Origin of the sequence: Pseudomonas sp. CFII68 (assembly GCF_000416195.1) — a bacterium.
Lineage (GTDB): Bacteria > Pseudomonadota > Gammaproteobacteria > Pseudomonadales > Pseudomonadaceae > Aquipseudomonas > Aquipseudomonas kilonensis.
Genome location: NZ_ATLN01000124.1, coordinates 1 through 57,671, shown reverse-complemented (window position 1 = coordinate 57,671; position 57,671 = coordinate 1). Strand labels below are relative to the sequence as shown.

42 protein-coding genes and 3 pseudogenes are annotated in these 57,671 nt (G+C 61.9%); 30 read left to right on the top strand and 15 right to left on the bottom strand.

Translation table 11 applies throughout. The features are described from left to right. Nucleotides 1-265 precede the first annotated feature (265 nt). The 8 genes from oscA to CFII68_RS02700 all read left to right on the top strand — a co-directional run bounded on the left by oscA (nucleotide 266) and on the right by CFII68_RS02700 (nucleotide 8,849). Nucleotides 266-448: a sulfur starvation response protein OscA gene (oscA, locus tag CFII68_RS02665; protein ID WP_018613250.1), complete on the top strand. Its 183-nt coding sequence runs from the start codon at nucleotides 266-268 to the stop codon at nucleotides 446-448. Nucleotides 449-581: 133 nt separating this feature from the next. Further along, the gene (locus CFII68_RS02670) at nucleotides 582-1,595 is read left to right on the top strand and encodes a sulfate ABC transporter substrate-binding protein (protein ID WP_018613248.1); all 1,014 of its coding nucleotides are present in this window, start codon (nucleotides 582-584) and stop codon (nucleotides 1,593-1,595) included. A 177-nt stretch (nucleotides 1,596-1,772) separates the two neighbouring features. Further along, nucleotides 1,773-2,591: a sulfate ABC transporter permease subunit CysT gene (gene cysT, locus CFII68_RS02675; RefSeq protein ID WP_013692011.1), complete on the top strand. Its 819-nt coding sequence runs from the start codon at nucleotides 1,773-1,775 to the stop codon at nucleotides 2,589-2,591. 12 nt (nucleotides 2,592-2,603) lie between these two features. Then, entirely contained in the window at nucleotides 2,604-3,473 is an 870-nt protein-coding gene (cysW, locus tag CFII68_RS02680) for a sulfate ABC transporter permease subunit CysW (protein ID WP_003196505.1), read from the top strand. 3 nt (nucleotides 3,474-3,476) lie between these two features. Beyond that, nucleotides 3,477-4,466 (top strand): sulfate/molybdate ABC transporter ATP-binding protein, encoded by a 990-nt coding sequence (locus CFII68_RS02685; protein WP_018613244.1) that lies wholly within the window; start codon nucleotides 3,477-3,479, stop codon nucleotides 4,464-4,466. Nucleotides 4,467-4,753: 287 nt separating this feature from the next. Beyond that, nucleotides 4,754-6,115, top strand: coding sequence for a hypothetical protein (locus tag CFII68_RS02690; protein WP_018613242.1), 1,362 nt, complete (start codon nucleotides 4,754-4,756; stop codon nucleotides 6,113-6,115). Further along, entirely contained in the window at nucleotides 6,112-6,624 is a 513-nt protein-coding gene (locus tag CFII68_RS02695) for a hypothetical protein (RefSeq protein WP_018613240.1), read from the top strand. The genes CFII68_RS02690 and CFII68_RS02695 overlap by 4 nt, the downstream gene beginning before the upstream one ends. Beyond that, the gene (locus tag CFII68_RS02700) at nucleotides 6,621-8,849 is read left to right on the top strand and encodes a GMC family oxidoreductase (RefSeq protein ID WP_018613238.1); all 2,229 of its coding nucleotides are present in this window, start codon (nucleotides 6,621-6,623) and stop codon (nucleotides 8,847-8,849) included. Before CFII68_RS02695 ends, CFII68_RS02700 begins: the two co-directional genes overlap by 4 nt. Nucleotides 8,850-9,018: 169 nt before the next feature. On the opposite strand, the gene CFII68_RS02705 is transcribed toward CFII68_RS02700, so the two are convergent. Continuing rightward, nucleotides 9,019-9,543 carry a DUF962 domain-containing protein gene (locus CFII68_RS02705; RefSeq protein ID WP_014335950.1) on the bottom strand — a complete coding sequence of 175 codons (525 nt, stop codon included), beginning with the start codon at nucleotides 9,541-9,543 and terminating at the stop codon, nucleotides 9,019-9,021. Between the two features lie 87 nt (nucleotides 9,544-9,630). On the opposite strand from CFII68_RS02705, the gene CFII68_RS02710 reads away from it, so the two are divergent. Continuing rightward, on the top strand, nucleotides 9,631-10,317 hold the full coding sequence (locus CFII68_RS02710; RefSeq protein ID WP_018613235.1) for a Crp/Fnr family transcriptional regulator: 687 nt from the start codon (nucleotides 9,631-9,633) through the stop codon (nucleotides 10,315-10,317). A 181-nt stretch (nucleotides 10,318-10,498) separates the two neighbouring features. On the opposite strand, the gene CFII68_RS02715 is transcribed toward CFII68_RS02710, so the two are convergent. Further along, nucleotides 10,499-11,503, bottom strand: a complete 1,005-nt coding sequence (locus tag CFII68_RS02715) for an AraC family transcriptional regulator (RefSeq protein ID WP_018613233.1) — start codon at nucleotides 11,501-11,503, stop codon at nucleotides 10,499-10,501. A gap of 100 nt (nucleotides 11,504-11,603) precedes the next feature. On the opposite strand from CFII68_RS02715, the gene CFII68_RS02720 reads away from it, so the two are divergent. After that, complete coding sequence (locus tag CFII68_RS02720; protein WP_018613231.1) at nucleotides 11,604-12,686, top strand: fatty acid desaturase; 1,083 nt, start codon at nucleotides 11,604-11,606, stop codon at nucleotides 12,684-12,686. A 209-nt stretch (nucleotides 12,687-12,895) separates the two neighbouring features. On the opposite strand, the pseudogene CFII68_RS28310 reads toward CFII68_RS02720, so the two are convergent. Both CFII68_RS28310 and CFII68_RS28035 read right to left on the bottom strand, forming a co-directional pair. Continuing rightward, a pseudogene (locus CFII68_RS28310) lies at nucleotides 12,896-12,997 on the bottom strand (hypothetical protein); the annotation flags it as partial. Then, a pseudogene (locus tag CFII68_RS28035) lies at nucleotides 12,983-13,181 on the bottom strand (RNA polymerase subunit sigma); the annotation flags it as partial. The pseudogenes CFII68_RS28035 and CFII68_RS28310, both read right to left, overlap by 15 nt. A gap of 254 nt (nucleotides 13,182-13,435) precedes the next feature. Here CFII68_RS28035 and CFII68_RS02725 point away from each other — a divergent pair. Then, nucleotides 13,436-15,316, top strand: a complete 1,881-nt coding sequence (locus CFII68_RS02725) for a methyl-accepting chemotaxis protein (protein ID WP_018613227.1) — start codon at nucleotides 13,436-13,438, stop codon at nucleotides 15,314-15,316. Between the two features lie 234 nt (nucleotides 15,317-15,550). Here CFII68_RS02725 and CFII68_RS02730 read toward each other — a convergent pair whose 3' ends face one another. The 5 genes from CFII68_RS02730 to CFII68_RS02750 all read right to left on the bottom strand — a co-directional run bounded on the left by CFII68_RS02730 (nucleotide 15,551) and on the right by CFII68_RS02750 (nucleotide 22,680). After that, nucleotides 15,551-16,015, bottom strand: a complete 465-nt coding sequence (locus tag CFII68_RS02730) for an SRPBCC family protein (RefSeq protein WP_018613225.1) — start codon at nucleotides 16,013-16,015, stop codon at nucleotides 15,551-15,553. A gap of 32 nt (nucleotides 16,016-16,047) precedes the next feature. After that, entirely contained in the window at nucleotides 16,048-19,587 is a 3,540-nt protein-coding gene (locus CFII68_RS02735; RefSeq protein ID WP_018613222.1) for a non-ribosomal peptide synthetase, read from the bottom strand. A 10-nt stretch (nucleotides 19,588-19,597) separates the two neighbouring features. Then, on the bottom strand, nucleotides 19,598-20,530 hold the full coding sequence (locus CFII68_RS02740) for a diiron oxygenase (protein ID WP_018613220.1): 933 nt from the start codon (nucleotides 20,528-20,530) through the stop codon (nucleotides 19,598-19,600). Then, nucleotides 20,527-21,303: a DUF3050 domain-containing protein gene (locus CFII68_RS02745; protein WP_033062914.1), complete on the bottom strand. Its 777-nt coding sequence runs from the start codon at nucleotides 21,301-21,303 to the stop codon at nucleotides 20,527-20,529. Before CFII68_RS02745 ends, CFII68_RS02740 begins: the two co-directional genes overlap by 4 nt. 684 nt (nucleotides 21,304-21,987) lie before the next feature. Then, nucleotides 21,988-22,680: a GntR family transcriptional regulator gene (locus CFII68_RS02750; RefSeq protein ID WP_018613216.1), complete on the bottom strand. Its 693-nt coding sequence runs from the start codon at nucleotides 22,678-22,680 to the stop codon at nucleotides 21,988-21,990. A 269-nt stretch (nucleotides 22,681-22,949) separates the two neighbouring features. Between CFII68_RS02750 and lapG the strand changes: the two genes are divergently transcribed. The 3 genes from lapG to CFII68_RS02765 all read left to right on the top strand — a co-directional run bounded on the left by lapG (nucleotide 22,950) and on the right by CFII68_RS02765 (nucleotide 27,199). After that, the gene (gene lapG, locus CFII68_RS02755) at nucleotides 22,950-23,573 is read left to right on the top strand and encodes a cysteine protease LapG (RefSeq protein WP_371103558.1); all 624 of its coding nucleotides are present in this window, start codon (nucleotides 22,950-22,952) and stop codon (nucleotides 23,571-23,573) included. Between the two features lie 14 nt (nucleotides 23,574-23,587). After that, entirely contained in the window at nucleotides 23,588-25,534 is a 1,947-nt protein-coding gene (gene lapD, locus CFII68_RS02760; RefSeq protein ID WP_018613212.1) for a cyclic di-GMP receptor LapD, read from the top strand. A gap of 1,293 nt (nucleotides 25,535-26,827) precedes the next feature. After that, on the top strand, nucleotides 26,828-27,199 hold the full coding sequence (locus CFII68_RS02765; protein ID WP_018613210.1) for a DUF6124 family protein: 372 nt from the start codon (nucleotides 26,828-26,830) through the stop codon (nucleotides 27,197-27,199). Nucleotides 27,200-27,507: 308 nt separating this feature from the next. Here the strand turns inward: CFII68_RS02765 and CFII68_RS02770 are convergent, their stop codons facing one another. The 3 genes and pseudogenes from CFII68_RS02770 to CFII68_RS27605 all read right to left on the bottom strand — a co-directional run bounded on the left by CFII68_RS02770 (nucleotide 27,508) and on the right by CFII68_RS27605 (nucleotide 34,606). Then, nucleotides 27,508-27,846 (bottom strand): hypothetical protein, encoded by a 339-nt coding sequence (locus tag CFII68_RS02770; protein ID WP_014335964.1) that lies wholly within the window; start codon nucleotides 27,844-27,846, stop codon nucleotides 27,508-27,510. A 141-nt stretch (nucleotides 27,847-27,987) separates the two neighbouring features. Further along, nucleotides 27,988-34,283: pseudogene (locus tag CFII68_RS0126245) on the bottom strand (LapA family giant adhesin); the annotation flags it as partial. 179 nt (nucleotides 34,284-34,462) lie between these two features. After that, nucleotides 34,463-34,606, bottom strand: coding sequence for a hypothetical protein (locus tag CFII68_RS27605; protein ID WP_018613208.1), 144 nt, complete (start codon nucleotides 34,604-34,606; stop codon nucleotides 34,463-34,465). Here CFII68_RS27605 and CFII68_RS02775 point away from each other — a divergent pair. From CFII68_RS02775 to CFII68_RS02805, 7 genes are all read left to right on the top strand, one after another. Continuing rightward, entirely contained in the window at nucleotides 34,605-35,954 is a 1,350-nt protein-coding gene (locus CFII68_RS02775; protein ID WP_018613206.1) for a TolC family outer membrane protein, read from the top strand. The two genes, CFII68_RS27605 and CFII68_RS02775, sit on opposite strands and share 2 nt — an antisense overlap. 36 nt (nucleotides 35,955-35,990) lie before the next feature. Continuing rightward, nucleotides 35,991-38,147 carry a type I secretion system permease/ATPase gene (locus tag CFII68_RS02780; RefSeq protein WP_018613204.1) on the top strand — a complete coding sequence of 719 codons (2,157 nt, stop codon included), beginning with the start codon at nucleotides 35,991-35,993 and terminating at the stop codon, nucleotides 38,145-38,147. Beyond that, the gene (locus tag CFII68_RS02785; RefSeq protein WP_018613202.1) at nucleotides 38,137-39,504 is read left to right on the top strand and encodes an HlyD family type I secretion periplasmic adaptor subunit; all 1,368 of its coding nucleotides are present in this window, start codon (nucleotides 38,137-38,139) and stop codon (nucleotides 39,502-39,504) included. Before CFII68_RS02780 ends, CFII68_RS02785 begins: the two co-directional genes overlap by 11 nt. 306 nt (nucleotides 39,505-39,810) lie before the next feature. Next, nucleotides 39,811-40,713, top strand: coding sequence for a TauD/TfdA family dioxygenase (locus CFII68_RS02790; RefSeq protein ID WP_018613201.1), 903 nt, complete (start codon nucleotides 39,811-39,813; stop codon nucleotides 40,711-40,713). 37 nt (nucleotides 40,714-40,750) lie between these two features. Then, nucleotides 40,751-41,776, top strand: coding sequence for an ABC transporter substrate-binding protein (locus CFII68_RS02795; RefSeq protein WP_018613198.1), 1,026 nt, complete (start codon nucleotides 40,751-40,753; stop codon nucleotides 41,774-41,776). Between the two features lie 5 nt (nucleotides 41,777-41,781). Further along, complete coding sequence (locus CFII68_RS02800) at nucleotides 41,782-42,642, top strand: ABC transporter ATP-binding protein (RefSeq protein ID WP_018613196.1); 861 nt, start codon at nucleotides 41,782-41,784, stop codon at nucleotides 42,640-42,642. 141 nt (nucleotides 42,643-42,783) lie between these two features. Then, nucleotides 42,784-43,650 (top strand): ABC transporter permease, encoded by an 867-nt coding sequence (locus CFII68_RS02805; protein WP_018613194.1) that lies wholly within the window; start codon nucleotides 42,784-42,786, stop codon nucleotides 43,648-43,650. A 169-nt stretch (nucleotides 43,651-43,819) separates the two neighbouring features. Here CFII68_RS02805 and CFII68_RS02810 read toward each other — a convergent pair whose 3' ends face one another. Next, nucleotides 43,820-44,191, bottom strand: coding sequence for a DUF6124 family protein (locus CFII68_RS02810; protein ID WP_018613192.1), 372 nt, complete (start codon nucleotides 44,189-44,191; stop codon nucleotides 43,820-43,822). Between the two features lie 644 nt (nucleotides 44,192-44,835). Here CFII68_RS02810 and CFII68_RS02815 point away from each other — a divergent pair. The 7 genes from CFII68_RS02815 to CFII68_RS02845 all read left to right on the top strand — a co-directional run bounded on the left by CFII68_RS02815 (nucleotide 44,836) and on the right by CFII68_RS02845 (nucleotide 54,157). Then, the gene (locus tag CFII68_RS02815; protein ID WP_018613190.1) at nucleotides 44,836-45,324 is read left to right on the top strand and encodes a hypothetical protein; all 489 of its coding nucleotides are present in this window, start codon (nucleotides 44,836-44,838) and stop codon (nucleotides 45,322-45,324) included. Further along, nucleotides 45,317-46,759: a TIGR01777 family oxidoreductase gene (locus tag CFII68_RS02820; protein WP_018613187.1), complete on the top strand. Its 1,443-nt coding sequence runs from the start codon at nucleotides 45,317-45,319 to the stop codon at nucleotides 46,757-46,759. The genes CFII68_RS02815 and CFII68_RS02820 overlap by 8 nt, the downstream gene beginning before the upstream one ends. A 9-nt stretch (nucleotides 46,760-46,768) precedes the next feature. Further along, on the top strand, nucleotides 46,769-49,204 hold the full coding sequence (locus CFII68_RS02825) for an alpha/beta hydrolase (protein WP_033062912.1): 2,436 nt from the start codon (nucleotides 46,769-46,771) through the stop codon (nucleotides 49,202-49,204). 261 nt (nucleotides 49,205-49,465) lie between these two features. Then, nucleotides 49,466-50,242: an efflux RND transporter periplasmic adaptor subunit gene (locus CFII68_RS02830; RefSeq protein ID WP_018613184.1), complete on the top strand. Its 777-nt coding sequence runs from the start codon at nucleotides 49,466-49,468 to the stop codon at nucleotides 50,240-50,242. After that, nucleotides 50,239-51,558: an efflux RND transporter periplasmic adaptor subunit gene (locus CFII68_RS02835; protein WP_018613182.1), complete on the top strand. Its 1,320-nt coding sequence runs from the start codon at nucleotides 50,239-50,241 to the stop codon at nucleotides 51,556-51,558. Before CFII68_RS02830 ends, CFII68_RS02835 begins: the two co-directional genes overlap by 4 nt. A 1-nt stretch (nucleotide 51,559) precedes the next feature. Next, nucleotides 51,560-53,656, top strand: coding sequence for a biotin/lipoyl-binding protein (locus tag CFII68_RS02840; protein WP_018613180.1), 2,097 nt, complete (start codon nucleotides 51,560-51,562; stop codon nucleotides 53,654-53,656). A 9-nt stretch (nucleotides 53,657-53,665) separates the two neighbouring features. Next, nucleotides 53,666-54,157, top strand: coding sequence for a GNAT family N-acetyltransferase (locus tag CFII68_RS02845; protein ID WP_018613178.1), 492 nt, complete (start codon nucleotides 53,666-53,668; stop codon nucleotides 54,155-54,157). Between the two features lie 176 nt (nucleotides 54,158-54,333). Here CFII68_RS02845 and CFII68_RS02850 read toward each other — a convergent pair whose 3' ends face one another. Both CFII68_RS02850 and CFII68_RS02855 read right to left on the bottom strand, forming a co-directional pair. Next, complete coding sequence (locus CFII68_RS02850) at nucleotides 54,334-54,645, bottom strand: hypothetical protein (protein ID WP_018613176.1); 312 nt, start codon at nucleotides 54,643-54,645, stop codon at nucleotides 54,334-54,336. A gap of 46 nt (nucleotides 54,646-54,691) precedes the next feature. Continuing rightward, nucleotides 54,692-55,279 carry a phage tail protein gene (locus tag CFII68_RS02855; protein ID WP_018613174.1) on the bottom strand — a complete coding sequence of 196 codons (588 nt, stop codon included), beginning with the start codon at nucleotides 55,277-55,279 and terminating at the stop codon, nucleotides 54,692-54,694. Nucleotides 55,280-55,584: 305 nt separating this feature from the next. Between CFII68_RS02855 and CFII68_RS02860 the strand changes: the two genes are divergently transcribed. Next, on the top strand, nucleotides 55,585-56,430 hold the full coding sequence (locus CFII68_RS02860; RefSeq protein ID WP_033062911.1) for a sulfotransferase: 846 nt from the start codon (nucleotides 55,585-55,587) through the stop codon (nucleotides 56,428-56,430). 52 nt (nucleotides 56,431-56,482) lie between these two features. Beyond that, on the top strand, nucleotides 56,483-57,671 hold a 1,189-nt coding region (locus CFII68_RS0126240), incomplete at its 3' end, for a DUF4347 domain-containing protein (protein ID WP_033062910.1).

Here is a 57,671-nt window from a genome sequence, read left to right as displayed (position 1 = left end):
TTGCGATGACGAACCAAGGTTAGCGGTGCAAAACCAGGGTGCCTAGTTCATGCACACCCCTACGTCTTGAAGGAAATCTCCGAGGATTTGGCAGGTAAAAAGCCCCCAATCACCCCTGCCGTAGGACGTCGGCTACTTTATGTAATTTTGGTTATATAAAAATTCTTAAATAGTCTTTTTAAGAATATCCGCCTTTATCTAGTATTGCTCCCACGCCGCAAGCAGTGCCGCCCACTGCCAGGCATTCATTCAAAGGAGCAGCAGCATGAGCGCATCTCTACGTAGCGTTGACGGCCAGGACGAAGCAACCATCTTGCGCGAGATCCAGAGCGCGTTGCGCGATCTACGCTTTGGGGCAGTGGAAATCACCGTGCACAACGCGCAGGTGGTCCAGATCGAGCGCAAGGAAAAATTCCGGCTGCAACAACCCAGTCATAAGTCGTCTTGAAAAAACAAAAGATCGCAGCCTTCGGCAGCTCCTACGGGGGCTGAGTGTAGGAGCTGCCGAAGGCTGCGATCTTTTCTACCCGTCACTCGATATTCAGAAGCCATAAGAAACCAGAATTCCAGGAGCTTTCACCATGTCGTCCATTCGTCGTTATGCCCTGGCCGCGCTGGCCAGTGCTGTTTTTGCCGGTTCCGCCGTCGCCAAGGATTACGAGCTGCTTAACGTGTCCTACGACCCGACGCGTGAGCTTTATCAGGATTACAACGCCGAATTCGCCAGTTTCTGGAAGAAAGCGCACCCGGACGACAGCGTGAAGATCCAGCAGTCCCACGGTGGTTCGGGCAAGCAAGGTCGGGCGGTGATCGATGGTCTGCGGGCCGACGTGGTGACCCTGGCCCTGGCCGGCGACATCGATGAAATCGCCAAGCTGGGCAAGTCCCTGCCGGCGGACTGGCAAACACGCCTGCCGGAAGCCAGCACGCCCTACACGTCCACCATCGTGTTCCTGGTGCGCAAGGGCAACCCCAAGGGCATCAAGGATTGGGGCGACCTGATCAAGAATGACGTGTCGGTCATCACTCCGAATCCGAAGACTTCCGGCGGTGCCCGCTGGAACTTCCTCGCCGCCTGGGCCTACGGCCTGAAGGCCAACGGCGGTGACGAAGCCAAGGCCAAGGAATACGTGCAGGCGCTGTTCAAGCACGTGCCGATCCTCGACACCGGTGCCCGTGGCTCGACGATTACCTTCGTCAACAACGGTCAGGGCGACGTGTTGCTGGCCTGGGAAAACGAAGCCTTCCTGGCGCTGAAAGAGGACGGCGGCGCGGACAAGTTCGACATCGTCGTACCGTCGTTGTCGATCCTCGCCGAACCGCCCGTGGCGGTGGTGGACAAGAACGCCGAGAAGAAGGGCAACCTGGAGATTGCCGAAGCCTACCTCAAGCACCTGTACAGCCCGGCCGGCCAGGAAATCGCCGCGAAAAACTACTATCGCCCGCGTGACAAGGACGTGGCCGCCAAGTACGCCCGGCAATTTCCGAAGGTGGAGCTGGTGACCATCGACAAGGACTTCGGCGGCTGGAAAAGCGCCCAGCCGAAATTCTTCAACGATGGCGGCGTGTTCGACCAGATCTATCAGGCGCAGTAAGCTGAAACAAAGCTAAAGCCAGACACCGAATTTGTGGTGAGGGGATTTTGTGGGAGCAAGGCTTGCCCGCGATGGATGCGATGCGGTCCTTCAGAAACCGAGTCGCCTCTATCGCGGGCAAGCCTTGCTCCCACCCAGTCTTGCTTCCATGTTTAGTGTTTTTAACCAAGGACCTATATGTCGCGTCGCATATCCCCCGTCATACCCGGCTTCGGGCTGACGCTGGGCTACACCCTGGTGTACCTCAGTCTGATTGTGCTCATACCCCTGGCGGCGATGTTTGTGCATGCCGCCCAACTCACCTGGGAACAGTTCTGGGCGATCATTTCGGCGCCGCGGGTGCTGGCGGCCTTGAAACTCAGTTTCGGCACCGCGCTGTACGCCGCGATCATCAACGGCGTGATCGGTACGCTGTTGGCCTGGGTGCTGGTGCGCTACACCTTTCCCGGCCGCAAGATCATCGACGCGATGATCGACCTGCCGTTCGCCCTGCCCACCGCCGTGGCCGGTATTGCCCTGACGGCCTTGTATGCGCCGACCGGCCTGGTCGGCCAGTTCGCCACCGACCTGGGCTTCAAGATCGCTTATACGCCGCTGGGCATCACCCTGGCGCTGACCTTCGTGACGCTGCCGTTCGTGGTGCGCACGGTGCAGCCGGTGCTGGCCGATATTCCCCGTGAAGTCGAAGAAGCCGCCGCTTGCCTCGGCGCCAAGCCATGGCAGGTGTTCCGCCACATCCTGGTGCCGGCGTTGTTGCCGGCCTGGTTGACCGGCTTCGCCCTGGCGTTTGCCCGTGGCGTGGGCGAGTACGGTTCGGTGATTTTCATCGCCGGCAACATGCCGATGAAAACCGAGATCCTGCCGCTGCTGATCATGGTCAAGCTCGACCAATACGACTACACCGGCGCCACCTCCATCGGCGTGCTGATGCTGGTGGTTTCCTTCGTCCTGTTGCTGCTGATCAACCTGTTGCAGCGGCGCATCGAAACCCCATAAGGAGGCGCGAACATGTCCCAATCGTCTATTTCCGCGGCCTCCACCAACGCCGCCCGCCGCGGCAGTGCGACGTCGCGGCGCGTGTTGATCGGTCTTGGTTGGCTGATTTTTGCGCTGTTTCTGCTGTTGCCGCTGTTCATCGTGGTATCCCAGGGCCTGAAGCTCGGGCTGGGGGCGTTCTTCACGGCGATCTTTGAACCCGACGCACTGTCGGCGTTGAAACTCACGGTGGTTGCGGTGCTGATCTCGGTGCCGCTGAACCTGGTGTTCGGCGTCAGTGCCGCGTGGTGCGTGAGCAAATATTCATTCCGTGGCAAGAGCATGCTGGTGACGCTGATCGACCTGCCGTTCTCGGTGTCGCCGGTGATCGCCGGTCTTGTCTACGTGCTGATGTTCGGCGCCCAGGGCCTGTTCGGGCCGTGGCTGTCGGATCACGACATCCAGATCGTGTTCGCGCTGCCGGGCATCGTCCTGGCGACCATCTTCGTCACTGTACCGTTCGTGGCCCGTGAGCTGATCCCGCTGATGCAGGAACAAGGCACCCAGGAAGAAGAGGCCGCGCGCCTGCTCGGCGCCAATGGCTGGCAGATGTTCTGGCATGTCACTGTGCCGAACATCAAGTGGGGCCTGATCTATGGCGTGGTGCTGTGTACCGCCCGGGCCATGGGTGAGTTCGGCGCGGTGTCGGTGGTGTCCGGGCACATTCGCGGGGTGACCAACACCCTGCCGCTGCACGTCGAGATCCTCTACAACGAATACAACCACGTGGCCGCGTTCGCTGTGGCGAGCCTGTTGCTGATCCTGGCGCTCTTCATCCTGCTGCTCAAGCAGTGGAGCGAAAACCGAATCAACCGCCTGCGCGCCAGCGCCGCGGAGGAATAAGTCATGTCGATCGAAGTCCGTAACGTCAGCAAGAATTTCAACGCGTTCAGGGCCCTGGACGAGATCAGCCTGGATATCCAGAGCGGCGAGTTGGTGGCGCTGCTGGGCCCGTCGGGCTGCGGCAAGACCACTCTGCTGCGGATCATCGCCGGCCTCGAGACCCCGGACCAAGGCAGCATCGTGTTCCACGGCGAGGACGTGTCCGGCCACGACGTGCGCGATCGCAACGTCGGTTTCGTGTTCCAGCACTACGCCTTGTTCCGACACATGACGGTGTTCGACAACGTGGCCTTCGGCTTGCGCATGAAGCCCAAGCACCAGCGTCCGAACGAAAGCCAGATCGCGACCAAGGTTCATGAGCTGTTGAACATGGTGCAACTGGATTGGCTCGCCGACCGTTACCCGGAGCAGCTGTCCGGCGGCCAGCGCCAGCGCATCGCCCTGGCCCGCGCCCTGGCGGTGGAGCCCAAGGTACTGCTGCTGGATGAGCCGTTCGGTGCCCTCGATGCCAAGGTCCGCAAGGAACTGCGCCGCTGGCTGGCGCGGCTGCACGAGGACATCAACCTGACCTCGGTGTTCGTGACCCATGACCAGGAAGAGGCCATGGAAGTCGCTGATCGGATCGTGGTGATGAACAAAGGCGTGATCGAGCAGATCGGCTCGCCGGGCGATGTCTACGAAAACCCGGCCAGCGACTTTGTGTATCACTTCCTCGGCGACTCGAACCGCCTGCACTTGGGTGAGGACCGGCATGTGCTGTTCCGCCCTCACGAAGTCTCGCTGTCGCGCTCGGAGCTGGAAGACCACCACGCCGCCGAAGTGCGCGACATCCGTCCGCTCGGCGCCACCACTCGGGTGACCCTGAAGGTGGAAGGCCAGAGCGAGCTGATCGAAGCGGAAGTGGTGAAGGACCATGACAGCCTGGTGGGGTTGGCGAAGGGCGAGACGCTGTTCTTCAAGCCCAAGGTCTGGCAGAAGGTCGCCAACCTCTAAAAGCAAAAAGCATCGTCGGAACGCCGCCCGGAGCAAGCTCGCTCCCACAGGGGGATTTGTGTGTGACGCAGATCCATTGTGGGAGCGAGCCTGCTCGCGATGGCGTCCTCACTGACACCCCGATCCGAATCTGAATAACCCCGCCCACCCTTGTTTCGATTGGTTCTACGCCAACACCTTTTCCCCGCCCAAACCCTACCTAGACTCTGACAGGCCAGGAGGCAAGTGAGAGTCCATGACGGACCGGTGTTATCTCTCCTGGTGCCCTGATGCCAAGGAGAGAAAACATGAGAGTGGAAGTCAGTCGGCATGGCCCGCTTGGCTGTGCATTGTTAGGCGTCTTGCTGGCTCCGGCCGCCAGCGGCGCCCCTTCGTTGTCCCCCCAGATACCCTTCGATGTCACCGTGACCACCCCGGTTTCACTGGTCAGCCTGCAAGCCAATTTCGATGAGCTGTCGTGGCAGACCTTCATTGCTCTGAACTGGCCAGCGCTGGATAACGGCGATCCCAATACCGGCACCTCCATCGGCAAGCAGGATGGCGCCACGGTGTGGGAAAGCTGGAAAGAGAGCTACCAGATTTTCCGCGCCAAGGGCCAGGCCCCGCTGCCCTGGAACGCCCCGGCGACCCTGCCTGAAGCGTGCAAGTCGCTCAAGCCCGGTCGCTTGTTGCAGCAAATGGGCAAGGTGCCCGATGTGCTGGATGAATTTATCCAGCCCTTCGAGAGCGGCCCGTTGGTGGACCAGAACGGCACCTACACGCGCAACGAAATCGTGGTCAACCAATCTATGTTCAACGGGATCGTCGATAACGGCCTGTACAGCATCGAAGGCCAGCAGAAATTTTTTGCCGCCAATGCGAACAACACCGTGGCGTTCAGTTGTGGCTCCACCAAAACCCAACAGGTCGGTGCGGTGATGGTGAAGGCGTCGTGGAAAGTGCTGGGCCCCCACGACAATCGGCAGGATTTTCACACCGTCGACGCGCTGGTCTACACCCCGGGGAACAACGACCCCAGCCATGGGCCGATTGTCGCGGAGTCGTGCGTGTCCGAGCCGGTCGGGTTGGTGGGATTGCACATGGTCCATAAGACCACCAGCGCGGCGCAATGGGTCTGGTCAACGTTTGAGCATGTAAAAAACGTGCCGGAAAAAACCACGCCCGTTGCCCAGCGGACGGGGCCTTATCTGTTCTACAACGCAGCCAGCACAAGCGACATCAACCAGCCGCCGCCACGGCCATGGAACCCAGCGGTCAAGGCTACTCCCTCGCAGATCGTGCGCGACGTGCCGCTCACCGAGGCCACCAGAAAACTGAACGCTACGTATCAAGAGCTGTTGCGTAAGGTGAACCAGCAGAGCGTCTGGGCGAACTATCAACTGATCAGTACCCAGTGGCCCTCGGACCCACCCAAGAACTGCCAGATATCGGCCGCCAACCCGCTGGGCAGTCCGGCGCCGTTGTTCCTGGCCAACGCCACGCTGGAGACCTACATCCAGGGCACTGTGCCCCAGGCGTCTTCCAGTTGCATGGCGTGCCACGGCAATGCGGCCACCCATGTCACCGAATCGGCACGCACCAGCTTTGCGGATTTCACCTATTTGCTCGAACGCGCACAGTCCACCAGTGGACAAGGAGCCAAGCAATGAGCAGCAATCTGGATAATTTCGTAGGCCTGTCATCGGCCCTGATTGGCATCTCGGCCGATCGTCTGGCACCGCAGATCGACCAGGTCGGTTTGCCGCCGATCTTTCTCGATTACGTCACTGCGCGAGTTCCTTCCGATGTGCTCAACGCGCTCTTGACTCAATACGCCACGCTGGCGGCGGACCATGTACCGTCCGACCAGATCGCCCAGCAGATACTGAAGTTCAACATGCAACCGACGATTCCACACACCGTGCTACTTGCGCGCTCGATCATGAAATTGTGGTTGTTGGGCGTCTGGTATCAACCGTTCGATATGGCGCCTTTCAAGAAAGATGATTCGGCGGTGGTGTCCGATCAGGCCTACGTCAACAGCTGGGCCTGGAAGATCGCCCAGGCCCACCCGATGGGCTACAGCGAATCGTTTTTTGGGTATTGGAACAGCGCGCCCTCCAGCCTTGAAGATTTGACCGGCGTATCCGCTAACGGACAGCAAGGAGCGTTGTCATGAGTACCGAAAAAGCCGAAGTGGTGATCGTTGGCGCAGGTCTGGCCGGTAGCATCATTGCCTATCAGTTGGGCATGGCCGGTATTGATGTGCTGGTACTCGAGTCGGGGCCGGAGATACCGGTCAATCGTGCCCAGTATCTGGAGCGTTTTTATACCGCGACACTGAAAACCCCTGAGTCCCCTTATCCCCCAAGCACGACACTGGACCCACATCTCAAGGGGCCGGCCGAACTGAACGCGCCACGGGCGACCATTGCCGATCTGCTCAATGGCAACTGGAACAACCCTGCGGTCAGCTACTTGGTCCAAAAAAGCCGGGTGCCCTTTGCAAGCACTTACGAACGGGTGGGTGGCGGCACGACATGGCATTGGGTCGGAACCTGTCTGCGCATGGTGCCGAACGATTTTCGCCTGCGGTCCAAGTATGGTGTCGGGGTTGACTGGCCAATAGGGTATGACGATCTGCAAAGCGCCTACTGCCGGGCGGAAGCGGAAATCGGTGTGTCGGCCAACGTCGCCGACCAAGCCTATCTGGGCATGACCTTTCCTGAGGGTTATGCATTCCCGATGCGCAGCATTCCGTTGTCGCTGGTCGATGGCAGCTTTGTCACGGCTGTCACGGGGAAGACGTTCGATAGCTTGCCGCTGGTGGTCAGCCCGACGCCGGCCGGGCGCAACTCTCAACCTTATGCCGGTCGCCGGGTATGCGCCGGCAATACCAACTGCACGCCGATCTGCCCGATCCAGGCCAAGTACGACGCCACCGTGACCATGAACAAGGCCTTGGCCACGGGCAAGGTGCGAGTGCTTTATCGAACCGTGGCCAGCAAAGTAACCGTGGGCACTGATAGCAACGTCAATGGCATCGAGTTCAAGCAATATCAATTGGAAGATGGCCCCGTCACTGGAACCGGCGTGGCAATAGGACAACGTTATGTGATCGCCGCCCATGCGATCGAAACACCGAAGCTGCTACTGCAATCCGGCGTGGCCAACAGCAGCGGGCACGTGGGGCGCCACCTGGCTGACCATCCCATTTATCTGGCGTGGGGGTTGATGCCCGAGGGCAAGGCGATTTTCCCCTACCGGGGACCGCTATCGACGGCCGGCATCGAAAGCCTGCGCGATGGTGCCTTTCGCAGCGATCGTGCGGCGTGGCGTATCGAGATTGGCAACGAAGGTTGGAACTGGCCGGCCGGTGATCCCTACACCACGGTCGCTGACTTTATCGATGGGAAGAACAATGGCGGCGCCAACCCGAGCAATCAATTGCTATCCGGAACGGCGTTGGTACGAAAGCTCAACGACGTCTTCACCCGCCAGTTCCGGATCGGTTTCCTGGTTGAGCAGGTCGAGGAGGATTCCGACCTCTCGGAATGCCAGGTCGTGGCCTCGACCAAATTCGAGAAGGATCCCGACCACCCGCAATGCTACATCGTGCCCTCGGCCGAATACACGGACCGGCTCGGCATCCCGCGACCGGAAATCCACTACGGCCTGTCCGAGTACACCAAGAAGGGTTTCCAGCAGGCGAAAGTACTGGCGACGCATATCATCGAGAACCTGCTCGGTGCCCAGGAGTTGACGCACATCATCGAACCTGGACGTTTTACCTACGAAGGCGTGCCCTACAGCTTCCAGGGCGCCGGCCACCTGATGGGGACCTATCGCATGGGTGATGACCCCACCAAGTCCGTCGTGGACAAGTACCAGCGCAGTTGGGATCACAAGAACCTGTTCCTGGTGGGCGATGGCGTGTTCCCCAGCACCGGCACCTCGAACCCGAGCCTGACGATTGCGGCGCTGTCGTTCCAGGCCGGGGATACGCTGGCCAATGACCTGCGGGTGGTGACGATGCAGGTCCAATCCAACATCGCCTGGCAGGGCACTGGCGTGCTGGTCAACGGGTTGGTACCGCGCCTGGTGCGCTACGTCAGCGGGCTATGGTGTGCCAGTCCGCAGGGCGGCAATGTCGATGGAAATGGCGGTTCGAGGCACATCGACTACAGCAGCTATGCCTTGCCCGGTGCCGCCGAAGGTGCCTTGATCGGTCGCGTGGGCGATGGTGGCAAGCCGTTCCTGGTGGGGGATCTGGGGCAGGTTCCGGGCGACCAGCAAGGCGAACTGCAACTGTGCATCAACGATGACCTGACCGGGCAGTACGGGTCTGGCTTGAAAGATAACACCGGCGCGCTGACGATACGGGTCGAGTTTGGTGCGCTGTAACTTGAGCGCTAAGGCCTAACTTTTGTGGGAGCGGGCTTGTGGGAGCAAGGCTTGCCCGCGATGCAAACACCTCGGTGTAGCTGATCGACCGAGGCGATGCCATCGCGGGCAAGCCTTGCTCCCACAGGTTCGCTCCAACAAGGGGGGCAGGCGGGGTATTGCGTTGTTTTCAGGCGGCCGAGCGCTGGTTGCGCAAGGCTACCGGACCGGCGCGCTCTTCGATGGCTCGCTTCAGTTCGCCGCGAAGCCCCAGCAGGAAGCCCGCTTCCACCACCACAAACAGCGGCCCGACAATCAGTCCGGTGAGGTCGTCGACGAACGCCGGCTTGCGGCCTTCGTAGTAGTGGCCGACAAACTGGATCACCCAGCCCACCACGAACATCCCCAGGCCACTGCCCAGCCACACCAGGGTACTTTGCGCGGCGAGCACCTGGCCCAGCCATAGCGCCAGGCCCAGCAGCACCGTCATCAGCGCCCCCAGGCGCAACTCCAGGCGCAGGTAGAACCAGGCACTGGCCACCGCTACCAGCAGCGCCGGTGACACCAGCACCGCGCCCACTGGCCAGCCGGGCCGTGACAGCAGCACGGCGACGGCAACGAAGATCAGCGGGATACCGATGAAATGGCTGGCGATGTTGCGCGGGTCGCGGTGATAGGCAGCGTATTGACTGAGATGATCGACGAGGCTTTTCATTGTTGTTCCTCCTGAGGTGATGCCTGCATGATGCCCAGGTACCACAAGGCGTTCTGTCAGTTAGCCGACACTTGTCCCGGAGTTTCCATGAATTCGCATCCCTGGCACTCGCACCTGATGGCCAGCCACTGGTACAGCCATCTGCCTGCTGAGTTACAGAATAGTCTGCTGGGCATGGCGCGGGTGCGCCGCCTGCCGCCGGGGCATCGGCTGTTCCAGCGCGGCGACCCACCGTGTGGGCTGTATGCCGTGCTGGAAGGCGCGGTGCGCGTCGGTGCGGTGAACGAACAGGGCAAGGAGGCATTGCTGAGCGTGGTGGAGGCGCCCCACTGGTTCGGTGAAATCTGCCTGTTCGATGGCCAGCCGCGCACTCATGATGCGGTGGTTGTCGGTCAATGTACGCTGCTGCATGTGCCCCAGGCGCCGTTGCTGGCATTGCTGCAAGAGCAGCCGATCTACTGGCGGCACCTGGCATTGTTGATGAGCCACAAACTGCGCCTGACCTTCATCAACCTCGAACACCTGAGCCTGATGCCCGCCCCGGCCCGCGTGGCCCACCGCCTGCTGCTGATCGCCGAAGGCTACGGCGAAATCGAACCGCCGCGGCGGGTCCTGCAACTGCCCCAGGAACAACTGGCGCTGATGCTCGCGCTGTCACGCCAGACCACCAACCAGATCCTCAAGGACCTGCAGGCCCAGGGCATCCTGCACCTGGGTTACGGCGAGATCGAAATCCTCGACATCGAGCGGTTGCGGGCCCTGACCACAACCTGAGGTCCGGCCCAGTATCTGTGGGAGCGGGCTTGCTCGCGAAAGCGGTGGGTCTGTTGGCTGGGATGTTGACTGTGCTGCCGTCTTCGCGAGCAAGCCCGCTCCCACAGAATTTGTGTGCACCCCGGATAAAATGTGGGAGCGAGCTTGCTCGCGATAGGGCCAGTGCAACAAACCCAAATCCCTAGCGCAACCCATCCCGAAACTGCCCCGGCGTCATCCCGGTCCAGCGCTTGAAGGCGCGGCTGAAGCTGCTGGCATCGGCAAAACCCAACAGATAGCTGACTTCGCTCAGCGAGCAGTTTGGATCCCGCAGGTGCAGCAGCGCCAGATTCTCCCGGCACTCGTTGAGCAGTGTGTCGAAGCGGCAGCCTTCGTCGGCCAGGTGCCGTTGCAGGCTGCGCAGGCTCAGGTGCATGGCCTGGGCGATGCGTTCGGCGCTGGGCTCGCCTTCGGGCAGTTGGGCCTCGATGGCCGCGCGTACCTTGCGTTCCCAGGTCAGTGGCTTGAGCTGGGCGAGGGTGCGTTCGAGCACCGTTTCGTTGTGTTCGGCCAGTTCCGGGTTGGCGTCGTCCAGGTGGCTGTCGAAGTCGCTGAGGTTGAACTCCAGGCAATCCTGGTCGGCGCCGAAATGCACCGGCGAGCGGAACACCTTGTGCCAGGGGCTGGGGTCCGCCGGTTCCGGGCGCCGCAGGTACACCGCCAGCGGTGCGTAATCACGGCCGAGGCGGTTGCGACAGGTGCGCACGTAAATCGCCGTGAACGCGTCGATGGCTTCGAAGGCTGGCGCCGGTCGGCCCGGCGGCACCTCGAGACTGAAGCGGTAGCGGTCTTCGCCCCGGTTCAATTGCAGGGTCAGCGCATCGCTGACCACCGGGTGATAGCGCACGATCCGCTCGAATACTTCCCGCAGGCTGCCGCTGGCCACCAAGGCATAACCCAGCGCGTGAAACGTGGTGGGGCTGACGAAGCGCGACACCCGCAGGCCGATGGCCGGGTCGCCGCTGGCCTGTACGGCCAATGCCCACAAACGCGTGGTGGCCGACAGCGGGTAACGGGCGTTCGGGTCGTCCATCCATTGCGGGTCGAGGCCGGCTTCTACGCACAAGGCATGGCTGTCCAGGCCCAGCGCATCGAGCTGTTTGCGCAGGGCGCGGGTCCAGCTGGCGAGGGAGGTCGGTTCAGTCATGACGATTGGCGCTTGCGGTCAACAGGTTGGCGTTTACGGCTACCACCCCAGGGGACAACGCCCGGCAGGATGAGCACATCTCTAACAGAGGATGTAAGCCATGCACGGCACTTGCGCAAGCCCCGAGCGATTGAATGCACAACAACGATCGGCCCAGATTCGCCAGGTGGTCCTGGCCCGGGGCGAAGAATTGCGCCAGCGCTATCCGATCCTGCGTCACCAGGACGCGTTGGGCGCGGGCATCCTGGCGGTCGCCCTGGTCGGGATGATCGGTTCGGCGCTGCTCTACATCAACGGTTACCTGGCCGGGTGGGCGTGCCTGTTGCTCAACGCGTTTTTCGCGTCCCTGACCCACGAGCTGGAACACGACCTGATCCACAGCATGTATTTTCGCAAGCAGCGCCTGCCCCACAACCTGATGATGGGTTTGGTCTGGCTGGCGCGGCCGAGCACCATCAACCCGTGGATCCGCCGCCACCTGCACCTCAACCATCACAAGGTGTCCGGCAGCGAAGCCGACATGGAGGAGCGGGCCATCACCAACGGCGAACCCTGGGGGCTGGCGCGGTTGCTGATGGTCGGCGATAACGTGATGTCGGCCTTCATCCGCCTGCTGCGGGCCAAGACCTGGACGCACAAGCGCAGCATTCTCAAGCGCACGCTGAAGGTGTATTTCCCGCTGGCGTTGCTGCATTGGGGCGCCTGGTATGTGTTTCTCGGTTTTCATGGGGCCAACGGCATCGCCAGTCTGCTGGGGACTTCAATTGACTGGTCGGCCACCACACTGGCGACGATGCAGGTAATCGACATCGCCGCGGTGGTGATCATCGGGCCGAACGTGTTGCGCACCTTTTGCCTGCATTTTGTCAGCTCGAACATGCACTACTACGGCGACATCGAGCCGGGCAATGTGATCCAGCAGACCCAGGTGCTCAACCCTTGGTGGTTGTGGCCGTTGCAGGCGTTCTGCTTCAACTTCGGCAGCAGCCATGGCATTCATCATTTCGTGGTGAAGGAGCCGTTCTACATTCGCCAACTGACGGTGCCGGTGGCCCACCAAGTGATGCGGGAGATGGGTGTGCGGTTCAATGATTTCGGTACGTTTGGCCGGGCGAATCGGTTTGTGCGGGAAGAGGGTGTGGTGCGGGAGGAAACTCCCGCCGGGCCTGCAGGAGCTGTGTAGGAGCTGACGAGTGCAACGAGGCTGCGATCTTTCCACAGCCAATTGAGTCCCGAGCGAAAGATCAAGATCAAAAGATCGCAGGCTTCGCCAGCTCCTACAGAGCCCAGCGGGAGCAAGCTCCCTCGCCACAGAGAATGAGTTAAGGCCGGGAACAGGTTAGAACTGATAGCTCACCGTCACCGAGGCATCGGCCCAGCTGTAGCCGACATATAGTCGGCCCCCATCAGCACGGTGTGCTTGGTCGCGCCGGTAAAAAATTCGGCTTGCAGCATGTTGTCGACGATGAAGGCATGGAGCTTTTCTTCGGCACCAGGGGTTTCGGCGTCCGGCAGGTGAGCTATGGTTTTGAGGTAGGCGCGTTCGATTTCTTCTCGCCACTAATGGTCGATGGTCCGCGGCATCGGCGGCGTTGCCCAGGCGGGTGCGCAGCCAAGTATTGAGCCCGCCGTGATGACGGCTGTAGAGCGCCTGTACTGCAAGCTCGGGAGATGACATGGACGCAACGGCCTGGATGTCACAAATGATCATGGGTCGCACTGTCATCAGCCGTCGGCGAATTTGCAACCACCGTTCGCCCGCTGTGTCCTCTCGTCGGCTATTTCTTCTATTCCCTAATTATTTGTACAGGTTTGCCGACAGACTTGTACGTGTGCACCAAAGTGGAGCGAATTGATAACCGCTCGCACTGTTACATAGAACGTTGCAAACCTGGAATGCACTCCCCACTCCTTGCATAAGAAGCCTCAACAATGAATCTAAAGTTCAGCCACAAAATCCTTCTTGCCGCCTCTGGTGTGGTGGTCCTGGCTTTTGCCCTGTTCACGCTCTACAACGATTATTTGCAGCGCAACACCATCGGCAGCAGCCTTGAGTCGTCCATCGAGCAATCCGGCGACCTGACGGCCAGCAGCATCCAGAACTGGATGAGTGGCCGGATACTGGTGCTGGAAAACCTGGCACAAAACATCGCGCACCAGGGTGCTGCTGCCGATCTGCCAGGGCTGGTCGATCAGCCAGCGCTGACGTCGAACTTCCAGTTCACTTATGTGGGCCAGGCCAACGGTGTCTTCACCCAACGTCCGGACGCCAAAATGCCTGACGGCTACGACCCGCGTCAGCGCCCTTGGTACAAACAGGCGGTGACCGCCGATAAAGCCATGCTGACCCCGCCTTATCTGGCGGCGGTGGGTGGCCTGGTGGTGACGGTTGCCCTGCCGGTGAAGCATAAGGGCGAACTGCTCGGCGTGGTGGGCGGCGACCTGAGCCTGGAAACCCTGGTGAAAATCATCAACTCCGTGGACTTCGGTGGTATCGGCCATGCGTTCCTGGTCAGCGGCGACGGCCAGGTGATCGTCAGCCCGGATAAAGACCAGGTGATGAAGAACCTCAAGGACATCTACCCCGGTACCCCAGTGCGTATTGGCAAGGGTATCCAGAACGTTGAGCTGAACGGACAGGACCGTATCCTTTCGTTCACTCCAGTGACTGGCTTGCCGAACGCCGAGTGGTACATCGGCCTGTCGATCGACAAGGCCAAGGCCTACGCGCCGTTGAGCCAGTTCCGTACGTCTGCGCTGATTGCGATGTTTGTCGCGGTGGCGGCCATTGCGTTGCTGCTGAGCCTGCTGATCCAGGTACTGATGCGTCCGTTGACCACCATGGGCCGCGCCATGCAGGACATCGCCCAGGGCGAAGGCGACCTGACCCGGCGCCTGGTGGTGCAGGGCAAGGATGAGTTTGCGGTGCTGGGTGGTTCGTTCAACCAGTTCGTGGAGCGGATTCACGCGTCGATCTCGGAAGTGTCTTCCGCCACTCGCCAGGTGCATGACCTGTCGCAGCGGGTGATGACCTCGTCCAATGCGTCGCTCGTCGGCTCGGATGAGCAGAGCGCCCGCACCAACAGCGTGGCTGCGGCCATCAACGAGTTGGGCGCCGCGACCCAGGAAATCGCCCGCAATGCCGCCGATGCCTCGCAGCATGCCAGCGGTGCCAGCGAACAGGCCGATGACGGTCGCCAAGTGGTGGAAAAAACCATCCAGGCCATGACTGAGTTGTCGCAGAAGATCAGCCTTTCGTGCACCCAGATCGAAACCCTGAACGCCAGCACCGACAACATCGGCCACATCCTGGACGTGATCAAGGGCATCTCCCAGCAAACCAACCTGCTGGCGCTGAACGCGGCCATCGAAGCGGCTCGTGCCGGTGAAGCCGGCCGTGGTTTTGCAGTGGTGGCCGATGAAGTGCGCAACCTGGCGCACCGCACCCAGGAGTCGGCGGAAGAAATCCACAAGATGATCACCTCGCTGCAGGTCGGCTCTCGTGAAGCGGTGACCACGATGAACGCCAGCCAGACCTCCAGCGAAGAAAGCGTGGAAGTGGCCAACCAGGCCGGCCTGCGACTGGTCAGCGTGACGCAGCGTATCGGTGAGATCGACGGCATGAACCAGTCGGTGGCCGCTGCGACCGAAGAACAGACCGCGGTGGTTGAAACCCTCAACATGGACGTCAGCCACATCAACCTGCTGAACCAGCAAAGCGTCGCCAACCTCAATGAAACCTTGAAGGATTGCGATGCCTTGTCGCAACAGGCCAACCGGTTGAAGCAACTGGTGGACAGCTTCAAGATCTGACCCAGTCCCCTGTGGCGAGGGAGCAAGCTCCCTCGCCACGGGTGCAGGGTTGTCTGGGCTGACGCTTTCGCGAGCAGGCTCGCTCCCACAGAGGTTCGGCGGTGAGCCTGGATCTTGGGTTCACTCCACTCAGTGTGGGAGCGAGCTTGCTCGCGATGGCGTCAGTACAGCCGACTTCTTCATTGACTGACCCACCGCTTTCGCGAGCAAGCCCGCTCCCACAAGGGGGGGCGCTTACTTGAACATCCCTTGCACATTCCCCATCGCCTCATCGGCGAAGCCCTGGAGGAAATCCCTGAAGCCCGACGGCGTGTGGGCGTCGGTGTGGTCGGCGATGATGGTCCAAGTGGCGCGGCAGCGGTTGTCCGCCAAGGGTTCGACGCGCATGGCCGCCCACAGGTTATCGATGCCCAGGGTGTTGTAGATCAGCGTCCAGGTCATGTGCATGGCCTGGTCGTCACGGCTGTTGAGCTGTTCCACCACCAGGTTCTGCCCATCGCGGAAAAATTTCTTGCGCAGGGACCTCACGCCCTCGCCGGTCATTTCGATGTGTTCCAGCGCCGGGATGAAACGGTTGAAGCCGCCAAAATCACCCACCACGTCCCAGACGCGCGCCGCGTCGGCCGCGACCTCCACCGAGGTTTCGACCTGGCAGGCTTGAGGGTTTTTGATCAGGGTGTCGGGTTGAAATGCACTCATGGTCTTGCTCCTTGCTTTGGGTTGAGGGTGTTTCAGATGAAGTCGATGGCCTTGAGGTACTCGGCGCCGCGACGCAGCAGGGCCGGGGATTTTTCCGGGTAGCTGGCGCCCATCTGCCGCACGCCGGCGCGGGCGTTGTCATGGCTGATCAGTGAGATGTCGCCGATGTCTTCTTCGAAGCCGTTGAGATAGAAACCCAGCACGCCAAACAACGCGTTGTCGGCATCGACCCGAGCCAATTGCCGTTGCCACTCGGCGACGCTGACCAGCGAAAATTCCCGGCCGCTGTCGCGGAACGACGCGACATAAGCGTCCCAGCTCAAAGGCTGTGGGTTGTGCAGGTTGAACACCGCTTGCGTCGGCTGGTAACGGCTGGCGTGGAAGGCGATGAAACGGGCCAGGAAATCCACCGGCATCAGGTCGAAGTTGAGTGACAGCTCCGGCACCTGACCGAGCTGGATCGAGCCCTTGAGCATCAACATCAAGCGATTTTTGTGGGGCTGGCAGACCCCGGTCAGGCTGTTGAAACTGATGTTGCCGGGACGGAACAGATTGACCCACACCCCCCGATCCCGGGCCCGTTGCAGGATCCGTTCACCGACCCATTTGGACAGGTTGTAGCCGTTCTTGATGTAGATCGGCGGCGTCTCGGCGGCAGGCTGTTCCAGCACCTGGCCGTCGGCGTCCAGGGCACTGGAGGCGGAAAGCGTGGAGACGAAGTTGAAGATCTTCTTGCTGCGCCCTTCACACAGGCGCAGGCATTCGAAGATCGGCTCCACGTTGTCCCGCGCCAGGGACTCGTAGTCGAGCACATGGTTGACGTGGGCAGCGTTGTGCACCAGCGCGCCGAAGGTGCGGTCGATGCGGGCGTAGACGTCGTCTGGCAGACCCAATTGCGGTTGGGTGATGTCGGCGGCGTACACACTGACGCGGTCCAGGTCCAGGTGGGTCAGGTGATTGTCCTGGAGGGCCTGGGAGAAGCGCTCGGCCGCGCTGTGTTCAGCGCTCGCACGCACCAGGCACGCGACTTCGGTGGCGCCCCAGGCCAGCAGTGCCTCGACGATGTGCACCCCGAGAAAACTGTTGGCGCCGGTCACCACCACCTTGTGCACATCGCCGCATTGGCTGATGGGCAGCGGATCGAGGTTGAGTTCGGCCTCGGCATCGATGAAGGCCTGGGGGCTGAGGATCGATGCACTGTTTTGATCAGGATCGTCCAGCAACTTGGCCAAGGTCATCAGCGTCGGCGCTTCGATAAAGCGGTTGATCGACAGGCTGCGACCGAACGTCTGGCGGATGCTCAACAACAGTCGCGACAGCAGGATCGAATGCCCGCCGAGGTTGAAGAAGCTTTCGTCGGTGGCGATGTCTTCGACCGGCAGTTCAAGCAGCTCGGCCCACAGTTGCTGCAATTGTGTCTCGAGGGCGTTCTGCGGCTGCCGGCGCTGGCCGTCGACCTGTACCTGCACCGCCATGGCGAGCAAGGCCCGGCGATCGACCTTGCCGTTGCTGGTGTACGGCAGGCTCGGCAACTCGACGTAAGCGGCCGGGTGCATGTAGCTGGGCAAGCTGTTCTGCACATGTTCGCGCAACGCCTGGAGGGCGTCACCGGAGTGCTCGGGATGAACCAGGAACGCCAGGATTCGCCGCCGCTCATCGACCCCCACTGCCACTTGGCGAAACAACTGGCTATCGCGCAGGCAGTGCTCGATTTCCTCGGGCTCGACCCGAAAACCGCGGATCTTCACCTGGTTATCGCGCCGGCCACACAATTCGATGCCGTTGTCGGTCCACTGGCCGATATCGCCCGTGCGATAGACCCGCAGCGCTTGCCCGGTGGGCAGCGCCAGGTCGAGGTAGCGCGTCGCGGTCAGCGTCGGGTCGTTCAGATAACCCAGGCCGACGCCCGGGCCGGCGATGTACAGCTCGCCGGGGACACCTTGGGGAACCGGTTGCAACTGTTCGTCCAGGATCAGCACCCGGCCATTGGCGATGGGCACGCCGAGGTTGCGGTTGTTGTCGCCGACGCCGAACTGTCGTGTGGTCGCCAGCACCGTGGTTTCGGTGGGGCCGTAGATGTTGTGGAACCGGCATTGTGGCGCGAGCTGTTCGATCACGAACGGCTCGCAGACGTCGCCCCCGGTGATCAGGTGCGCCAGGCCCAGCGGCGCATCCAGGGGCATGACGCTCAGCAGCGCAGGCGGCAGAAAGGCGTGGCTGATGTGCTGCTGGTGAATCAACGCGACCAGTTGCTGCGGATCGCGGCGCTGGTCTTCGCTGGGCACCACCAGCAGGGCGCCGTGGATGAAGGTCGGGAGGATATCCAGCAGCGACGCATCAAAGTTGATGGTGGAAAACTGCAACGCCCGGCTGTCGCGCTGCAACCCGACGTAGTCGCCGTACCAGGCACAGAAGTGACTGAGGTTGCGGTGGCTGAGCAACACGCCCTTGGGCTGGCCGGTGGTGCCAGAGGTGTAGATCGCCACGGCCGGTGCGTCGCTGTCCACCGTGCGGCGGATCAACGAAGCCGGGATGCCTGGCGTGGGCGCTGGCAGTTGCTGGACATTGAGCGTTGGCAATGCCAGGTCGCCCAAGTCGCTGTCGCCGTCGTGCAGCAGCAGGTCCGCCTGGGCATTTTCCAGGATGAAGCGCCGACGTTGCGCCGGATGCTGCGGGTCCAGCGGCAGGTACACCGCCCCACAGCCCAGCACCGCCAGGATCGCCGCATACAGGTGCGCGGACTTGGGCAGGCAGACACCGATCACCTTGGGGGAGGAAGGCCTGTGGGAGGAAGGCTTGCCCCCGATGAACGATGACGCGGTTTGCTTGAGAGCGTCGGTGTCTTCATCGCGGGCAAGCCTTGCTCCCACAGGTTCTCCAGCAGCTCCTTTCTCATGTTCTGCTCGGTGCAGTATTTCCAGCATCGGTTGCTGCAACCTCAGCGCCAGGCGGCGCAAGGATTTGTAGTCGATGAGTTGTCCATCGACCCACAGGGCCGGTTGCGTCGCGTCGTCGAGCATGCGCTGTTCGATGCTGTGCATCACCGGCACGTTGGCGGCGGCCAGCAGCCAGGGCACCGACGGCCGATTGAGGCCGTGCTCGAACGCCAGCGGCTCCAGGGCATCGAGCCCGAGCAGGGGCTGCTCGACAGCGTCAGCGTGCACCGTTGGCCAGTGATCGAAGCAAGTGTCATCCCGGGATAACTGGCTGACCAGCCGTGCCCCGGTCTCGACCACCGTCGCCAGGGTACGCAACCGCAGGGACTGACCGTTGCCATCGCATTGTGGCGCAATCACCTCCTGGCACAGCAGCCGCTGCGCGCCGTCGTGGAACATCACCACCGGTTGCGGCAATACTTCGCCGGGTAGCGTGCGCAGCACCACGCGCACTTGGAGGCATGCGCGGGCTTCAACGGCAGGCGGTGTCGTACCGTCGTCGATCAACAGATCGACCGCGCCGTGGCCGGCCGGCGATTGCCAATCCACCACACCGTGACCGTGCAGCTCCAGTTCCCGGGCCAGTTCGGCCATGGCCTGGCTGGTGCCAGGCACTGCAATTTCGAGGCGTTTCATCGAAAGGTCCTCATGGAGTCAGGTAATCAGCGAGGGCGTCGCGTACGCAGGGGGACGCGAGCATCGAGCTGCTGCGGAAAAAGCGCGTGATGTTGCCCACCAACGGGTGAAAACGATTGATGGGGTAGGCCAGCGCACTGGCGTCTTCACGCAGCGACTGGCGTACCGATTCGTCGACGGGCAGGTGCGCGATCAGCTCGAAATCGAACGCTTGCTGCAGGTCGCTCGTCAGGTACTGGACGATGAACCCGGGCATCAAGCGTGCAATCGCCGCGCGGTCCTCTTCGGGCGCGGTGCGCCAGTAGATCTGTACCAGTCGCGTCCAGAAACCGGAGTGCCGGCCCTCATCGAGCAAGTGATCGGCCATCAGCCCCTTGATCGAGGCCTTGACCGAGTCGTCCCGGGCGAAGGCCGCCACTTCGTTGGTCACGGTGTTCTCGGCGATGGCGATGCAGATCAGCTCCACGGCGCTGAGCAGATGTTCCGGCGCCTGGGCCAGGGTTGCCGGTATCGCGCGGCTGAGTTCGATCTGCCCAGGCAACGGGATCGGTGCGATGCCGGTCATGTCGATGGTCTGCTGCATGAAGTCCATCGCCACCAGCGCGTGATAATCCTCGTCCACCACCACGGTCATCGCGTCGTAGCGGCAGGCGAATGGGAATTCGATGCCGAAGCGGTTCTTGGCGATGCGGCGGGCGGTGTGGTCCACCAGTTCGGTCTCGAAAATCACCACGTCGTTGATGAACTTGTAGAGGCTCTGCACCAGCACAAAGTCGCGCAATTGCGGACAGTGGCTGAGGAAGGTCTGGCTGTGCACCAGCGGCTGGCGGCTCATGGGAAAGATCAGCTTGTCGTCGTCTTCGACCCGGCGCCGTGGCCGGGTACGGATCGTCGCGCGGCTTTCCCAGGCGTCGGCGAAGGATTGGTATTCGACGGCGTTCATGGCGTCACCTGTGCAACCGGCTGGGCCATGCTCTGGCGCAAGCCGTCCCACAAGGCTGCGCGGCTGTGGACAGCGGCGAGCGCGGCGGCCAGTACCTCGGTTTCGCGTTGCGGGTCGCCATCGATCAGCCGGGCCAACAACTTTTCTGCCGCCGGGCCATGGTCTTCGGAATCGACTTCGATGTGCCGCTGCAGGTAATAACGAAAGGTCGGCGCCTGGTCCAGGCCAATGCCCCAAGCGTCGAGCATGCGCTGGAACATCTGCGGGATGACACTCTCGCGACCGTGCACGAAGGCGGCGGCCACGCTGTGGGCCGGGGCGTGCAGGGCGGTGTGCAAGGTCTGGCGGACGAACCGTGCCGCCGCCGGTTCGACATCGACACTGTCCAGCGCAGTCTCGGGGCTGACGCCTTCCTGTTGCAGGGTGATGAATTGCTCGATCGCGCGGGTATCGGCACCGATTTCCCGCATGGCGTCCAGGTACAGTTCGAAATGGCTGCAATAGCCTGCGCCGGGGCGGTCATCCGACTCTTCCCCCAGCACGATTTCATTGATCAAGCGTGCCGCGTGCGGGTCGGCCGGCGGCAGCCAGGGCAGGTGGACACAAGTGAGCTCGCGTTGCAGCCGCTTGGTCAGCGACATGAAGTCCCAGACGGCAAAGACATGGCTTTCCATAAAGCGGCGTAACAGATCGATTGATGTAATCTCGGAAAAAACAGGGTGTTGGCCAAGTTCGTGTTTTTTCAAAGATAGTTGTTCTTTGGATGGCTGCATCGGAACGTCCTCATCAATGATGTTTTGTCCGGAAGGCTGCTCGTTATTTAATTAAGTCGAGCGGGTGCCTGAACCGGAGTCCATGAATTGCCCAAGGGGCTTAAGTATTCTCTTTTAATCGTAATTTCGGCTTTTGGTGCCAGTGTTTGCTGGGCTTGTCGCAAGTCGAAAGGGCCGCAAGTAACGCGGCGAATAAAAACTAATACACCGAGCAAGTAAGTGGCAAGTATCTTTTTTAATTATTTGAAGTTGTGTTTTTATTGGGCGCAAAGAGGGATTTTAAAACTTATTGAATAAGTTTTATTGGGGCGAAGAAGCTCCTTCCGATTTAGGGGGATCAGAATCGAATAGTTCGAGTGAATGCCTCACTCGGAGCACTTCAGGAATCGGGGAATAAGGAAGTTTTATGTTATGGGCGGGACGTCGGTCGGACATCCGATCATCCCGCCGGTTGGACGACGCTCCTTGCGTATTGGCTTCGATTCGTCTGGCCTCAGCCAGGCGTTGACTTCTTCAGGTCTGTTTTGAATCGACAAGCGCAAGAGTGAGCCCAAATCGATGGCAGTGCCATTGAACTGATGGGGCGACAAGTCGCGGCCACGGCCAGGCCGCGCCGCGCAGGCGACAAGTGAGTCGGAAGGATATGTAAGAAGTTTTTACGCCGGCCTGACCGCCGAGGTGGGATCAAAGCTTCGACGACTGTTCCAGATAGCGGCGCATGGTGACAGAGGCTTTTTCCAGGTGCCGTTCCAGCAATACGACGGCTTTATCGATGTCCTTGGCACGCGCGGCCTCGAGCAGCGCGCGATGATCGTCCTGGCTCAACTTGCCCAGCCCCATGGATGACAGATGAAAGCGCAGGAAGCGCTCTTCTTCATTGAGCTCGCGCTCGATCAGGTCCAGCAGCTTGCTGTTGGGTGCCTTGTGATAAAGCGACATGTGGAACAGCCGGTTGAGCTTGCCGATCTGGGCGTGTTCGGTTTCCGTTTCCAGCTGTTCGATGTACTGGGCGGCCATTGTCAGGTCGTTGTCATCGAGCAGCGGGATGGACAGGCGCAAGGCGAACGATTCCAGGACCGAGCGCAGGGCGTAGGTTTCTACCGCATTGTTGGTGATCAACGGCGCCACCACGGCGCCCTTGTGCTGAACCACATTGAGCAGTGACTGCGCTTCGAGCTGGCGCAGTGCCTCGCGCACCGGCATGCGGCTCACGCCGAACAGGTCGGCCAGTTCCTGCTGGCGCAGGGCGGTGCCGCAAGGCAGACGTCCATCAAGGATGGCCTCGCGCAGAGACTCTTCGATAATCGAGCGTGCCTGGTCAGCCGGGATGGGCCCGTTGACCTGGATAGTGCTAAGCGGTTTGGGCTTCTGTGTCACGACAACACCTGACTGGTAGTAACGAAAATTGGATCCAAGCCAACGTTAGTTACAGATTGCCAAGCCGTCAAAATCTCGCGGCCCCAGTTCCTGAACTAAAGTTTAGTCTGCTTATGGTGATTGCAACCTGCCATTGTCTTTTACCGGGCCAGGCTTCACCATCCAACGAATTTCCAACGGCCCTTTTCGGACGTATTCCCTTGGCTGCACCTTTCCCTGTCCTCAGGTCCTTGCGCTGGCTGTGTTCGGCATTGTTGCTGGCCGGCCTGATGCTGGGTGGCTTGCACGCCGACTGGGACTTTGCGCAGATCAGCCGGCGGGCGCAAGCGTTATATGGGTCGCTGGGCGAAGGACAGCAACGGATCGACGCATGGCAGCAATTGCTGGCGACCCAGAAACAGATCCCGGAACTGGAACAGCTCAAGGTGGTGAACCTGTTTTTCAACAAACAGGTGCGCTACGTGGAAGACATCGACCTGTGGCGCGAGGTCGACTACTGGGAGACCCCGATCCAGGCCCTGTGGAAGGGCGCCGGCGATTGTGAAGACTACGCCATCGCCAAGTATTTCAGCCTGCGTCATCTCGGGGTCTCCAGTGACAAGCTGCGCATCACCTACGTCAAGGCCTTGCGGCAGAACCGTGCGCACATGGTGCTCACCTATTACGCCACGCCCGAGGCGATGCCGCTGGTGCTCGACAGCCTGATCGACGGCATCCTGCCGGCCAGCCAGCGAACCGACTTGCTCCCGGTCTACTCTTTCAATGCCGAAGGGCTGTGGCTGCCGGGCGCCAAGGGCAACAAGAAAGTGGGTGACACCAAGCGCCTGTCCCGGTGGCAGGATGTGTTGAAGAAAATGCAGGCCGAAGGTTTTCCGGTCGAGACGACTAACTAGGAGCGCGCGCTCAGATGTCCTTGTTCAAACAGCTGTTGATCGCTATCTGTCTGTTCCTGGTGGTTGCCTTCAGCGGCAGCTTCATGGTCAGCCTGGAGAGCTCGCGGGCCCAGTACGTCAACCAGTTGCGCTCCCATGCCCAGGACGCGGCCACGGCGCTGGCGCTGTCGTTGACGCCGAACATCGACGACCCGGCGATGGTGGAGCTGATGGTCAGCTCGATCTTCGACAGTGGCTACTACGCAACCATCCGCGTGGTCGACGTGGCCACCGACAAGACCCTGGTCGAGCGCACCGGCACGCCGGACGCCGGCAGCGTGCCGCAATGGTTCGTCAAGCTGATCGGCCTGGAACCGGCCGGAGGCGATGCCATCGTCAGTCGCGGCTGGGAACAGGCGGCGCGGGTTGAAGTGGTCAGCCACCCGATGTTCGCCCTCGCCAAGCTGTGGCAGAGCGCGTTGGGCAGCCTGGGTTGGCTTTTGCTGTGTGGCGCCGTGAGCGCGGTGCTGGGGGCCTTGCTGCTGCGTCGCCAGCTCAAGCCGCTGGACTACATGGTGCATCAGTCCCATGCCATCGCCCGTCGCGAGTTCCTGAGCCTGCCGGAGCTGCCGCGCACGCCTGAACTGCGCCGCGTGGTGCAGGCGATGAACCAGATGGTCGAGAAGCTCAAGGCGCTGTTCCAGGAACAGGCCGAGCGCAGCGAGAAACTGCGGGTCGAATCCTACCAGGACAACCTCACGGGCCTGGCCAACCGGCGCTATTTCGAAATGCAGCTCAATGCCCGGGTGAGCAACCCGGAGCAGGCCAGCTCCGGTTATCTGCTGTTGTTGCGGGTCAAGGACCTGGCCGGTTTGAACCAGCGGTTGGGCGGGCAGCGCACCGACCAGTTGCTCCAGGCGGTGGGTGAGCAATTGCTGCGTGAATGCGCGCGGTATCCGGAAACCCACAACCTGGTCACGCGCATTCGCGGCGGGGAATTCGCGGTGCTGGCACCTGGGCTGGTGCGCGAGGAAGCGCTGCAACTGGCGCAGAATCTTGAGGCTGCATTGGCGAGCCTGCATGCGACCGGCGCGACGGATGTGGCGTCGGTGGCCTCCATCGGGCTGGCGCCGTTCGCCCATGGCGACTCGCCGCAAGCGGTGCTCCAGCTCGGCGACCAGGCCCTGGCCCAGGCCGAAAGCCAGGGCGAACCGGGTTGGGCCTGCCTGGACCACAGCGCGTCGGCCAGTGTCGGTGATGATCACCATGCCTGGCACAATTTGCTTGATCAGGCGCTGAGTCATCAGCGTTTCGAGTTGTATTTCCAGCCGGTGGTGGCTGCCCAGGACACCCAGGTGGTGCTGCATTACAAAGTGCTGTCGCGGCTGTTGGACGAGCAGGGCCAGACGATCCCCGCCGGGCGGTTCCTGCCTTGGTTGGAGCGCTTTGGCTGGACCGCGCGCCTGGACCGCTTGATGCTTGAACAGGTGCTCAAGCAGATGGCCGGGCATGAGCAGTCCCTGGCGTTGAACCTGTCTTCGGCGACCTTGGCCGATCCGCAGGCGCTGAACAAGGTCTTTGAAATCCTGCGGGCGCATTCCAACCTTGGGTCGCGCCTGACCCTGGAGATTGGTGAAGAGCAACTGCCGGAGCAAGCGGTGCTGGAGCAGTTGACCCGGCGTCTGCGTGAGTTGGGCTTCTCCTTGAGCCTGCAGCGTTTTGGTGGGCGATTCAGCATGATTGGCAACTTGTCGCGGTTGGGGTTGGCTTACCTGAAGATCGATGGCAGCTATATTCGTGCGATTGATCAGGAGAGCGATAAGCGCTTGTTCATCGAGGCGATTCAGCGGGCGGCTCACAGTATTGACCTGCCGTTGATTGCTGAGCGGGTTGAGACGGAGGGGGAGTTGGCGGTGATTCGGGAGATGGGGTTGTTTGGGGTTCAGGGGCAGTTGGTGGGTGAGCCTAAGCGCTGGGGGTGAGGCGGTCTTTTATCCTTCTGACTGAGTACATATCCGTTTCTGCGGTAACGGCGGCTTATGGTTCCGCTCTTACAGCGGGTCACTTTCGAAAAGCGCGAAAGTAACCAAAGCGCTTCTGCCCCACCACTCGGTGCCTCGCCTAGGCTCGGCATGCCCTCACTCCGGCATTGCTCCGTGGGCCCGCCGCGAAGGGCCATCCATGGCCCAGCGCGGCTATCCCGGCATCCATGCCGGGATGCCCACTCCACAATGCCTGCGTTCGGCCAGCGTGGTTAACGGGGCGCCGAGATCAACGTCCACCGCGAGGCGGCCTAGTAGCCGACCTGGCTCTCCCGGTCGTACATCCGTCAGATCTGTTTGAGCAGGACCTGTGGGAGCAAAGCTTGCTCGCGAGGCGGCCTGATAGCCGACCTGATTCTTTCGGCCGTACTTCGATCCTATTGTGGGAGCGAGCCTGCTCGCGAAGGCGGCGGCACATTCAGCATTAGTGCAAGCAGACCCACCGCCATCGCGAGCAAGCTTGGCTCCCACAGGGACCGGCGGTGGACACTGATCTTATAAACGACCAAAAACCTATGTGGGAGCGAGCTTGCTCGCGATAGCGGTGGTTCAGTCACATGGATGCTGGGCTTGCCGGCCTCTTCGCGAGCAAGCCCGCTCCCACAGGAGGAACGCGGTCATCCAGAGCCAGGTCGGCTATCAGGCCGCCTCGGAGAGGACGTTGATCTCGGCGCCCCATTAACCACGCTGGCCGAACGCAGGCATTGCGCAGTGGGCACCTCGGCATGGATGCCGAGGTAGCCGCGCTGGGCCATGGATGGCCCTTCGCGGCGGCCCACGGAGCAATGCCGGAGTGAGGGCATGCCGAGCCTAAGCGAGGCACCAAGTGGTGGGGCAGAAGCGTTTTGGTTACTTTTGCGCTTTTCAAAAGTGACCCGCCGTCAGGGCGGAACCCTAAGTGGCCGTTACCGCAGAAACGGATATACACCCCCCTCTAAAAGTAAGGTCCTAGGAGATTTCCTTCGAGTTGTAGCGAACTTGGTGAACTTGTCGGGCGTCTGCCTCGTGGCTAGTCTGGGGTTGTCACTGAAAAAAACGGTGACACTGGCGTGCAAGCCGGTTAAAAGACGACGCGCAAGCGCTTTATGGCGGTTGTGCGTGGGAGATTTCTTCGTGAGAAGGATTCTGCCGGGGTTCCGTCTGCCCGGTCTTGCACACCTGCGTACAACTGCCACCTCATTTGCGTGCAAGCGAAGGGTGTCGGTTCCACTTCTACAGATGGAGCTTCACGACATGTTCAAAGTAACTCCGAATCCGCCAGAAAACTCTGGCAACAACTCCAGCAAATCCTCTAAATCAAAAAAACTCGACGAAGCCGCCGAACGCGTCCTCGACTACTACCTCAATCCCAAACCCACCGACGAAGCCTCGGGAAAAACCCAAACCGCCCAGCTTTTCATGGTTTCCCCAGACATCGACACCGAAACCCTCCTGGCCAATGCCTCCGAAGACCTGCTGTCCATCAGCGCCATCGCCGCCGACCTGGCTGACGACGTCGACGGCTCACGCCGCAGCGTAATCCTGGCGATCAGCCGAATGGCCGATGGGGTGCATCTGTTGGTGGAGCGGGCGATGGATCGGCTGGAGGTTCAAGCGGCGGGCTGACAGGCCTGCGGTGAATTGACGATTGTCATCGCGAGCAAGCTCGCTCCCACACTGGATCTGTGTCGAACCGAAATATCGAAATCAACACCGATCAACTGTGGGAGCGAGCTTGCTCGCGATGGCGTCCGCCCAGACAACCCAGAACCTGTGGCGAGGGGATTTATCCCCGCTGGGCTGCGCAGCAGCCCTAAACACCAGCCGCCTCGGTGTGTCAGGCAGTTCACCTTTAAGCATCTGGGGCTGCTGCGCAGCCCAGCGGGGATAAATCCCCTCGCCACAGGGTTTTGTGTGCTGCTCGAGGTGGGAGCCTAGATCAACCCTTTCTCATCATCATCGATCAATCGGCTCAACCCACCCAGGGCTTCCCGGGCCTGGTTGCGGTCCATCAGCTTGGCCTGGGCCGCCGGTGGCAGGTCGGTGACGCGGATGACGCCTTTGCTGGTCAGCACCTGGATCAAGTCATCGAGTACCCGGATCATCTCGAGGTCGCTTTGCTTGAGCTGCTTGAGGCTGTTTTCCACCGCCTGGTTGGCGAACCAGTCCTGGATCTCGTGGTTGTCGGCCGGCAAGGTTTCGGTGGCCTCGGCGTAAGCGGTGGCTTCTACGCGCACCAGCAGGCCTTGTGCATCGCGTTGCACATAAAACATCGGGCATCCCTCATGTATGAAGCGGCGTCATGCTGGGCAGCATAGGCCAACTGTGGGGGAGTATGGAGGGTGGAGACGAAATCGTCATCCTGGGAGCAGCCATGCACGACCGCCCTGTGAAGGGCGGCCGTGAGGGCCCGGTCAGCTGTTGTTGTGATCGACCTTGATGGTCGGGTCGCTGCCGGCGATCAACGAGTTCAGGTTCACGTTCGACCAGTTGTTGCCTTCGAGCTTGATCGTCACATCCGGCGTTGCTGCGGCACCGTTGGCCGCATTGAACTGGCCGGAAGTGCTGACCTGCAGTGACGACACGCCATCGACCGTGCTGATTTTCAGGAAGTGGTCGATGGTGCTGCCGGTTTCGCCCTGCAATAGATCCCGCAGGTCGATCCGGTCACCTTCGCTGGCCTTGAAGTCCTTGATCACGTCGGTGCCGGTGTCGCCGGACTTCCAGACAAAGGTATCGCCGCCCAGGCCACCGATCAGGGTGTCATTGCCCTGGCCGCCGATCAGTGTGTCGTTACCCGTGCCACCCAGCAGGATGTCATTGCCCTTGCCACCGTTGAGCGTGTCGTTGCCGCCCTGGCCGAAAATGATGTCGTTGCCGGCGCCGCCCAGCAGGGTGTCATTGCCATCGTGGGCACCGGACACATCGAACGCGGTGTAGTGTTCGGTGATGTACTGGTGCACGTTGCTGGTGGTCACCTTGCTGACGTCCACGCCGTTCTGTTGAGCAACGAAGGCCTGGATGGCCTGGTAGCCCTCGCCAGCAACGCCGTTGAAGCTCACCAGGTCGCCGAACAGGATGTCGTTGCCGTTGCCGCCATTGACCGTGTCGGAACCCGGCAGGGTCGCTTCGGTGTGGCCGATGATCGAGTTGGCCAGGTTGTTCGGGTCGATGTTGGTCTGCGGCGTCGAGTCCGAATCGTAGGGCTTGAGGTCGTTCAGGGTCACATCGCTGTTCAGGCCGATGGCTTCGACGGTGCTCAAGCCTTTGAGCAGTGTGAAGCTGTCGGTCGAGCCCGTCGCCGAATCGACATAGTTCCAGTAATCGCCATAACCGGTGCCGCCCTGGTTCGACAATTCAAAGGTGCCATTGCCCTCGGCGTGCACCGTGCCGACATAACTGTCGTTCCAGTTCTTTCCGATTTTGGTCGACAGGTACATCTGGCCGTTTTCGTAGATGGTGTACTTGTGCGTGCCGTCGATCGTCTGGGTGTAGTACTTACCGACGGTGTAATTGGATGCGCTCAGTACGTCATCGAGTTTGACGCTGCCGTACAGGGTTGGGTTGGGCTGTTCGCCGGTCTGGTAGTAAGTCGGCTTACCGTCGGTAATGAAATACGTCAGGTTCTTCGCCCCGGTATTGTTCAGGGCGTCGGTACTCTTGAAGAAGTTCGCCGTGGTCTTGAACACGTCTTCGTAGTTGGTACCGCCACCGGACACCATCGAGTCGAGCACACCCTTGAGCAGGGTCAAGGCGTCCGGGTTGTTGAGGTTGACCGAGATCGACTTGTTCACCTGGCTATCGAAGTCTGCCAGGAAAATATTCACCGTCCCGGAGTTGCTGCCCAGGCTCTGCTTGAGGGTGTTGAACACCGAGGTCAGCGAGGCCTTGGCCGCGGCGATGGACGAGTCGCTCATGCTGCCGGAGCTGTCGACCATGAAGGCGATGTTGTAGTTGACGCCCGGCACTACGGTCAGCCCGCCAATGTCGGCGACGACGATGTCGTTGCCGTCGGTGCCGGTGACGTTGTCACTGCCCGCCGTGGCGGTGATGGCGTTGTAGGTCGCCGGGTGCACGGTGACTGGGATCTGCGCCGTGGTGGTCGCCGATCCTCCGAGGGCTTCGGTGGAGGTGGAGGTCACGGTCAGATTGAGCTGGCCGTTGTAATAGGCCGGCGGCGTCAGGGTCAGGCTGCCCAGGTTCCAGCCACTGACCGATGCTTCGCCGTTGCTGCCCACGGTCGCGAAGTGGCCCGCGCCGTCGCTCAGCACACTCCCTTCCGGCATGCCGCCAATCTTCACGCTCAGGCTTTCGGAGCCGTCGGTGTCGGTCAGGGCGGTGGTGATTTTCGACAGGTGCACGCTGGTGCCTTCGGCGCCTTCGTTGAGCTTGAAGCCGTCGTAGTAGCCTTCGCCGTTGGTGCCGTGCAGGTCGGAGACGGTCACGCCAGCATTCGCCAGGTCGGTCACGCCGGTGTAGAGCGGCACGCCGGCACTGCTCAGGTCTACAGGCGTGCTGCCGTTGACCGACAGGTTCACGTCATAGCTGCCCGGGCCGGTCTGGTTGTGGTGGTAGATGTCCAGGGTGTAGTAGCCGCTGGTGGTCGGCGTGAACGAACCGTTCAACTGGCCGCCCGCACCCCACGTGGTTGCCGCGGCGGTTTTACCGCCGATGGTGACCAGCAGGCTGTCATCGCCCGTGCCGCTGAAGGTATAGGTCTTGCCGGCCTCGAGGAAAATCAGGCCCGAGGTTTTCGATGCAGTGCCCGGGTTGACGTTGCTGTCGGACTGCACGTTGGTCACGTTGGTGCTGCTGTTCGGCGTGCCGGCGGCATCGATCACCGACTTGAGCGTGCCGGAGGCCGCGCCGCTGCCATCGGTGCCCAGGCCCGACAGACCGGTCCAGACTTCCTTGATCAAACCGGTGGAGGTCACGTTGTTGCCGGCCACGTTGAGGCTCGGTGCGTCGGCGACTGGGGTGATGTCGATCTTCACGGTGCCGGTATTGCCCAGCACCTGGCCGTCGGTTGGCTGGAATTTGACCTGTGCGTAGTCGGCCTGGTTGTTGCCCATGCTGCTGCCAACATAACCATTGGCGCCGGATTCGTTGGCGTCCGGAGTGAAGCGCAGCTTGCCGGCGTCGATGTCAGCCTTGGTGAAGGTCTGGTTGTTGGCCACGTCTTTCCAAGTTGCGCCGTCCAGATACTGCAACTTGCCATCGGCCGGCAGCTCGGTGATTTTCACACCCAGACTGGTGGCGGAATTGTCCACGTCGCTGACGCCGAACGTCGACCAGCCGAGGACCAGTGACGTGTCTTCGGTACCGGTCACCGCGCCACCGGTGGCCACTGGCGCATCGTTGATCCCGACCACGTTCACGGTGGTGGTGGCGGTGTTGGAGTAGCTCGCGCCGTCGGTCACCGTCACGGTGATGATGCGCGGTACGGTGCTCGGATCTTCGCTGTTGTTGATGAAGCTGATGTTCTTGATCTGCTGCATGTAGTCGGCCAGCGTTGCATTGCCTGTCAGCGTCAGGACGACTTTGCCGTCGGTGCTGTTGGCGTTGATGCTGATGCCGTTGACGCTATTGCCTAGGTTCAGATGATCGCCAGGCTGACGGTTGGTCAGCACGATGGTCGCGCCGGTCAGCATGGTGCTGTCCGGGTCAGTGATGCTCAGGTCGGTGTCGGCGATGGACACGCCCGGGCCGGTGGTGCCTTCGGTGAAGGTCACCTGGTAATCGGCACCGGTCTTGCCGCTGGAGTTGTTGGCGTCCAGGTCGAGTACCGGTGGCGCATCGTTGTCGATGATCGAGGTGCTGACGCTGCCGTTGGTGCCGCTGACCGCCAGGTGCTCGAAGTTGCCACCGGTGGCCGAGTCGATCTTGACCACGAAGTTTTCGGTGCCTTCGGTGATCTTGTCGTCCAGCGTTGCCACGTTGAAGGTGGCGCTGGTGGCGTTGGCCGGGATCTTCACGGTGTAGACACCGGTGAAGTCCGTGCCGTCGGCGGCGGTGCCGCTGTAGACGATCTTGAGCGTCACTTCGGTTTGTGCCGGGTTCGTCAGGCTGACGGTATAGGTGGCCGCCTGGCCTTCGGTGACCGACGTGCTGCCGGTGATGCTGACGGTGGTGTTGTCGATGGTGTCGGTAACGTCAGTCACCGCCGGCGTGGTGCTCGGAACCAGGGTCTCGTCACGGTGCCGGTGGTGGCGCCTGCAGCGATGTTGATGACGGCGCCGTTGCTCAGAGTCACGGTCACTGGCGAGCCGGCGGCGTTGGTCAGGGTGGCGGTGTAAACAATCGAGCCGCCTTCGGCCACTTCGGTAGACGCGGACAGGCTCAGGCCAGTGGTGTCCACCGAATCGGTAATCGTGGTGACCGCAGGCGTAGTGCTCGGCACCAGGTTCTCAAAGTTGCCACCCGTCGCACCCGTGATGGTGGTGCTGACAGTGCTGCCGTTGTTATAGACGTCATTAGCCGGTGTCTCGACGTTGACGGTGCCAGTAGTCTGGCCTGCAGCGATGTTGATCACCGCGCCGTTGCTCAAGGTCACCGTCACCGGCGTCTGAGCCGGGTTGGTCAGCGTCGCGGTGTAAACAATCGAACCGCCTTCGGTGATGGTGTTGCTGGCTGTCAGAGTCAGGCCAGTGGTGTCCGCCGAATCAGTAATCGTGGTAACCGCAGGCGCCGTGCTCGGCACCAGGTTTTCGAAGTTGCCGCCCGTTGCACCAGTAATGGTGGTGCTGACCGTACTGCCGTTGTTGTAGACGTCATTGGCCGGCGTCTCGACATTGACGGTGCCGGTAGTCTGGCCGGCGGCGATGGTGATGACCGAGCCATTGCTCAAGGTCACGGTCACCGGCGTCTGGGCCGGGTTGGTCAGCGTCGCGGTGTAGGTGATCTGACCGCCTTCGGTGATGGTTTCGCTGGCGCTCAGTGTCAGGCCGGTGGTGTCGGTCGAATCGGTAATCGTAGTAACGGCAGGTGCGGTGCTCGGCACCAGATTCTCAAAGTTGCCACCCGTCGCACCGGTAATGGTGGTGCTGACCGTACTGCCGTTGCTGTAGACGTCGTTGGCTGGCGTCTCGACGTTGACGGTGCCGGTAGTCTGGCCGGCAGCGATGGTGATGACCGAGCCGTTGCTCAAGGTCACCGTCACCGGCGTCTGGGCCGGGTTGGTCAGCGTCGCGGTGTAAACAATCGAACCGCCTTCGGTGATGGTGTTGCTGGCCGTCAGGGTCAGGCCAGTGGTATCCGCCGAATCAGTAATCGTGGTGACCGCAGGCGCAGTGCTCGGGACCAGGTTTTCGAAGTTACCGCCGGTTGCGCCGGTAATCGTAGTACTGACGGTGCTGCCGTTGTTGTAGACGTCGTTGGCTGGCGTCTCGACGTTAACGGTGCCAGTAGTCTGGCCGGCAGCGATGGTGATGACCGAGCCGTTGCTCAAGGTCACCGTCACCGGCGTCTGAGCCGGGTTGGTCAGCGTCGCGGTGTAAACAATCGAACCGCCTTCGGTGATGGTGTTGCTGGCCGTCAGGGTCAGGCCAGTGGTGTCCGCCGAATCAGTAATCGTGGTAACCGCAGGCGCCGTGCTCGGCACCAGGTTTTCGAAGTTGCCGCCCGTTGCACCAGTAATGGTGGTGCTGACCGTACTGCCGTTGTTGTAGACGTCATTGGCCGGCGTCTCGACATTGACGGTGCCGGTAGTCTGGCCGGCGGCGATGGTGATGACCGAGCCATTGCTCAAGGTCACGGTCACCGGCGTCTGGGCCGGGTTGGTCAGGGTGGCGGTGTAGGTGATCTGGCCGCCTTCGGTGACGGTATTGCTCGCGCTCAGGGTGACGGTGGTGGTGTCGATGGTGTCGGTGATCTGGGTCACGGCCGGCGTGGTGGGTACGGTCACGGCAATGCCAGTGCCACCGGTGGTGCCAGTGACGGTCACACTGATCTGGCTCGGGTCGTTGTAGACCGTGTCATTCGGCGCGAGTGGAACGTTGACGCTGCCGGTCAGCTGACCAGCCGGGATCACGATGACCGCGCCGTTGGACAAGGTCACGGTCAGGTTGGTCTGCGGGGCCTGGGTCACGGTCGCGGTGTAGACCAACACGCCGCCGGCCTCGGTCAGGGTCGGCGTGGCGCTCAGGGTCATCGTCGCATTGAGCACGGCGTTGGCGGTCGTATCGGCCGTGGTATCGCCACCCAGGATGTTGTCATCGGTGGCGGCAGCCGCAGCGAGGCCTTCCGTTGGGAAACCGATGGTAGGGTCGACGCTACCAGCGGTGGCATCCAGCACCACAAAACTGTGGCCGCCACCGGCGGCACCACCCGTGCCCGCGGCAGTGGCGCCGGCGGCGGTGGCTTCCAGGGCGGTCGTCGGGTCGACGCCCGCGGCGATGGCTTGCTGCAACTCTTCTACCGACGGCGCGGCCTGGGCAGTGGCTTGTGCCAGGTCGGTGGAAGAGTCCGGGGCATTGGCGCTCCACTGGGTGTCGCGGCCCAGGTCCAGGGTGCGGCCATCGGCCAGATCCAATGTGACGGCGCCGGACGGGCCAGTGTCCAACTGGTCGCCCGTGTACAGGCGATCACCTTCAATGAGTACGCGTCGGATGCCTTCTGGGGATACGACGAAAACCTGACCAACAATGCTTTTGACAACGGCAATAACACTGCTCATTGAAGACTCTCCGGGTGCCACGCTCAGTAGACTTCCATGGACCCGGCAGCTTGTAGGCAGCAGCGGTCTGGACGTACATGTTCACAAAGTAAGGTTATTTGACGCTTCCGTATGTCAATATTTTGGCTGTTTTTTTCAATTATTTTGTTTGTGCCAAACTATTGACCTTCTGCCGGCCATCCTAAACAATTGCCGAGGTAATGTCACATTGATATTTAAGCGGCGACCTGTTCTTTCAGTGCGTGTTCCAGCTCCTGTTTTGAACTTTCCGACATACGGTCATTCCGGTTGCCATCATCCGATGCAGCGCCACGTTTCGCTGTGATCCAAGACAAGTGTTTCAGGAAGAAATCCACCATGCGTCTGCACCTGTTCAAGGCTTTACCCTTTGCCCTCGCCGCCAGTTTCGTACAAGCACAAACCTTGCCGCAGGCCATGCAACAGGCGCTGGATGTCCATCCTGAAATCCAGGCCGGCGTGAACAGCCGCTTCGCGGCGGATTACCAGCTCAAGGCGGCCAAGGGCGGCTACCTGCCTAGAGTGGACCTTGCAGCCGGATACGGCCGTGAAGGCACCGACAGCGTCACCACCCGGTCGGGCGGTACCAATCATTGGGAAACCCTGAACCGCAGCGAGTCGAGCCTGCGCCTGTCGCAAATGGTTTTTGACGGTTTTGCGACGTCCAGCGAAGTGGGGCGTCAACAAGCCACCGTCAATGCCCGTGCCTACTCGTTGCTGGACGCCTCCGAGCGTACCGGGTTGACGGTGGCGCAGGTCTACCTGGACGTGCTGACCCGTCGCGAGTTCGTGCGTCTGGCCGAGGAAAACCTCAAGAGCCACGAGCGCATCTTCGACCAGATCAAACTGCGCACTTCCCGTGGCGTGGGCAGTGGCGCTGACCTGGACCAGGCCGAAGCGCGCATGGCCCAGGCCCGCAATAACCTGATCACCGAACAAACCAACCTGGCCGATGCCGAGACCAACTACCTCAGCGCCGTCGGCCAACTGCCCGATCAACTGGAGCGTCCTGCCGATTTTCTGGCGTTGCTGCCGGCCAACCTGACCGAAGCCCGCGCCCAGATGCTGGAGAACAGCCCGGTGCTGCGTTCGGCCGAAGCCGACATCGCCGCGTCCGAGCAACAGTACGAAGCTGCCAAGTCGAGCTTCTACCCACGCTTCGACGCCGAGCTGGGCCGCACCGCCGACAACGACCTGGACGGCCAGAACGGCCATAACAATGAATGGCAAGCCATGCTGCGCATGCGTTTCAACCTGTATGCCGGCGGCAGCAACAAGGCGGACCTGGAATCCAAGTCGTACCTGTCCAACCAGGCCCTGGATATCCGCAACAACGCGCTGCGCCAGCTCAATGAAGAGCTGGGCCTGGCCTGGAACGCCTTGAACAACGCCAACGCCCAAGTGCCGATCGCCCAGCAATACGTAGACCGCAGCGCCAATGTGCGCACCGCCTACCAGAAGCAGTTCAGCCTCGGCGAGCGGACCCTGCTCGACTTGCTCGACAGCGAAAACGAGCTGTTCAGCGCTTCCCGACGCCTGGCGGAAATCAAGAACGTGCAATTGTTCACCCAATACCGTATCAAGGCAACCATGGGCCAACTGTTGAAAAGCCAGGGTGTGGTCGCACCGTTGGCATCGGTTGTGCAGAGCGACGTGAAACCCAAGGTCCAGTTGCCTGGGATGAATTGAGTTTACCACCCGTTTTAATCAGTCAGAGTGTCGAGCGTGGAATCAGAAGTCAGTCCAGTTGAACTCGTTCATGATCCGCGCACGCTGCACGACGACCCGCTGCTGGACGGCTTGTTGGCGCTCTGCATGCTGCATCAGAAGCCGGCCAGTGCGGCAATGCTCACCACCGGCCTGCCGCTGCCCAAGCAACGGCTGAGCGTCGAATTATTGTCGCGCGCGGCGGCCCGCGCCGGGCTGCAAGGCCGGGTGCTGCAACGCAAGCTCGAGCAAATCCCGACCATCGCCATGCCGGCGCTGTTGCTGCTCAAGGACGGCCGCAGCGCCGTGCTGCTGGGCTGGGTCGGCGATGACCAGGCGCGGCTGCTGCTCAGCGAAAGCGAGGGTGGTGAAGTCACGGTCAGCCGTGAGCTGCTGGCCGATGACTACAGCGGCAAGGTGTTCTTCGCCCAGCCGCAGCATAAATTTGACGTGAACCACGGCACGCTGATTCCCCGGGCGCGTTCGTGGTTTCGCGACACCCTCAAGCGGTCACGCTGGTTGTATGCCGATGCTATCGCGGCAAGCCTGCTGATCAACATCATTGCCATGGCCGCGCCGCTGTTCGTGATGAACGTCTACGACCGCGTGGTGCCGAACCAGGCCGAAGCGACCCTGTGGGTGCTGGCTGTCGGCATCACTGGCGCCTATGTGTTCGACCTGATCCTGAAGATGCTGCGCAGCCTGTGCCTGGACCTGGCCGGCAAGAAAACCGACCTGATCATTTCGGCGACGCTGTTCGAGCGCATCGTCGGCATGGCCATGAAATACCGCCCGGCGCGGGTCGGCAGCTTTGCCCAGAACATCCATGAATTCCAGAGCCTGCGGGACTTCCTCGCCTCGCTGACCCTCACCAGCCTGATCGACCTGCCGTTCACCCTGCTGATCTTCGCGGTCATCGCGATCCTCGGCGGGCACCTGGTGTGGATTCCAGTGCTGGCGTTCCCGATTGCCCTGCTGATCGGCTATGCGCTGCAGAAGCCTTTGGTGGCGACCATGGAGCGAACCATGGCCTTGGGCGCCGAGCGCCAATCCAGCCTGATCGAAACCCTGGCCGGCCTGGACGCGGTGAAGGTCAACAACGCCGAGAGCGAGCGCCAGTATCAGTGGGAGCAGACCATCGGCACCCTCAGTCGCCTCGAACTGCGGGTGAAGATGCTGTCCGGCCTGGCGATGAACATCACTTTGCTGATTCAGCAATTGGCCGGGGTGATCATGATCGTCTTCGGCGTGTACCAGATCATCGCTGGTAACTTGAGCATGGGCGGGCTGATCGCCTGCTACATGCTCAGCGGTCGCGCCCTCAGCCCATTGGCGTCGTTGTCGGGTTTGCTGACCCGCTACCAGCAGGCGCGGGTGACCATGACCTCGGTCGACCAGATGATGGAGCTGCCCCAGGAGCGTAATTTCGACGAGCGCCCGCTGAGCCGCAAGGTCCTGCAGGGCGCCATTGAATGCCGCCAGTTGAATTTCACTTACCCGAACCAGCAGAACACCGCGCTGAAGAACATCAACCTGGTGATCAAGCCGGGCGAGAAAATCGGCATCATTGGCCGCAGCGGCTCGGGCAAGAGTTCCCTGGCCAAGTTGCTGGTGGGGCTTTACCAACCCGACGATGGTGCCTTGCTGGTGGACGGCGTGGACATCCGCCAGATCGACGTCAGCGAGCTGCGCTACAACATTGGCTACGTGCCCCAGGACATCCAACTGCTGGCCGGTACGTTGCGCGACAACCTGACTTCCGGCGCCCGGTACGTCGAAGATGAGTTGGTGCTCCAGGCCGCAGAACTGGCAGGCGTGCATGAGTTTGCCCGCCTGCACCCGCAAGGCTATGAACTGCAAGTCGGTGAGCGCGGACAGAACCTGTCCGGTGGTCAGCGCCAGAACGTCGCCCTGGCCCGCGCGCTGCTGCTCAACCCGCCCATCCTGTTGCTGGACGAACCCACCAGCGCCATGGACAACACCGGTGAAGAACGCTTGAAACAGCGCCTGGCCGCCGTGGTGGAAAACAAGACCGTGCTGCTGGTGACGCACCGGGCATCCCTGCTGTCGCTGGTGGATCGCCTGCTGGTGATCGACCGTGGACAGATCCTCGCCGATGGCCCGAAAGCCGCTGTCATGGAAGCGTTGAAGAAGGGGCAGATCAGTGTTGCTTAAAACCGGCTTAAAGGGCGCTGTGGGTCGCTATTTCAAAGGTTCCGACTCGCTGCACGGCCAACCGCTGCCCGAGGTCAACAAGGCGCTGATCGAGGACGCTCCCCGGGTGGTGCGTTTGACGATCTGGGGCATCATCGGTTTCTTTGTGTTCCTGATGTTGTGGGCCAACTTCGCCGTGATCGACGAAGTGACCAAGGGCGACGGCAAGGCGATTCCCTCGTCCAAGATCCAGAAAATCCAGAACCTGGAAGGCGGCATCGTTGCTGAGCTGTTCGTCACGGAAGGGCAGATCGTCGACGCCGGCGCGCCGTTGATTCGCCTGGACGACACCCGGTTTGTCTCCAACGTCGGCGAAACCGAGGCTGACCGCCAGTCCATGCTGTTGCGGGTCGAGCGCTTGAGTGCCGAGGTCGATGACCGGCCGCTGAATTTCCCGGCCGACGTGCTCAAGGCGGTGCCGGGCCAGGCCGCCAGCGAGGAGTCGCTGTACATCAGCCGCCGCCAGCAGTTGCACGATGAAATCGGCGGCTTGCAGGAGCAGTTGATCCAGCGCCAGCAGGAACTGCGCGAATTCGTCTCCAAGCAGGCGCAGTACCGCTCCGGCCTGGCGCTGCAACGCCAGGAAATCAACATGTCCGAGCCGCTGGTGGCTCAGGGCGCGGTATCGCCGGTGGAAGTGCTGCGGCTCAAGCGCGCCGAAGTCGAGACCCGTGGGCAACTGGACGCCACGACGCTGGCGATCCCGCGTGCCGAATCGGCGATCAAGGAAGTGCAGCGCAAGATCGACGAGACCCGCGGCAAGTTCCGCAGTGAAGCCCTGACCCAGCTCAACGAAGCTCGCACCGACTTGAACAAGGCCCAGGCCACCGGCAAAGCCCTGGAAGACCGGGTGAGCCGGACCCTGGTGACGTCGCCCGTGCGTGGCATTGTCAACAAGTTGCTGGTGAACACAATCGGCGGCGTGATCCAGCCCGGCAGTGACCTGGTGGAAATCGTGCCGCTGGACGACACCATTCTGGTGGAAGCGAAAATCCGTCCCCAGGACATCGCCTTCCTGCACCCCGGTCAGGACGCCACGGTGAAATTCACCGCGTACGACTACACCATCTACGGCGGGATGAAAGCCAAGCTGGAACAGATCGGCGCCGACACCATCACCGATGAAGACAAGAAAACCACCTACTACATCATCAAGCTGCGCACCGAACGCAGCCACCTGGGCACGCCTGAAAAGCCCTTGCTGATCATCCCAGGGATGGTGGCGTCTGTGGACATCATCACCGGCAAGAAAACCGTGCTCAGCTACCTGCTCAAACCCATCATCAAGGCCCGGTCCGAGGCGTTGCACGAGCGCTAGTACCCTGGTTGATCATTCCCATGTGTGGGAGCAAAGCTTGCTCGCGAAACAGGCACCTCGGTCCCTGAAGGATCGCGTTGCCTTCATCGCGGGCAAGCCTTGCTCCCACAGCGGTGCAGTGCCAAATTCCGGGTCATATCGTTATTCGCTAACGGTATTTAAATTCTGCTGCTTATATCCTTAAACTCACCCCCCTGCGTACCTGCCGACCAATCGGCGCGCCGCACGACATAAACCAACACGGTAACGCCGTGAGTTTTGATCGATTGCGCGCCTGTTCAAGCGCGCCGTGCGTGGGAGTGATGTATGCCAGCCGTCTCTTATTCTCCAGATTCACCTATCGCGAACATTGCCCCGCAGTCGTTCGACATCCGCTCGTTCCGCGATGCCGTAGGCGCCGAAATCGTCGGGCTGGACCTGTCCCGACCGATCAGCGACCAGGATTTCGCCCGCATCCACCGCGCACACCTGGACTATCACGTCGTGGTGTTCCGCGACCAACGCATCACCCCGGAACAACAGATCGCCTTCAGTCGCCGTTTTGGCGTGCTGCAGATCCATGTGCTCAAGCAGTTCCTGCTGGCCGGGCATCCGGAAATCCTCATCGTCTCCAACATCATCGAAAACGGCCAATCCATCGGCCTCGGCGATGCCGGCAAATTCTGGCATTCGGACCTTTCCTATAAAGAACTGCCCAGCCTCGGCTCGATGCTTCACGCCCAGGAGTTGCCGAGTGAAGGCGGTGACACGTTGTTCGCCGACATGCACAAAGCCTGGGACGCTCTGCCCGAAGCGCTGCGTAAAGCCGTGGAAGGCCGTTCGGCGGCGCATTCCTACACGGCGCGCTACAGCGAAACCAAATTCGAAGGCAACTGGCGCCCTACGCTCACGCCAGAGCAACTGGCCCAGGTTGCCGAAGTGGTGCATCCGATCGTGCGCACCCATCCGGAAACCGGGCGCAAGGCGTTGTTCGTCAGCGAAGGGTTCACCACCCGCATCGTCGGTCTGCCGGAAGACGAAAGCACCGCGCTGCTGGCCGAGCTGTATGCCCACAGTGTGCTGCCGCAGAACATCTATCGCCATCAATGGCAGCCCCATGACCTGGTGTTCTGGGACAACCGCTCGCTGATCCACTTGGCCGCCGGTTGCCCGAGTCATCTGCGCCGCAAGCTGTACCGCACCACCATCCAGGGCGACGCCCCTTTCTGATCGGCTGCGCCTTGCGCAAAGAGCCCGGAGAATCACCATGTCCAAACGCATTGCTTTTGCACCGCTGGCCGCCGGCATCGGCCTGGGGTTCAGTTTGCTGGCCGGCAGCCTGGTCGCGCCGGCCAGCGCCCACGCTGAGGGCGAGATTCGTATCGCCGAACAGTTCGGCATTGTTTACTTGCTGCTCAACGTGGTCCGTGATCAACAATTGATCGAGAAATACGGCAAGCAGGAAGGCATCGAGATCAAGGTCGATTGGACCCAGTTGTCCGGCGGCGCGGCGGTCAACGATGCGTTGCTGTCGGGCTCCATCGACATTGCCGGGGCCGGCGTCGGGCCGTTGTTGACGGTCTGGGACCGCACTCGTGGCAAGCAGAACGTCAAAGCCGTCGCCTCCCTGGGCAACTTCCCTTATTACCTGTTGAGCAACAACCCGAACGTCAAGACCATCGCCGACTTCACCGAGCAGGACCGCATCGCGGTGCCGGCGGTGGGCGTTTCGGTGCAGTCGCGCTTCCTGCAATACGCCGCTGCGAAACAGTGGGGCGACAAGGACTTCAATCGCCTCGACAAGTACACCCTGGCGGTTCCGCATCCAGACGCCACGGCGGCGTTGATTGCCGGCGGCACCGAGTTGACCGGGCACTTTTCCAACCCGCCGTTCCAGGACCAGGCCCTGCAAAACCCCAACGTCCACGTGGTGCTCAACTCCTATGACGTGCTCGGGCCGAATTCGCCCACGGTGTTGTTTGCCACCGAGAAATTCCGCGATGAAAACCCGAAAACCTACAAGGCATTCGTCGAGGCGCTGACCGAAGCGGCCGAGTTCGCCCAGAAGGACAAAGGTGCGGCGGCGGACACCTACCTGCGGGTGACCAAGGCCAAGATCGACCGGGCGACGTTGCTGAAGATCATCGACAACCCGCAGATCGAATTCACCGTCAGCCCGAAAAACACCTACCCGCTGGCGGAATTCCTCTACCGCGTCGGCGCCATCAAGAACAAGCCAGCGTCGTGGGAAGACTATTTCTTCCAGGACGCCAAACCGTTGCAGGGGAGCTGATTGTCATGAACGCGCTTTTGCAAGGCCACGCGGCCAGCAACCCCACCTCCACTGGCACGGCGTTGTTGTCGGTGGATAACGTCAGCCTGGAATACCGCACCCCGCAGCGGGTGGTGCGGGCCACCCACCAGGTCAGTTTCGAAATCGACCCGGCGGACCGTTTCGTACTGCTCGGCCCATCGGGTTGCGGCAAGTCCACCTTGCTCAAGGCCATTGGCGGCTTCATCACGCCGTGCGAAGGCGTGATTCGCCTGCAAGGCCAGACTGTCAGCGCGCCGGGACCGGATCGGATCGTGGTGTTCCAGGAGTTCGATCAACTGCCGCCCTGGAAAACCGTCAAGCAGAACGTGATGTTCGCGCTGCTGGCATCCGGCACGCTCAAGCGCCGCGAGGCCGAGGATCGGGCGTTGCATTACCTCGACAAAGTCGGCCTGGCGGCGTTTGCCGATGCCTACCCACACACCTTGTCCGGTGGGATGAAGGCCCGCGTCGCGATTGCCCGAGCGCTGGCGATGCAGCCGAAAATCCTGCTGATGGACGAACCCTTCGCTGCCCTCGATGCCCTGACCCGACGCAAGATGCAGGAAGAATTGCTGCTGCTCTGGGAGGAGGTGCGTTTCACGTTGCTGTTCGTCACCCACTCCATCGAAGAAGCGTTGGTGGTGGGCAATCGCATCCTGCTGCTGTCACCGCACCCAGGAAGGGTACGGGCGGAAATCCACAGCCATCAATACGATCTGCACAGCCTCGGCGGCGTGGGGTTCCAGCACACGGCGCGGCGGATTCATCGGTTGCTGTTCGATGAAAACCAGTCTCCGGACACCGAGCGTGAGCTGGATTTCGCCGACATCCGTATCGCCCACTGACCCTGTAGGAGCTGTCGAGTGCAACGAGGCTGCGATCTTTTGATCTTTCGTCCGAGACTCAAGCGTCAGGGGAAAGATCGCAGCCTCGCTTCGCTCGGCAGCTCCTACGGGGCGGTGCCAGGATTTGAAAAGAGAGTGTTTATGAGCCAGTTATCGCCTGCGCGCGAAGAATACGAAGTCGATCTGCAACCCCTGACCCACGTGCCACTGGAGCGCGAGTTGCCCTTGGGCCAGCGCCTCTGGCAACAGGGTTGGCTGCGCAAAAGTCTGATCCTGTTATTGCTGGCGCTGGTGTGGGAGGGCGTGGCGCGTTACCAGAACAACGACCTGCTGCTGCCGAGTTTCCTGCAAACCGCCAGTGCGTTGTACGACGGTTTGCTCAGCGGCGAGCTGCTGGGCAAGGTGTGGATTTCCCTGGTGGTGCTGCTCAAGGGCTACCTGCTGGGGATCGTCCTGGCGTTTGGCTTGACCACGCTGGCCGTGTCGACCCAGCTGGGTCGCGACCTGCTCAGCACGTTGACGTCGATGTTCAACCCGCTGCCGGCCATTGCCCTGTTGCCGTTGGCGTTGTTGTGGTTTGGCCTGGGGCAGAACAGCCTGATTTTCGTGCTGGTGCATTCGGTGCTGTGGGCGCTGGCGTTGAACATGTATGCGGGGTTTCTTGGCGTGTCGGAAACGCTGCGCATGGCCGGGCGCAACTACGGGCTCAAGGGCCTGCGTTTTGTGCTGTTCATCCTGATCCCGGCGGCGCTGCCGTCGATCCTCGCCGGGCTGAAAATCGGCTGGGCCTTTGCCTGGCGCACCCTCATCGCTGCCGAACTGGTGTTCGGTGCGACCAGTGGCAAGGGCGGTTTGGGTTGGTACATCTTCCAGAACCGTAACGAGCTGTATACAGATAAGGTGTTTGCCGGGTTGGCGGTGGTGATTCTGATCGGGTTGCTGGTGGAGAACCTGGTGTTCGACAGTTTGGAGCGGGTGACGGTGAAGCGCTGGGGGATGCAGCGGTGATTAAGTAATACTCCCTTGCCAAGGGTTTTGGGTTGCCTGGGCTGACGCCTTCGCGAGCAAGCCCGCTCCCACACTGGATTTGTGTTGAACCGAAATACTGAAATCAACACCGATCAACTGTGGGAGCGGGCTTGCTCGCGAAAGCGGTTTTCAATTCACCGCAGGCCTGTCAGCCCGCTGCTTGAACCTCCAACCGATCCATCGCCCTTTCCACCAGCAAATGCACCCCATCGGCCATCCGGCTGATCGCCAGGATGACGCTGCGGCGCGAACCGTCGACGTCATCGGCCAAGTCGGCGGCGATGGCGCTGATGGACAGCAGGTCTTCGGAAGCATTGGCCAACAGGGTTTCGGTGTCGATGTCCGGGGCGACCATGAAAAGTTGGGATGCTTGGGTTTTGCCCGGGGCTTCATCGGTGGGTTTGGGGTTGAGGTAGTAGTCGAGGGCGCGCTCGGCGGCTTCGTCGAGTTTTTTGGATTTCGAGGATTTGTCGGACGTGTTGCCAGGATTTCCTGGCGGATTTGGAGTTACTTTGAACATGAGAGATACCCTAAACAGTAATTAGTTGGGAACCGTCACCGTCCGCTTGCACGCGAATGGGGTGGCGGCCGTACGCAGGTGTGCAAGACCGGGCCTGTTTAGGACACCCAGCAGATCCAAGGATCTCCTGCGCGCAGCCGCCATAAAGCCAGAGGGCAGAAGAAAGCCCCTGAGCGATGCAGCGTTGCATCCTAAACAGTTTGTTCGGACTTGCACGTCCGTGTCACCGTTTTTTCAGTGACAAACCCAGACTAGCGGTGAGCCCAAAGGCGGACAAGTTCACCAACATCGCCGCAACTTGAAGGAAATCTCCTAGGACGTTGCTGTACGCAAGCAGCACACCAAACCTGTGGCGAGGGGATTTAGCGAAACGTCGCACCGCCCCGCTGGGCTGCGAAGCAGCCCCCAAATGGGCTGAAGACCAACAACCTGACACACCGAGGTGACTGGCTTTAGGGCTGCTGCGCAGCCCAGCGGGGCGGTGCGACGTTTCGCTAAATCCCCTCGCCACAACGGTGTTCGGCTTGGGTTTCAAGTGCTCCAGACGACTGATTTTATTTCTCGCTGCCCGGGCCATTAGCCAAGTAAAGCCCCTCCCATTTCCTTTAGACTGGCCGCCCTCAAGCAAGCCTTCAGGACATGGAATGCCAACCCCTCACAGCCCCTTTCGCAAAGCCCTGGTCGTTTGGTTATATGCCGGCGCTCTGATGCACCTGCTCGCTGGCGTCACGCTGACCTGGGCCGGTCATTCGGGCTTGCTCGACGGTTATCTGCAGAACATCGAGCAGGCTTTCTGGGGCGTCAATGTCGTGCCCGCCACGGCCCGCGCGCAACAAGTCTGGTGGCTGGCCTTGTTCGGCGCCACATTGCAGAGCTATGGGCTGTACATGCTCGCCCTGGTCCATATCGGCAATCGATTGAAACGCGCCATGCCTTGGGGATGGTTAATCGCCGGCATTCTGCTCTGGGCACCCCAGGACATGCTGATTTCCGCCCAGGCCCAAGTCTGGTCGCACCTGTGGCTCGACAGTCTCGCGCTGCTGCTATTACTGCCGCCGCTGTTCTGGCTCTATCGCCACGACCGCCGCACCTCCCTGACTGACAACGCGTCGAGTGATTCAAACCATGCCTGACTTTTCACTGCTGGACTGGGCCATCACCCTGCTGATTGCCCAAGCGATCCTCGGTGCGCTGGATACCCTGTATCACCACGAACTCACCGTCGCCTTGCCCTATCGCCACAGTGCGCGGCTGGAGCTGTCCATTCACGCCTTGCGCTCGTGCTTTTACGGGATCCTGTTCCTGGGCATGGCGCATCTGGCCTTCGAAGGCACCTGGGCGATCGTCATCGCGCTGCTGTTCGCACTGGAGATCGGCCTGACGCTCTGGGATTTCGTGGTCGAGGACCGTAGCCGCAAGCTGCCCGCCATCGAGCGCATCATGCACACGGTGCTGGCGGTCAACGGCGGGGCCTTCTTCGCGCTGTACGGCGTGCAACTGGCGCAGTGGGCGAGTTTGCCCACCGGCCTGAGCGCGATCGACCTCGGCTGGCGCGGTTGGCTGCTGACCTTGTTCGCCATCGGGGTTACGGCCTCGGGGATTCGCGACGGCTTGGCGGCCTTGCGCATGCAACGCGCGGGCAAGCCCGCCAATCCGTTTGCCGGTGGTGCCTACAAGCGCGTGCTGGTGACCGGGGGCACCGGGTTTATCGGCGAGACGCTGGTCAATCAATTGCTCGACGCCGGGCACACAGTCAGCGTGCTGGCTCGCGATCCATTGAAAGCGGCCTATCTGTTTGATGGCCGCGCCCGTTGCCTGCGCTCGCTGGGCAAGCTGGGTCATGACGAAACCTTCGATGTGGTGATCAACCTGGCGGGCGCGCCGGTCGCCGGGCCGCGCTGGAGCCCCGCGCGCCAGGCGCAACTCATCGCCAGTCGGGTCAATACCACTGAAGCCTTGATGGCCTGGTTGAAAAACGCCCGGCACAAACCGGCGTTGTGGATACAGGCCTCGGCCGTCGGTTTTTATGGCGTGCGTGACGCCAGCGAAAGCCTCGATGAAAGTGCCGCCCAGGGCGACGGTTTCATGGCTGAACTCTGTGTGCGTTGGGAAGCCTCGGCTCGGCCTGCCACGGAGTTGGGCGTGCGGCAGGTGGTGATGCGCCTGGGCGTGGTGTTTGGTCCGGGCGGTGCGTTGTTGCCGTTGCTGATTCCATTTCGCCTGGGGTTTGGCGGGCGGATGGGTGACGGTCGGCAAATCATGAGTTGGGTGCATCGCGACGACGTGATCCAGGTGATCGCCCGGGCCTTCGATGACGAAAGCCTGAGCGGCACCTACAACCTGGTGGCGCCAGAAACGGTCAGTCAGGCGCTGTTCGCCGAAAGCGTTGGCAAGGTGCTCAAGCGCCCGGTGTGGTTCCACATTCCCGCCGCGCCAGTGCGTGCCTTGGCAGGCGAAATGGCCCAGTTGTTTTTCGACGGCCAACGTGTGTTGCCAAGTCGTCTCGTCGAGGCGGGCTATACGTTCCGTTACCCGACGCTTGATGCTGCCCTGCGCGACCTGGCCTGAGGAGCGCCCATGAGCAAGCCCCGGATGTACCTGCTGGCCGGCAACGGCAGCGCCGCCGATTGGTGGGACGACGCGTTGCCGCATTTTCAACACCACGACGTGGTGCCGCTGGAGCTGCCTGGCTTTGGCAGCAACCCTCAGGCTCCCTGCGAAGACCTGGCGGCCTACGCCCAGGCATTGCTGGCGGCAACGGACAAGGGCAGCGCGATCATGGCGGTCGGGGTCAACGCCTTGCTGGTGCTGCACGCCTTGCAACGTCAGCCGGGGCACTTTTGCCGCAGTGTGTTGCTGGCGCCGGTGGGTGCGTTTTTGTGGCAACGACGGCTGCCAGCGTTGATGTCGCCGCTGCCGATTCGCAAGACCATTCATTGGCTGCTGGCGAACAAACCGACGCTGTTTGCCCACAAGTTTTCCAGCCAGGCCTGGACGCCCGCGCAGTACCAGCGGATGGGCGCCGGCTATGCCCGCTGCCGCGCCTTTGTGCCGCACTGGGACTTGGTGCGTGCCGACACCGCCTTGCCATTGCTGGAGTGGATCACCGACCCGGTCGAACTGGTGTGGGGCGATCAGGACAAGGTACTGGGCGTCGCGCAGGCGGCGGCCTGGTCGGCCATTCTGGCCCGTGCCGATTTGACCATCAGCGTGAAGCCCGGCTGGGGCCACTATCCGTGGATCGACTCACCCGCTGAGTTCGCGGCGTGGCTGGAGTCCGGCGAGCGTGGCTTCGTCGCGCATACCAAGGGCGGCCGCTTGCGTCTGGCGGCGTTGGCTGGGCAGCCGGTGCCTGCGGCGCTGTCGCTCAACGATTGCGCTGACCCGCGCTTGCCAAACTTTCTGAAGAGCCAGCCGGACGCTATCTGGGCCGTGCGTTCCTCCAGTTACGGGGAGGATCAGGCCGATGCGGCCAATGCCGGCTTGAGCACCACGTTCCTGCGCGAGCCGACGCATAACGTGCCGGCGCGCATTGCCGAGTTGAGTGGGGCAGGTGTCGAGGAAGTGGTGGTGCAGCGCTTCATCACACCACGGCTGTCCGGGATAGCCTTTGTGCGTCACCTGTCAGTCGAACTGGAATGGGTCGAAGGTCACTTGGAGTCCTTGGCCGACGGTCACGTGAGCCCCGAGCGCGCGATCATTTCCCGCCTCGGCGCGTCGTGGAACAGCGACACCTTCAAGCCCGCCCATGGCCTGACTGCAGATCTGCTGTGGCGTTTCCTGCAAGGCGTGCTGCGGGTCTTCCACTACGTACCCGGCGACGTTGAATGGGCCTGGGACGGCACGCAACTCTGGCTGCTGCAATACCGACCGATCAGCGATTACGGCTGGCGCCGCCACCTGACCGCCGCCAACATCGCCGAGATCCTGCCGCCGCAACCCAGCGTGTTGGTGGAGTACGCTCAGCGCCGGGCGGCGGCGAGCATTCCGGCGATCATGGCGCGTTGGGATTCGCGGGTGCTGCAGGACAACGAGCCTTTCACGGCGGTGTTCGGCGGCGCTTCGTATATCAACAATGATTTGTTTCTCGCCCGGCTGGTCGACTGGGGCATCAGCGCCAGCAGCTACGCCGGCGAGGTCGGCGGCGCGACTCCGCACCTGCCTTGGCGGCCGCTGCGCCTGCTGCGTTCGCTGCCGTTGTTCCTGGGCATGCAACGCATCGCCCGCAGGCATTTGCTGACGCTGGAAAACGGCTTGCGACGTTTTGATCGAGAGCTGCACGAACTGACCGGACAAGGCGCAGACGGCCAGCAACTGGCCGACTGGTTTACCCGTTTCTACGTGTTCGTGGTGCAAGGCAACCTGTGCATCGCCAGTGCCTTGGCCAGCAGTGGCGGCGACTGGCTGGGCCGGCCACCAACCGCCTACGACAATCTTGAACACAGCCCGCATCGGCTGCCTTGGGAAACCGACCCAGCGACGCCTCGCCCGGCTGCGACTGCGCTGCCGTTGCAGGCCTTCCCACAATGGCCCCTGACGATTTGCCTGGCCCATTCGACCGGTCTGCCAGGCTTGCGCGGTTACTACTTGCAGGTGCGCGAATGGTATCGCGACAACCTGATGCGGATTTTCTTTCGCTTGCATCACGCCATGCCGGCGGTGGACCGGGCGCATTGGTTCGCCCCGCACCCGGACAGCCGCAGCCGCGACGGCAGCTTCTGGCAAGACGGTCGTGAAGGCACCGAACAGGCGAGTGGGTTCTTGATCTACCCAGGGCAGGCTCAAGGTATTTTGGGCGAGGACATCCTGCTGGAAGACACCCTGGACCCTGGCCGCCATGCCCACTATCAAAGCGCCCGGGCTGTGATCGCGCGGATGGGCGGCCGCTTGTCCCACGGCTCGACGCTGCTGCGTGAATTGCGCAAACCTTCGGCGGTATTGCCTCAGGTGGATGTGGGGTGGTTGGGGCGTGAGGTGGTGTATTGCGATGGGGTGTTGAGGTTGGTGGAGTAGGCAGCGCGATGTCTGCCAACCACATAACCTGTGGCGAGGGGATTTATCCCCGTTGGGCTGCGCAGCAGGCCTAAATGGTTAAAGACCAACAGCCTGATACACCGAGATGACTGTTTTCAGGGCCGCTTCGCGCCCCAGCGGGGATAAATCCCCTCGCCACAGGGTGTGTATGACCACCATATTTCTCACCTCACACCGCTACTCCCTTGACGCCCCCCACCGCTGTCGTAGACTCCGCCCATCCGTCAGGGAGTAACGGTCATGCGACGTTTGAGCAGTTGGGTTGTGGGATTGGCCTTCATAACGTGCGGGGTCCAGGCGCAGACGTCGGCTTCCGACGATCCGTTGCTGGAGAGCAATGCTTCGGCCAGTGCGTCTGGCAACGAGGCGCGAGGGGTGCTTCGGGCGCGGGATCAGGCGGTGCTGGCCAGCGAGTTGGCCGGGCGTATCGTCGAGTTGCCGTTCAGTGAGGGCGAGTCGTTCAAGAAGGGCGACACCCTGGCGCGTTTCGATTGCTCGGCCTATCAGGCCCAGCTCAATGCGGCCCAGGCGGCCAGCCGTGGGGCCGGTGAAGAACTGGCGCATAACCGGCAATTGGCAGCATTGAAATCCGTCGGGCGTTTCGAGGTGTCGCGGGCCGAGGCCCGGCTCAGCGAGGCCCAGGCGCAGTCCCAGGTGTATCAGGTCCAGGTCAAGCGCTGCAGCGTGATCGCACCCTTCGACGGGCAAGTGGTGGCGCGCAAGGTCCAGCGTTATGAAAGCGTCGCAGCCGGCGCGCCGTTGCTGGATGTGGTCGACAACCGCACCCTGGAGATTCACCTGCTGGTGCCTTCACGCTGGATGGACAGGCTCAAGCCCGGCCAGCCCTTTACCTTTGTTCCCGATGAAACTGGCAAGCCGTTGCAAGCGACGGTCAAGCGCCTGGGTGCGCGCATCGACGAGGGCAGCCAGACCCTGCTGCTGGTGGCGAACGTGCCGGATGCCAGCGGCCTGCTGTCGGGCATGAGCGGCACGGCGCGTTTCGCGGAGCCCAAGTGAACGCGCCGATATCGGGCGGCGCCGAGCAGGTGTTTGCCCGCTTCCTCGACCTTGAACGCCAGACCCGGGCCGCACGAACGCCAGCGCAGTTGGGCTACAGCCTGGTCAACGACGGCCAGGCCTTGTTCGGGTTTCGCCACGCCGCATTGTTGATTGCCGGTAAGGTCCAGACCGTGACTGGCGTCAGTACCGTGGAGCCGAATGCGCCGTTCGTGGCGTTTGTCGAGCAGGCGGTGGCACAGTTGTTCAAGCAAGGGGTGCTGAAGCAGGCCCGGGTGATTGCCGCCGATGGGGTGAGCGAGTCCATCCGGGCAGACTGGCGAAGCCTGTCGGCCGGGCAAGTGTTCTGGTTGCCGTTGATCGATCATCAGGGCCAGGTGTTCGGTGGTTTGTGGCTGGCCCGCGACCTGCCCTGGACCCCGCCCGAACAAGTGCTGCTGTCGCAACTGGGCGACACCTACAGCCATGCGTGGCTGGCGTTGCAACCGCGCAAGCCGTGGCGCCTGCGCTGGACGCGCAAGCGCCAGGTCGCCCTGGTGGCGGTGTTGCTGCTGGGCTTGTTGATCCCTGTGCGCCAGTCGGTGTTGGCCCCGGCCGAAGTGGTGCCGCTGGGCGGGCAGGTGGTGGCGGCGCCGTTGGATGGGGTGATCGCCGAGTTCCTGGTCAAGCCCAACCAGGCCGTCAAGAACGGCGACCTGCTGCTGCGTTTCGAAAGCACCAGCCTCAAGGCCCAGGCCGATGTGGCCGAGCGTGCGCTGGGCGTGGCCGAGGCGGAACTCAAGGCCAACTCCCAGCGCTCGTTTGCCGACGCGGAATCGAGTTCGAAGATTGATTTGCTGGCCGCCCGCGTCGAACAGAAACGCGCCGAACGCAACTACGCCCTTGAGCTGCTCAAACGCAGCGAAGTCCGCGCCGAGCGGGACGGCATCGCGGTGTTTGCCGACGCCGAGCGTTGGCTCGGCAAGCCCGTGCAGACCGGCGAGCGGCTGATGGAAATCGCCGATCCGAACCAGGCCGAGTTGCGTATTGAGTTGGCGGTGGGCGACGCGATTGCCCTGGAGCCCGGTGCGCAAGTGGCGTTGTTTCTCGACAGCGACCCGTTGCAGCGGCACCTGGCCTGGCTCGAACGTTCGGCCTATGAAGCGCAGCCGACCGCCGCCGGGCAACTGGCGTATCGGTTGGATGCGCGTTTCGAGGCTCAAGCGCCGCGTATCGGCCTGCGAGGTACGGCGAAGGTCTTCGGCGACCGCGCGCCGCTGGCGTTGTACCTGCTGCGTCGACCACTGGCCGGCCTGCGCCAGAGCGTAGGCCTGTAGCATGGACCTGCCGAGCCTGCGGCCGGACCTGCAACTGTCCCCGGCGGCGCCGGACCCGGACGGTTCGCCGCAGTGGACCTTGGCCGATCCGGTGCGCGGGCGCTATTTCAAGCTGGGCGCGGCGGCGATGCGCATGTTGCGCCACTGGTCCCTGGGTGATCCGGAACGGGTGTTGCAGGCGGCGAACCGCGAGCCGGGCCTGCCGCTCAATGGCGAATCGCTGGAGCAGTTGCTGGGCTTCTTGCGCGGCCATGATCTGATCAGCGCGATGGACCCGCAACAGCGCGACAGCTATCTCTCCAAGACCGCCGCACAGCGCCAGAGCCTGTGGCAGATCCTGCTGCATCAATACCTGTTTTTTCGCATTCCGCTGTGGCGCCCGGACGCCTTTCTCAACCGGGCCTGGCCCTGGTTGGCGCGGTTTGGCCCCGGGATCCTGCGCTATGGCCTGCCGCTGACCCTGGGCGTCGGCATCTTCCTGGTTTCGCGGGACTGGCAGCGATTCATCGCGACGTTTCCGCACCTGTTCAGCCTGGGCGGTGCGCTGGCGTTCGGGACGGCGTTGCTCTTCGCCAAACTGTGCCACGAATTCGGCCATGCGTTCATGGCCAAGCGTGCCGGTTGTCGTGTGCAGAGCATGGGCGTGGCGTTCATGGTGCTGTTGCCGATGTTCTACACCGACGTCAGCGACGCCTGGCGGATTAACGATCGTCGCGCGCGGTTGCTGATTGGTGCCGGCGGGGTCCTGGCCGAGCTGTTGCTGGCGTGCATCGCGTTGCTGGCCTGGTCGCTGCTGCCCGACGGGCCGGCGCGCACCGCGGCGTTCATGCTCGCCAGCGCCACCTGGATCACCACGTTGATCATCAACCTGAACCCCTTCATGCGCTTCGATGGATATTTCCTGCTCAGTGATTTTTGGGCGGTGGATAACCTTCAGGGGCGTGCGTTCGCCCTGTGCCGCTGGCGCCTGCGCGAAGCCTTGTTCGGTTACGGCGCGGCGGCGCCGGAACCCTGGTCGCCGAAGATGCGCCGGCGTTTGCTGGTGTGGGGTTATGGCTCCTGGCTGTGGCGGGCATTGTTGTTTTTCGGGATTGCCCTGGCGGTCTATCACCTGTTCTTCAAGGTGCTGGGCATTTTTCTGATGATGGTGGAATTGGCGTGGTTCATTTTTATGCCCATCGTGAATGAATGGCGGCAATGGTGGAGTCGCCGTGAGCAGGCTCACGGTGGGCGGATGCTGCTGAGCGGCCTGGTTTTGCTGGCGTTGCTGCTGGTGTTGCTGTTGCCCTGGCGCAGCGCGGTGGAAGTGCCGGCCATGCTCGAGGCCGGGCGCGCCAGTGCCTTGCACGCGCCGGTGGCGGCGCGGGTCAAGCAAGTGAATGTGCGCGACGGCCAGACCGTGGCCCAGGGCGATGTGTTGATTGAGTTGGAGTCGCCGGATATGGCGTCACGCCTGACGATCGTGCGTCGGGAAATCCAGATCCAGCAGTTGCAGATGCGTCGTCAGGCCGGGCGCAGCGAAACCGCCGCCGATGCCGGCATCATCGAACAACAACTGGCCGAAGCGGTGGCCGAGTACCGCGGCCTGGTTGCCCAGCGTGAACGCCTGTTGCTGCGTGCGCCCCATGCCGGCCAGGTACGCGACTTGTTGCCGCAACTGTCGGTAGGCCGCTGGTTGTCACCGACGCAGGCGCTGGCGCGGGTGGTGCAGACCGATTCGCGGCTGCGCGGGTACTTGACCGAAGCTGAGCTTTGGCGGGTCGAGCCGGGTGCCACGGGACGGTTCATTGCTGACGATCCGATGCACACCTCGATTGCCGTGCAGTTGAATGAAATCGACACCAACGGCGTGGCCTGGGTCGAACAGCAAGCGTTGACGTCCGACCATCACGGGCCGATTGCGGTGCGCCGCGACTCGCAGCAACGGGCCGAGCCGGTGCAGGCGCAATACGGCGTGCGCCTGAGTGCGGTCGACGAGGCGTCGGCGCCGGTGCAACCGCTGCGCGGCGTGGCGGTGTTGCAGGGCAAGGGCGAGTCGGTGTTGGGAGCGGCCTGGCGTCGGTTGGCGGCGTTGGGTGTCAGGGAAAGCGGGTTCTAAGGAGCAAGCATGGATTCAGTGGCGGCAGAGGGATTGGTGGTGCGTCCATCGCGGGTCAGCGATGGGCCGTTCTTGCAGAGCCTGTACCAGGCGGCCCGACCGGACTTGCAATGGATCGATGGCGAGCCTGAGCAGGTGCAACAGGTGATTGCCCAGCAGTTCCAGGTGCAGGAGCAAGGGTTGGGCGAGAACTTCCCCAACGCCATGCATTACGTCGTGGAAAAACTCGGCACCGCGATCGGCGCCTTGAGCACGGATTTCGGCCCCAATGAGATCCGCGTGCTGTACCTGGCCTTCATCCCCCAGGCGCGTGGGCAAGGTTATGGCCGGACGGTGCTGCAAGGGGTGCAGAAAGCTGCACAACAGATCCGTTGCCCGGTGGCGACCGTGGTCTGGGCCAGCAACCCCCACGCCCGTCGGCACTACCTGGCCCTGGGCTTCGAAGTACAAGAGCGCAACCCGGCGGCGGAGCGGTTGGTCTGGTATCCGAAAGGCGACTGAGCAAGTCTTGCAGGCACTATAAATTCCTGTGGGAGCGGGCTGTGTGGGAGCAAGGCTTGCCCGCGATGAAAACGCCGCGGTCTCTTGAGGACCGCAGCGCCTGGATCGCGAGCAAGCTTTGCTCCCACACAGCCCGCTCCGACAATAGGTTTGTTTTGAACTCAGGTTTTGTGTGATCAGTTAAACGCGATGTAGAAATACCCCAGCGCCGGATCCCGTCCCATGGGCGGTATCCGTGACACGAACACCCCTTCTATCTTGCCCAGCTCCGGCACCTCCAACCCGCAGAGGCCGTCCACGAACGCCGTGCTTTCCAGGCTGTTGAATTCCACGCTGAACGGCATGCGCTCGGTGTTCGGCATCTTGGCCCGAGGTGTTTCTTCGAGGGTTTCGAAGCGCACCGGCAGGCAACTGCCGTCGGGCAGGGTCAGGCGGCCGGTCTGGCCCAGCAGCGGTTGGAAATGGCGGCTATGAACCTGTTGCAGCATGTCGACACTCCAAAAGGCCGGAGGACCGCAGCCCTCCGGCAGCTCATCAGTTGCGGGATGGGAAGTAGCCTTGAAGGGCGATGCTGAAGTTGATGGCCAGGAACGGGTTCATGACCGCCATGGGCATGCTGTTGCCCGTGGCGGAAACCGAGCCGCTGACCGCGGTGGTCACGCCTTGCAGCGGCACTGGCGAAGCGCCTATCTGGTCGGAATAGATCGCTGCCGAGCCCGGCCCGGTGCCTGAGGTGCCGATGAACGAGTTGGTAGCCGTTGGCGTATTCACCGGGTTGCTGGCCGGGTTGGCCAACTGCAGGGTGGTCGAGGCGGTGATGCCGGTGAGGGTGTGGGTGTGGTTGGGTAGGTTGTTGAGCGTGGCGCTGACGTTTTCGGTGCCGGAGACTTCACCGATGACGCGCGGGGTCAGGCCCAGGCCATTGCCTTGGCCCAAGGGCAGGCGACCTTGCAGGTTGGGCAGCATGAAGGTGGTCTGGCCGTTGCCTCCGTACGTCACGCCGATCAGGGCGAACAAGGTCTGGTATTGAGAAAGGGAAAGCGTCTGACCGTTGCACAGGGCCCAATCCCTGGGTGCAAAGTTAAAGGCGAATGACTGGATAGTGCCGATGAATACTTCCATAGATTCCTCATCCCTTCAGATTGTTGGTATGGCATGCCGGCAGGGCTCGAGGGACGAGAAGTGCGATCAGCCCTACTCCTTAATCCCTGGCCTGGTCACGCACGGCTGAGCGTAGACCGGGATGTTTGATTCTGCCGAGCGAAGCAGGCGGAAAAATGTCGCGACACGGCTTAATCGATTCAGGTTCCCGAGCGTCGCTACCGTCCATCTTCTTTTATGGCTTGGGATGAATCTGATATCAAAGTACTACTAGGCGAAGGTTGTTTCCTCGGCTACGCTTCGGCTACAAAGGGACTACAAACAAGGTGAATGGATTGCCGCAGTTTCACTTCATTTCCGGTTTACCGCGCTCAGGCTCGACCCTGCTTTCTGCCATCTTGTTGCAGAATCCGCGCTTTCACGCCGGCATGACCAGTCCCGTCGGCACGCTGTTCAGCAGCGTCCTGCAGCAATGCAGCGCTGGCAGCGAGTTCGGTTCGGTGATCGACACCGACCTGCGCCGCCGCCTTTTGCGCGGTCTCTTCGACTCCTACTACGCCGACAAATCCGACAAGCCGGTCATCTTCGACACCAACCGTCAGTGGTGCGCACGCTTGCCTGCCCTGCAGGATCTGTTTCCCCAAGCCAAGACCATCGCCTGTGTGCGCAACGTCGCCTGGGTGCTCGACAGCCTGGAGCGGCTCTACCGCGCCAATCCGTTCGAAAACACCAAGCTGTTCAACGACGATGACGAGCGCAACACCGTCTACAGCCGCTGTGAAACCCTGGCCCAGCGCAACCGTCTGGTGGGGTTCGCCTGGACGGCGCTCAAAGAGGCTTACTACGGTGAGAACGCCGAGTCGCTGCTGATCGTTGATTACGATTTGTTGAGCCAGGCCCCGGAGCGGGTGATGCGCCTGGTGTACGACTTCATCGGCGAACCCTGGTTCGAACACGATTTCAATCACTTGACCTACGACGCACCGGCCTTCGACCAGGCCCTGGGCGTTGCCGGCCTGCACAAGGTCAAGCCCAAGGTCGCGCCGCAAGCCCGGCGGACCTTGCTGCCGCCGGATCTGTTTGAAAAGTATGCCGAGTTGTCATTCTGGCGCGATGGGTCCGCAAGCGCCGCCAATGTCATTCGTATGAAAACCGACGCCGCCGTCAGCTGACTGCGGTTTTTTTCATTTGCGTGTTCAAGAAGTTCGAGTCCAGGTGATCGTCATGTGGTGGAGCAAAGGCAAATCGCGGGTAACCGAGGGCGCACAGGCCCTGGCATCGCCAATGATCATGTCCCTGGAGCCGCGAATGCTGTTCGACGGCGCGGTGGCGGCAACCGTGGCCGACGCCGCGCAACCGGACGCGCAGCCGACCGCTGATGCCGCGAAGGCGCCGACGGTCGACCAGCCTTCCGACAACCATGCGCCTCAAGGTCAGACTGACGCCACCGAGGCTGCCGTCCCAGGCAAGTCTGTGGTGTTCGTCGATTCCCGGGTCAAGGATGCCGCCAGCCTGCTCGAAGGCGTGGCGCCCGGTACCCAGGTGGTGCAACTGGATGCCACCAAAGACGGCTTGCAGCAGATTGCCGATTACCTGGACACCCATCAGGGCATCAGCTCGGTGCAGATCATCGCCCACGGTAACGCCGGTGACTTGTGGCTGGGCAACAGCTACCTGTCGGCGGACAACGTCCAGGCCCGCAGCGAAGTGCTGGCGCAGATCGGCCAGGACATGAACGCCGGTGGCGATATCCTGATCTATGGCTGCTACACCGGCGAAGGCGAGCGTGGCCTGAGTCTGGTCGATTCATTGGCGCAGTTGACCGGCCGCGACGTGGCGGCGTCCAACGACCGCACGGGCCTGGGCGGCGACTGGGACCTGGAAATCGCCACCGGCAGCATCGAAAGCGCCAACGTGCTCTCGGCCAATGCCATGAGCGAGTATCAATGGGGCCTGGCCACCTGGACCGCCACCAACAACCTCAATAGCGGCGTGGGCTCCCTGCGCGCCGCCCTGGCGTCCGCGGAGAACGGCGACATCGTCACCTTCAACACCGGCATGATCGTCGGGCTGACCTCGGTGCTGGTGGTCGACGTGAACATCACCATCGATGGCGACCTCAATAACGACAACGTCGCCGAGGTGACTCTCGACGGTCAGAACCGAACCCAGATCCTGCAAGTGACGTCCGGCACCACGGCCACCCTCGATGGCCTGGTGATTACCCGGGGCATGGTGGCAGGCAACGGTGGTAACGGCGGCGACGATGCGCTGGTGTCCCAGGGCGGCGGCATCTACAACGCCGGCACCTTGACCCTGCGCAACGTCACGGTGACCGCGAACGCCGCCTCGGGCGGCGGTGGTGGCGGTGGTGTAACGCCGCAGTACGCCGGTGGCGGCGGCGGTGGCGGTG

Bases quoted from the DNA above. Each gene is read 5' to 3' on its own strand.
- CFII68_RS02815 (WP_018613190.1), top strand. From the start codon at position 44,836: ATGCCAACCCCTCACAGCCCCTTTCGCAAAGCCCTGGTCGTTTGGTTA.
- CFII68_RS02730 (WP_018613225.1), bottom strand. From the start codon at position 16,015: ATGAGTGCATTTCAACCCGACACCCTGATCAAAAACCCTCAAGCCTGC.
- CFII68_RS02700 (WP_018613238.1), top strand. From the start codon at position 6,621: ATGAGTACCGAAAAAGCCGAAGTGGTGATCGTTGGCGCAGGTCTGGCC.
- CFII68_RS02745 (WP_033062914.1), bottom strand. From the start codon at position 21,303: ATGCAGCCATCCAAAGAACAACTATCTTTGAAAAAACACGAACTTGGC.
- CFII68_RS02805 (WP_018613194.1), top strand. From the start codon at position 42,784: ATGAGCCAGTTATCGCCTGCGCGCGAAGAATACGAAGTCGATCTGCAA.
- CFII68_RS27605 (WP_018613208.1), bottom strand. From the start codon at position 34,606: ATGGTGGATTTCTTCCTGAAACACTTGTCTTGGATCACAGCGAAACGT.
- cysW (WP_003196505.1), top strand. From the start codon at position 2,604: ATGTCCCAATCGTCTATTTCCGCGGCCTCCACCAACGCCGCCCGCCGC.
- CFII68_RS02855 (WP_018613174.1), bottom strand. From the start codon at position 55,279: ATGGAAGTATTCATCGGCACTATCCAGTCATTCGCCTTTAACTTTGCA.
- CFII68_RS02845 (WP_018613178.1), top strand. From the start codon at position 53,666: ATGGATTCAGTGGCGGCAGAGGGATTGGTGGTGCGTCCATCGCGGGTC.
- CFII68_RS02810 (WP_018613192.1), bottom strand. From the start codon at position 44,191: ATGTTCAAAGTAACTCCAAATCCGCCAGGAAATCCTGGCAACACGTCC.
- CFII68_RS02800 (WP_018613196.1), top strand. From the start codon at position 41,782: ATGAACGCGCTTTTGCAAGGCCACGCGGCCAGCAACCCCACCTCCACT.
- oscA (WP_018613250.1), top strand. From the start codon at position 266: ATGAGCGCATCTCTACGTAGCGTTGACGGCCAGGACGAAGCAACCATC.
- CFII68_RS02720 (WP_018613231.1), top strand. From the start codon at position 11,604: ATGCACGGCACTTGCGCAAGCCCCGAGCGATTGAATGCACAACAACGA.
- CFII68_RS02825 (WP_033062912.1), top strand. From the start codon at position 46,769: ATGAGCAAGCCCCGGATGTACCTGCTGGCCGGCAACGGCAGCGCCGCC.
- CFII68_RS02790 (WP_018613201.1), top strand. From the start codon at position 39,811: ATGCCAGCCGTCTCTTATTCTCCAGATTCACCTATCGCGAACATTGCC.
- CFII68_RS02740 (WP_018613220.1), bottom strand. From the start codon at position 20,530: ATGAACGCCGTCGAATACCAATCCTTCGCCGACGCCTGGGAAAGCCGC.
- CFII68_RS02775 (WP_018613206.1), top strand. From the start codon at position 34,605: ATGCGTCTGCACCTGTTCAAGGCTTTACCCTTTGCCCTCGCCGCCAGT.
- CFII68_RS02685 (WP_018613244.1), top strand. From the start codon at position 3,477: ATGTCGATCGAAGTCCGTAACGTCAGCAAGAATTTCAACGCGTTCAGG.
- CFII68_RS02840 (WP_018613180.1), top strand. From the start codon at position 51,560: ATGGACCTGCCGAGCCTGCGGCCGGACCTGCAACTGTCCCCGGCGGCG.
- CFII68_RS02705 (WP_014335950.1), bottom strand. From the start codon at position 9,543: ATGAAAAGCCTCGTCGATCATCTCAGTCAATACGCTGCCTATCACCGC.
- CFII68_RS02715 (WP_018613233.1), bottom strand. From the start codon at position 11,503: ATGACTGAACCGACCTCCCTCGCCAGCTGGACCCGCGCCCTGCGCAAA.
- CFII68_RS02735 (WP_018613222.1), bottom strand. From the start codon at position 19,587: ATGAAACGCCTCGAAATTGCAGTGCCTGGCACCAGCCAGGCCATGGCC.
- CFII68_RS02710 (WP_018613235.1), top strand. From the start codon at position 9,631: ATGAATTCGCATCCCTGGCACTCGCACCTGATGGCCAGCCACTGGTAC.
- CFII68_RS02850 (WP_018613176.1), bottom strand. From the start codon at position 54,645: ATGCTGCAACAGGTTCATAGCCGCCATTTCCAACCGCTGCTGGGCCAG.
- CFII68_RS02820 (WP_018613187.1), top strand. From the start codon at position 45,317: ATGCCTGACTTTTCACTGCTGGACTGGGCCATCACCCTGCTGATTGCC.
- cysT (WP_013692011.1), top strand. From the start codon at position 1,773: ATGTCGCGTCGCATATCCCCCGTCATACCCGGCTTCGGGCTGACGCTG.
- lapD (WP_018613212.1), top strand. From the start codon at position 23,588: ATGTCCTTGTTCAAACAGCTGTTGATCGCTATCTGTCTGTTCCTGGTG.
- CFII68_RS02690 (WP_018613242.1), top strand. From the start codon at position 4,754: ATGAGAGTGGAAGTCAGTCGGCATGGCCCGCTTGGCTGTGCATTGTTA.
- CFII68_RS02765 (WP_018613210.1), top strand. From the start codon at position 26,828: ATGTTCAAAGTAACTCCGAATCCGCCAGAAAACTCTGGCAACAACTCC.
- lapG (WP_371103558.1), top strand. From the start codon at position 22,950: ATGCTGGGTGGCTTGCACGCCGACTGGGACTTTGCGCAGATCAGCCGG.
- CFII68_RS02725 (WP_018613227.1), top strand. From the start codon at position 13,436: ATGAATCTAAAGTTCAGCCACAAAATCCTTCTTGCCGCCTCTGGTGTG.
- CFII68_RS02670 (WP_018613248.1), top strand. From the start codon at position 582: ATGTCGTCCATTCGTCGTTATGCCCTGGCCGCGCTGGCCAGTGCTGTT.
- CFII68_RS02795 (WP_018613198.1), top strand. From the start codon at position 40,751: ATGTCCAAACGCATTGCTTTTGCACCGCTGGCCGCCGGCATCGGCCTG.
- CFII68_RS02695 (WP_018613240.1), top strand. From the start codon at position 6,112: ATGAGCAGCAATCTGGATAATTTCGTAGGCCTGTCATCGGCCCTGATT.
- CFII68_RS02830 (WP_018613184.1), top strand. From the start codon at position 49,466: ATGCGACGTTTGAGCAGTTGGGTTGTGGGATTGGCCTTCATAACGTGC.
- CFII68_RS02770 (WP_014335964.1), bottom strand. From the start codon at position 27,846: ATGTTTTATGTGCAACGCGATGCACAAGGCCTGCTGGTGCGCGTAGAA.